Origin of the sequence: Algibacter mikhailovii, assembly GCF_014651495.1 — a bacterium.
Classification (GTDB): domain Bacteria; phylum Bacteroidota; class Bacteroidia; order Flavobacteriales; family Flavobacteriaceae; genus Algibacter_E; species Algibacter_E mikhailovii.
The window spans coordinates 461,372-519,042 of record NZ_BMWZ01000004.1 but is presented as its reverse complement, the minus strand read 5'-3'; the positions used below and the strand labels follow the sequence as shown (position 1 = coordinate 519,042).

General features: G+C 35.1%; 49 protein-coding genes (2 of these 49 running past the window's edge). 24 read left to right on the top strand and 25 right to left on the bottom strand.

Translation table 11 applies throughout. The annotated features are described in order from the left end of the window. The 5 genes from IE051_RS11010 to IE051_RS10990 all read right to left on the bottom strand — a co-directional run. Nucleotides 1–1,465, bottom strand: partial view of an arylsulfatase gene (locus tag IE051_RS11010; RefSeq protein ID WP_189360827.1) — the 5' portion only. Its footprint begins 329 nt before the window's first position; the window shows 1,465 of its 1,794 coding nt (coding positions 1–1,465); its start codon is at nt 1,463–1,465; its stop codon lies beyond the left edge, outside the window. An 18-nt stretch (nt 1,466–1,483) separates the two neighbouring features. Continuing rightward, on the bottom strand, nt 1,484–2,644 hold the full coding sequence (locus tag IE051_RS11005) for a mandelate racemase/muconate lactonizing enzyme family protein (RefSeq protein WP_189360826.1): 1,161 nt from the start codon (nt 2,642–2,644) through the stop codon (nt 1,484–1,486). Nucleotides 2,645–2,652: 8 nt separating this feature from the next. Next, nucleotides 2,653–3,945, bottom strand: a complete 1,293-nt coding sequence (locus IE051_RS11000; RefSeq protein ID WP_189360825.1) for an MFS transporter — start codon at nt 3,943–3,945, stop codon at nt 2,653–2,655. Nucleotides 3,946–4,085: 140 nt separating this feature from the next. Next, nucleotides 4,086–5,840, bottom strand: a complete 1,755-nt coding sequence (locus IE051_RS10995; protein ID WP_189360824.1) for a RagB/SusD family nutrient uptake outer membrane protein — start codon at nt 5,838–5,840, stop codon at nt 4,086–4,088. Nucleotides 5,841–5,875: 35 nt separating this feature from the next. Beyond that, nucleotides 5,876–9,082: a SusC/RagA family TonB-linked outer membrane protein gene (locus IE051_RS10990; protein WP_189360823.1), complete on the bottom strand. Its 3,207-nt coding sequence runs from the start codon at nt 9,080–9,082 to the stop codon at nt 5,876–5,878. A gap of 1,006 nt (nt 9,083–10,088) precedes the next feature. On the opposite strand from IE051_RS10990, the gene IE051_RS10985 reads away from it, so the two are divergent. After that, nucleotides 10,089–10,547: a (2Fe-2S)-binding protein gene (locus tag IE051_RS10985; protein ID WP_189360822.1), complete on the top strand. Its 459-nt coding sequence runs from the start codon at nt 10,089–10,091 to the stop codon at nt 10,545–10,547. 2 nt (nt 10,548–10,549) lie between these two features. Beyond that, a complete protein-coding gene (locus tag IE051_RS10980) occupies nt 10,550–12,736 on the top strand; it encodes a xanthine dehydrogenase family protein molybdopterin-binding subunit (RefSeq protein ID WP_189360821.1) in 2,187 nt (728 codons plus the stop codon). A gap of 332 nt (nt 12,737–13,068) precedes the next feature. Here IE051_RS10980 and IE051_RS10975 read toward each other — a convergent pair whose 3' ends face one another. From IE051_RS10975 to IE051_RS10925, 11 genes are all read right to left on the bottom strand, one after another. Next, nucleotides 13,069–13,479 (bottom strand): c-type cytochrome, encoded by a 411-nt coding sequence (locus IE051_RS10975; RefSeq protein ID WP_189360820.1) that lies wholly within the window; start codon nt 13,477–13,479, stop codon nt 13,069–13,071. A gap of 5 nt (nt 13,480–13,484) precedes the next feature. Continuing rightward, entirely contained in the window at nt 13,485–13,787 is a 303-nt protein-coding gene (locus tag IE051_RS10970) for a hypothetical protein (RefSeq protein WP_189360819.1), read from the bottom strand. Nucleotides 13,788–13,803: 16 nt separating this feature from the next. Next, entirely contained in the window at nt 13,804–15,894 is a 2,091-nt protein-coding gene (locus tag IE051_RS10965; protein ID WP_229796785.1) for a glycoside hydrolase family 127 protein, read from the bottom strand. 187 nt (nt 15,895–16,081) lie between these two features. After that, nucleotides 16,082–16,939 (bottom strand): AraC family transcriptional regulator, encoded by an 858-nt coding sequence (locus tag IE051_RS10960; protein ID WP_189360818.1) that lies wholly within the window; start codon nt 16,937–16,939, stop codon nt 16,082–16,084. A 47-nt stretch (nt 16,940–16,986) separates the two neighbouring features. Continuing rightward, nucleotides 16,987–18,624, bottom strand: a complete 1,638-nt coding sequence (locus IE051_RS10955; protein ID WP_189360817.1) for a helix-turn-helix transcriptional regulator — start codon at nt 18,622–18,624, stop codon at nt 16,987–16,989. 353 nt (nt 18,625–18,977) lie between these two features. After that, a complete protein-coding gene (locus IE051_RS10950) occupies nt 18,978–22,247 on the bottom strand; it encodes a glycoside hydrolase family 2 TIM barrel-domain containing protein (protein ID WP_189360816.1) in 3,270 nt (1,089 codons plus the stop codon). 264 nt (nt 22,248–22,511) lie between these two features. Beyond that, a complete protein-coding gene (locus tag IE051_RS10945) occupies nt 22,512–22,832 on the bottom strand; it encodes a hypothetical protein (protein ID WP_189360815.1) in 321 nt (106 codons plus the stop codon). Nucleotides 22,833–23,120: 288 nt separating this feature from the next. Continuing rightward, nucleotides 23,121–23,849, bottom strand: a complete 729-nt coding sequence (locus tag IE051_RS10940) for a head GIN domain-containing protein (protein WP_189360814.1) — start codon at nt 23,847–23,849, stop codon at nt 23,121–23,123. A 113-nt stretch (nt 23,850–23,962) separates the two neighbouring features. Continuing rightward, nucleotides 23,963–25,753 carry a PspC domain-containing protein gene (locus IE051_RS10935; protein ID WP_189360813.1) on the bottom strand — a complete coding sequence of 597 codons (1,791 nt, stop codon included), beginning with the start codon at nt 25,751–25,753 and terminating at the stop codon, nt 23,963–23,965. Further along, on the bottom strand, nt 25,750–26,091 hold the full coding sequence (locus IE051_RS10930) for a PadR family transcriptional regulator (RefSeq protein ID WP_189360812.1): 342 nt from the start codon (nt 26,089–26,091) through the stop codon (nt 25,750–25,752). The genes IE051_RS10935 and IE051_RS10930 overlap by 4 nt, the downstream gene beginning before the upstream one ends. 233 nt (nt 26,092–26,324) lie before the next feature. Further along, nucleotides 26,325–26,771: a DUF4870 domain-containing protein gene (locus IE051_RS10925; protein ID WP_189360811.1), complete on the bottom strand. Its 447-nt coding sequence runs from the start codon at nt 26,769–26,771 to the stop codon at nt 26,325–26,327. Nucleotides 26,772–26,930: 159 nt separating this feature from the next. Between IE051_RS10925 and IE051_RS10920 the strand changes: the two genes are divergently transcribed. The 7 genes from IE051_RS10920 to IE051_RS10890 all read left to right on the top strand — a co-directional run bounded on the left by IE051_RS10920 (nt 26,931) and on the right by IE051_RS10890 (nt 32,089). Next, a complete protein-coding gene (locus tag IE051_RS10920) occupies nt 26,931–27,386 on the top strand; it encodes a DUF4442 domain-containing protein (protein ID WP_189360810.1) in 456 nt (151 codons plus the stop codon). 68 nt (nt 27,387–27,454) lie between these two features. After that, nucleotides 27,455–28,255, top strand: a complete 801-nt coding sequence (locus IE051_RS10915; protein ID WP_189360809.1) for a TIGR00266 family protein — start codon at nt 27,455–27,457, stop codon at nt 28,253–28,255. A 124-nt stretch (nt 28,256–28,379) separates the two neighbouring features. Beyond that, on the top strand, nt 28,380–28,577 hold the full coding sequence (locus tag IE051_RS10910) for a hypothetical protein (protein ID WP_189360808.1): 198 nt from the start codon (nt 28,380–28,382) through the stop codon (nt 28,575–28,577). 72 nt (nt 28,578–28,649) lie between these two features. Then, the gene (locus IE051_RS10905; protein ID WP_189360807.1) at nt 28,650–29,036 is read left to right on the top strand and encodes a hypothetical protein; all 387 of its coding nucleotides are present in this window, start codon (nt 28,650–28,652) and stop codon (nt 29,034–29,036) included. A gap of 190 nt (nt 29,037–29,226) precedes the next feature. Next, the gene (locus tag IE051_RS10900) at nt 29,227–30,009 is read left to right on the top strand and encodes an MbnP family protein (protein WP_189360806.1); all 783 of its coding nucleotides are present in this window, start codon (nt 29,227–29,229) and stop codon (nt 30,007–30,009) included. Nucleotides 30,010–30,066: 57 nt separating this feature from the next. Continuing rightward, entirely contained in the window at nt 30,067–31,122 is a 1,056-nt protein-coding gene (locus IE051_RS10895; protein WP_189360805.1) for a cytochrome-c peroxidase, read from the top strand. Beyond that, nucleotides 31,109–32,089, top strand: coding sequence for a hypothetical protein (locus tag IE051_RS10890; RefSeq protein ID WP_189360804.1), 981 nt, complete (start codon nt 31,109–31,111; stop codon nt 32,087–32,089). The genes IE051_RS10895 and IE051_RS10890 overlap by 14 nt, the downstream gene beginning before the upstream one ends. 2 nt (nt 32,090–32,091) lie before the next feature. On the opposite strand, the gene IE051_RS10885 is transcribed toward IE051_RS10890, so the two are convergent. Further along, nucleotides 32,092–33,030, bottom strand: coding sequence for a hydrogen peroxide-inducible genes activator (locus IE051_RS10885; RefSeq protein ID WP_189360803.1), 939 nt, complete (start codon nt 33,028–33,030; stop codon nt 32,092–32,094). A 448-nt stretch (nt 33,031–33,478) separates the two neighbouring features. On the opposite strand from IE051_RS10885, the gene IE051_RS10880 reads away from it, so the two are divergent. After that, nucleotides 33,479–34,081, top strand: coding sequence for a trimeric intracellular cation channel family protein (locus IE051_RS10880; protein ID WP_189360802.1), 603 nt, complete (start codon nt 33,479–33,481; stop codon nt 34,079–34,081). A gap of 6 nt (nt 34,082–34,087) precedes the next feature. Here the strand turns inward: IE051_RS10880 and IE051_RS10875 are convergent, their stop codons facing one another. Then, nucleotides 34,088–34,792: a peptidylprolyl isomerase gene (locus IE051_RS10875; RefSeq protein WP_189360801.1), complete on the bottom strand. Its 705-nt coding sequence runs from the start codon at nt 34,790–34,792 to the stop codon at nt 34,088–34,090. A 2-nt stretch (nt 34,793–34,794) separates the two neighbouring features. Between IE051_RS10875 and IE051_RS10870 the strand changes: the two genes are divergently transcribed. From IE051_RS10870 to IE051_RS10840, 7 genes are all read left to right on the top strand, one after another. Then, nucleotides 34,795–35,436 carry an NUDIX hydrolase gene (locus tag IE051_RS10870; protein ID WP_189360800.1) on the top strand — a complete coding sequence of 214 codons (642 nt, stop codon included), beginning with the start codon at nt 34,795–34,797 and terminating at the stop codon, nt 35,434–35,436. Nucleotides 35,437–35,487: 51 nt separating this feature from the next. After that, entirely contained in the window at nt 35,488–36,285 is a 798-nt protein-coding gene (locus IE051_RS10865; RefSeq protein ID WP_189360799.1) for a lysophospholipid acyltransferase family protein, read from the top strand. Between the two features lie 34 nt (nt 36,286–36,319). After that, nucleotides 36,320–38,446, top strand: coding sequence for a DNA helicase RecQ (recQ, locus tag IE051_RS10860; RefSeq protein WP_189360798.1), 2,127 nt, complete (start codon nt 36,320–36,322; stop codon nt 38,444–38,446). 393 nt (nt 38,447–38,839) lie between these two features. Next, entirely contained in the window at nt 38,840–39,757 is a 918-nt protein-coding gene (locus tag IE051_RS10855; protein WP_189360797.1) for a beta-keto acid cleavage family enzyme, read from the top strand. Beyond that, nucleotides 39,723–40,358, top strand: a complete 636-nt coding sequence (locus IE051_RS10850) for a hypothetical protein (protein WP_189360796.1) — start codon at nt 39,723–39,725, stop codon at nt 40,356–40,358. Before IE051_RS10855 ends, IE051_RS10850 begins: the two co-directional genes overlap by 35 nt. A 119-nt stretch (nt 40,359–40,477) precedes the next feature. Continuing rightward, nucleotides 40,478–42,769, top strand: coding sequence for a type IA DNA topoisomerase (locus tag IE051_RS10845; RefSeq protein ID WP_189360795.1), 2,292 nt, complete (start codon nt 40,478–40,480; stop codon nt 42,767–42,769). Next, nucleotides 42,762–43,343 (top strand): pseudouridine synthase, encoded by a 582-nt coding sequence (locus tag IE051_RS10840; protein ID WP_189360794.1) that lies wholly within the window; start codon nt 42,762–42,764, stop codon nt 43,341–43,343. Before IE051_RS10845 ends, IE051_RS10840 begins: the two co-directional genes overlap by 8 nt. Here IE051_RS10840 and IE051_RS10835 read toward each other — a convergent pair. Further along, on the bottom strand, nt 43,340–43,972 hold the full coding sequence (locus tag IE051_RS10835) for a DUF8845 family protein (RefSeq protein WP_189360793.1): 633 nt from the start codon (nt 43,970–43,972) through the stop codon (nt 43,340–43,342). The genes IE051_RS10840 and IE051_RS10835 overlap by 4 nt on opposite strands. 4 nt (nt 43,973–43,976) lie before the next feature. Continuing rightward, nucleotides 43,977–44,471: an RNA polymerase sigma factor gene (locus tag IE051_RS10830; RefSeq protein WP_189360792.1), complete on the bottom strand. Its 495-nt coding sequence runs from the start codon at nt 44,469–44,471 to the stop codon at nt 43,977–43,979. Nucleotides 44,472–44,764: 293 nt separating this feature from the next. On the opposite strand from IE051_RS10830, the gene IE051_RS10825 reads away from it, so the two are divergent. The 7 genes from IE051_RS10825 (at nt 44,765) to IE051_RS10795 (ending at nt 51,446) form a co-directional block, all read left to right on the top strand. Beyond that, nucleotides 44,765–46,918, top strand: a complete 2,154-nt coding sequence (locus IE051_RS10825; protein ID WP_189360791.1) for a TonB-dependent receptor — start codon at nt 44,765–44,767, stop codon at nt 46,916–46,918. 191 nt (nt 46,919–47,109) lie between these two features. Further along, the gene (locus IE051_RS10820; RefSeq protein ID WP_189360790.1) at nt 47,110–47,838 is read left to right on the top strand and encodes an energy transducer TonB; all 729 of its coding nucleotides are present in this window, start codon (nt 47,110–47,112) and stop codon (nt 47,836–47,838) included. Nucleotides 47,839–48,030: 192 nt separating this feature from the next. Further along, nucleotides 48,031–48,654, top strand: coding sequence for a hypothetical protein (locus tag IE051_RS10815; protein WP_189360789.1), 624 nt, complete (start codon nt 48,031–48,033; stop codon nt 48,652–48,654). A gap of 23 nt (nt 48,655–48,677) precedes the next feature. Next, entirely contained in the window at nt 48,678–50,015 is a 1,338-nt protein-coding gene (locus IE051_RS10810; RefSeq protein WP_189360788.1) for a 2TM domain-containing protein, read from the top strand. Between the two features lie 12 nt (nt 50,016–50,027). Beyond that, nucleotides 50,028–50,363, top strand: a complete 336-nt coding sequence (locus IE051_RS10805; RefSeq protein ID WP_189360787.1) for a 2TM domain-containing protein — start codon at nt 50,028–50,030, stop codon at nt 50,361–50,363. Nucleotides 50,364–50,365: 2 nt separating this feature from the next. Beyond that, nucleotides 50,366–50,683: a 2TM domain-containing protein gene (locus IE051_RS10800; RefSeq protein WP_189360786.1), complete on the top strand. Its 318-nt coding sequence runs from the start codon at nt 50,366–50,368 to the stop codon at nt 50,681–50,683. 7 nt (nt 50,684–50,690) lie between these two features. Then, complete coding sequence (locus tag IE051_RS10795; RefSeq protein WP_189360785.1) at nt 50,691–51,446, top strand: LytR/AlgR family response regulator transcription factor; 756 nt, start codon at nt 50,691–50,693, stop codon at nt 51,444–51,446. 34 nt (nt 51,447–51,480) lie between these two features. On the opposite strand, the gene IE051_RS10790 is transcribed toward IE051_RS10795, so the two are convergent. The 5 genes from IE051_RS10790 to IE051_RS10770 all read right to left on the bottom strand — a co-directional run. Beyond that, a complete protein-coding gene (locus tag IE051_RS10790; RefSeq protein WP_189360784.1) occupies nt 51,481–52,641 on the bottom strand; it encodes an acyloxyacyl hydrolase in 1,161 nt (386 codons plus the stop codon). Nucleotides 52,642–52,784: 143 nt separating this feature from the next. Continuing rightward, nucleotides 52,785–53,774: a UDP-3-O-(3-hydroxymyristoyl)glucosamine N-acyltransferase gene (gene lpxD, locus IE051_RS10785; protein ID WP_189360783.1), complete on the bottom strand. Its 990-nt coding sequence runs from the start codon at nt 53,772–53,774 to the stop codon at nt 52,785–52,787. Between the two features lie 242 nt (nt 53,775–54,016). Further along, a complete protein-coding gene (locus tag IE051_RS10780; protein ID WP_262891392.1) occupies nt 54,017–56,170 on the bottom strand; it encodes an arylsulfatase in 2,154 nt (717 codons plus the stop codon). A gap of 27 nt (nt 56,171–56,197) precedes the next feature. Continuing rightward, on the bottom strand, nt 56,198–56,371 hold the full coding sequence (locus tag IE051_RS10775) for a hypothetical protein (RefSeq protein WP_189360782.1): 174 nt from the start codon (nt 56,369–56,371) through the stop codon (nt 56,198–56,200). A gap of 177 nt (nt 56,372–56,548) precedes the next feature. After that, nucleotides 56,549–57,671 carry the 3' portion of an LETM1-related biofilm-associated protein gene (locus IE051_RS10770; protein ID WP_189360781.1) on the bottom strand. 50 nt of this gene lie beyond the right edge of the window, so only the last 1,123 of its 1,173 coding nucleotides appear in the window; its start codon lies off the right edge, out of view; it ends in the stop codon at nt 56,549–56,551.

The window sequence follows — 57,671 nt, the reverse complement described above, 5'->3', positions numbered from 1 at the left end:
CAAAACGTGATAAATTCACATGAGGTTGGTTTTTAGTGCCTAAATAAATCCTTTGAACACCTTTAGCATCTCTTTCTTCGGTAACCTCATCAAACCAATTTTCATATCGGGCTAACATGGCATCTACAATCTCAGGATGTTTATTGGCTATGTTGATGCGTTCACTAGGATCATTTTCCACATCATAGAGTTCAAGGTTTTTTAAAACATTTTTAAGGACCTCATCTGTTGGTTGATGGACAATACCATGTGGGAAATTATGTGGACTTATTAATTTGTACTTTGGTGTTCTAACGGTGAAATGCATGTATTTAAATGGGGTAGGACCATAATGCATTTGTACAAAGTAATCCCGATTTTTAAGATTTTTTGGACTGTTTTTTGTCCAAAGCGGTAGAAGAGATTGGCCATCAATATGAATACCTTCTGGCGATTTTATCTGGGCCGCTTCAAGGAGTGTAGGGAACAGGTCTATGATGGCTCCCATTTCTGATGTTGGTTTTTCCTTGTTAATTGTTCCTGGCCATTGCACATAAAAGGGTACGCGAATACCTGCGTCATAAATACTGGTTTTAGTGCCTCTTAAATTTGCTACCCAACGCCCTGGATATGTGTCGTTTTTTGTTCTTCTTGTTCGGGGACCATTATCAGATAAAAAGATAACTATGGTGTTTTTTTCAATGCCAAGTCCTTTCAATTTATCAAGTACCCTACCTACATTATAATCAATATTGTCAATCATACCATAAGTCAGCGCGTTATCTTCGTGCAAGCCCATGTCGCGGTAAGGTTCTGCTCGTTTTTCAGGGACTTGAAGGGGGAAATGCGGTAAATTGGTAGCTAAGTATGTAAAGAACGGTTTGTCATCGGTACTGCTAATAAAATCTATTGCTGCCTCTGTGAAGATGTCATCGCAATAGCCTTCATATTTCTTAGAAACATTATTATGTTCTAAAATTGGATCAAAATAAGTATTTCCTGCAGGACCTGCGGCTTGACCTATACCACCGCCTTTATGAACAAGGGCTTCTTGGAAGCCTTGATCTGTTGGTCTCATAGGGGTGTTGTCACCTAAATGCCATTTTCCGAAAATCCCAGTTCTATACCCATTATCTCTTAAAACCTCTGCTAAGGTAATTTCTGAGGTATTCATAAAATGATCCACTTGTGTCACTGCGGTTACCCCAGTTCTGTAGGGGTATCTTCCAGTTAATAGTGCGGCGCGAGAGGCAGAGCAATTCGGGTAAGCAAAAAAATGTGTCATCTCAATACCTTGCTCGCCAATAGACTCCATGTGCGGGGTTTTTAAATATGGATTGTCGTGGGCACCAATATCACCATAACCTTGATCGTCGGACATCATTATAATAATATTTGGTTTAGGTTGTGCAATAGTATTTTGAAAATTCAAAAGGAAAACTACCAGAAGTAATCCATAGTTTATTTTGTTATTATTAAAAGTCATGCGTTTGTTTATTAATCATTACCAGTTTGTAAAAGAGCCATCTTTCCTTTTTAAGCGAGGTGTTTCAATAGGCGTAAAACCTTCTCTAATGGCGAGCTCTTCATTAAATTCTATTCCTAATCCAAGTGTGTCTGAAACCTTATACTTATTTCCTTCAAGTTGTGGTTGTAACGGGTAATAGTTAATATCGTCTAACCCCGGATTATCAATGGGAGTATGCAGTTCTTCCAGCCAAGTGAAGTTTGGACAGGCGGCTGCCACATGAATGGTAGCTGCTGTACAAATTGGACCTAATGGATTATGAGGTAGTAAATCTATATAATGGGCTTCAGCCATGCTTGCTACTTTCATGGATTCCGTAATACCGCCAACATTACAAACATCTATTCTAGCAAATTGCGTGATGTTTTTTTCAATATAAGGTAAGAATTGCCATTTACTTGCAAACTCTTCACCAATGGCAAAAGGAACATCAACCATTTTTCTTAATTCTTGATATACTTCAGGAGATTCATCTCTAATAGGTTCTTCAATAAAATCCAGAGTGCCTACAGGCATACGTTGTATAAAAGAAACTGTTTCTGGAACTGATAACCGATGATGATAATCTATGCCAATTGTGGGTTCAGAACCCACTTCTTTTCGCAGTGCTGTAATCCACTCGGCAATTTTAGTAATGGATTCACGAGGTTCAAAAACGGAACTGTATTTACCCTCAACATATTCGGCAGGTGCTAAGCGGAGCATACGCCAACCTGCTTTAATTAAAATTTTAGCGCGGTCTATAAGTTCTTCTTTTGAGCTAAACTTTAAGGAAGCAAAACATTCTATAAAATCACGCTGCTTACCACCTAATAGTTCATATACAGGTACCCCCAATGCCTTTCCTTTTAAATCATATAAAGCAATGTCTATGGCCGAAATGGCTGCTGTTAATACACGACCCCCCTCAAAGTATTGGCCTCTGTATAAATCTTGCCAAATGGCACCAATTTGTCTTGGGTCTTTCCCAACTAATAAAGGTCTATAATGGTCTATTGTGCCAATTACGGCAAGCTCACGACCAGTAAGGCCCGATGCTCCCCAACCGTAAACTCCGGTATTGGTTTCTATTTTGATATTTAATTGACTTCTACCAGCAATATTTACTGGAAATACTTTTACAGCTGTTATTTTCATAATTATTTTTAATCTTCTTTTAATTCAATACGTTTTACTTTTCCAACAACCAATAACAAGGATAGAAAACCTATGACAGTCAATGCACCAATAAAAAATAGGGCAAGACTAAAGTCTCCATCTTCCACTAAGACACCTATAAAGAAAGGTACAATGACAGCCGATAATCCGCCGATGAGATTAAACACACCTCCTACAAGTCCGATAATACGTTTGGGCGCTATTAAAGATACAAACACCCACATAATTGAAGCCAATCCATTACCAAAAAAGGCAATGGTTAAAAACAGAATAATAAGAAAAGTACTGTCTGTAAAGTTTGCGGCAATAATGATGGTTGACAAGGATAAGCCAATTAAAACAGGGGTTTTTCTTGCAAATTCTGGAGTTTTTCCTTTTTTGACGAAATAATCTGATGAAAAGCCCGCTAGAAGTACCCCACAAAAAGCTGCCAGAAAAGGGATGGATGCTAGAAACCCTGATTTTATAAAATCTAGTCTACGGTATTCCACCAAATAGGTAGGAAACCATGTTAAAAAAAAGATTGACATGGACCCCATACAAAATTGACCTAAATAAATGCCCCATAATTTTCTGTATTTGAAAGCTTCAAAAAAATCACTCCAATTAAATTTCTCCTTAGTTTTTTTTTGTTTTTTAGAAAAACCACCACCTGCTTTAATGAGGTTTAATTCTTCTTGACTTACAGTTTTATGTTGATCTGGGTCCCGATAAAAGGCGTACCATACAAAAGCCCAAATTATTCCAATAATTCCTGAGATGATTAAAAGGCCGCGCCAACCTACCTTGTCTTGAATTAAAGTCAATGCAGGGAATAGAAAAGCTAAACCAATAAATTGACCGGAAGTATAAATAGCAATTGCAGAGGCACGTTCTGTCTCTGGGAACCATTTGGTAACTATGGCGTTATTTGCGGGGTAGGAAGGGGCTTCAAACACCCCAATACTTGCTCTTAATCCTAGGAGTATTTTAAAAGAATTTACAAAACCTTGAAACAAGGTAGCTATGGACCATAAAAATAGCATGAAGGCGTATAGGAAACGCAGTCGTACTTTGTCAACAATAATGCCGCCGGGTATTTGTAATGCCGCATAAGCAATACCAAAAACTGAAAATATAGAGCCCATTTGTACGGTCGTTAAATCTAAAGATTCACTTATGGCAGAGGCTGCAACAGAAATATTGGTTCGGTCCAGATAATTTATTACCACAGTACCAAAAATGAGCGCCAGAATGTTGTAGCGTTTTTTAGTTGATTTTAATGTTTTAGAAAATGACATGTGTTGAAGAAGTTTGGTTATGTATCAATAGTCAATGTAAAACAGAAAGATGTTTACTGTAAAAAAAAAGCGCCGAAGATAAATCTCCGGCACTTTTCAAACTAACTACTAAATGATAAAACTATTATCCTTTATTGTGATTAATTGTATCCGAAATTTTGAGTTAAGCCTGGGCTAATTTCATTTTCATTTTCAGGTATTGGTAAGTAATACATTTTAGGAAACCATGGACGTACCACAACAGATACATTTTCGAATGGTACAGTGCCATCTATTTTTTTTGTGTATTTAAGTCCTCTAATGTCAAAACCTAGGTGGTCTTCGTTTAACCAGCGTCTTTCGTCAAAGAAGTTGTGACCTTCAAAACAAAGTTCAACTCTACGTTCTCTTTTAATACCTTCTTTTAAAGCTTCGCCGCCTGCAACAATATTTGGTTGTAAAGCTCTTCTAGAAACTTTATTTAAGAAATTCAAGGCAACGCCGTCTTGTTCAAGTTCAGCCATTGCTTCCGCATAGTTTAAATATATTTCAGCAAGACGGTATAAGATGTATGGTCTATCCGGTGATATTTCAGTAAGAACGCGTATGGACTCATCGTGAAATTTTCTAATATTATAACCTGTTTTAGAAGAATGTTGTGTGTTACCTCTTCCTTCAGGAGAATCTAAACCATGTCTAAAAGCTGGTCTATTTTCACCTGGAATGGTATCAGATAGTGCATAATCAACAGGGCGTCTTCTAAAAAGAGCGCCTTGGAAGGTGAGGTCTGCATAATATCTCATTTCTCTGTTCTCATGAGGATTGGCAGGTGTCACTCCTCCTGTAGTCGTACCATCAGCAAAGTTAAACTCTAAAGCAAAATCATGAGTTGGAGAACATAAGCCCCATCCTGTATATCCATTAGGAGATTGTGCCTGATCAGGTAATGAATTCACAGCACTAAATCCACCAGTACCAACCTCATAAATAGTAGAAGAATATGGTCTTGCGAATAAAATATTTTCATTAGGACTTAAAAATAATGATTGATATTCTGTAGCATCCGCAACTTGAATTAGGGCATCATCTCCTACAATATCAATAACTGCCTTTGCAGCATCAGCTGCGTCTTGCCATTTACTAGAAACTGGATAAGAGTATAATTCAATGTTTTCCGTTTGAGGCATTTTGCTTGGATCATGTAAGTCACTCGCCGCGTATAGCAAGGTACGTGATTTTACGGCCAAGGCTGCTAAACTTGTAGCTCTACCAAACTCTCCTGCAGGCCGCGTTTGCGGTAATATTTGTGCAGCAGCATCTAATTCACTAACAATAAAATTAACACAATCTTCATAACTATTTCTAGTAAAATCGTAATTACCATTAAGTTCATTAGGAGCTGTAAAGATAGGGACTCCGCCAAAAAACCTTAAAAGTTTACTATACAGATTAGCTCTCAAAAATCTGGCTTCGGCAATTAAAACTCGAGCTTTGTCTTCATCTTGACCTTGTGCAGGACTACCTTCTATTTTGCTTAAAAATTCATTGCATCCTTGTATATAGTAGAAGTAAGACTCCCATTTGCTTTGAAATACTAAACCAGGATTTCCTGGAGTCCAACCGGCATCTCTTAAGTTATAAACATCGTTCCTGTTTTGAAAATTAAATTTGGCTTCAAATGATGCACCTTCAAGGTTAACACGCTGTCCCCAAAACTCGTTTCTTCTTAAAGCCCAACTTTCAGTACTGTTGTATAACACCTGTACCAATGATTCAGCAGTATCGATTTGTGAATAAACTTCCTCTTCAGAAACAGCACCGTCTTGCTGTTTTGTATTTAAAATATCTTCATCGCAGCTTGCTAGAACAAAACAGGTAAGTAGCAAAGCCATAAAAGGTCTTCTTATATTTTTCATTTTTTTTCTTATTAAAATATATCTTTTCATCCTTATTAAAAATTTAGGTTTAATCCAACAGTAACACTTTTAAGGGAAGGATAAGCACTATTTCTAAAGTTGTTATATCCTGTTGCTTCTGGGTCTAATCCTAGATCATAAATATCAGAGAACATAGTAAGTAAATTAAAGCCTCTTGCAAATAACTTTAAGTCAGCAAACTTAAGAACGTCTCTAGAAATAGTATAACCGAGTTCAATTTCCTTTAATCTTACAAACGAGGCATCACGATAATAAAAATCGGCACCTTCAAAGCCACTATTTACACCTTGAGGACCAGTGTTTTGTTGACCGCTATACGTGTCTCCCTGACCAAAAGCTCTCGGGTATGAAGCATTTCTGTTATCAGGAGTCCATCGTTCATTAAAGACAAAATCAGGTTTTGTTCCAGATTGATCGAAAAACACTAAGGCAGACGCTTTTGCTTGACCTTGGAAAAGGAAGCTGAAGTTCCAGTTTTTCACATTAAGCCCTCCAAAAACACCGTATTGAATTTCAGGTATTGCGGATTCATCAATTCTAATTCTGTCATCTGCATCAATTGCTCCATCTCCATTGGTATCAACATAGTATGGCTCTCCTTCAACAGTTCCGTCTTTTTTAGCAGGAGCAGCATCTACCTGTGCTTGGTCCCTAAAAAGGCCATTGGTTGGGAAAACGATATAAGAATTAACTTGTTTACCTTTTCTTTTTCTGTAATCAGGAATGTTTTCTGATTCTCCTCCAAAATTTATTACTTCGTTTTGAGCGTTTGTAAAATTAGCACCTATGTTGTAATCAACAGATCCAATTTGATCGCGCCATGATAATTCAAACTCCCATCCATAGCTGTCAACTTCACCTAAGTTTTCATTCGGTAGGCCTGGTCGCGTAAGGCCTGTAACATCAGGAACTCCACTATTAGGTACTAAGATATCTGTTCTTTTTTGGTAGAAATAGTTGAGATCACCAGATAGTTTACTGTCAAAAAGAGTGAAGTTTAATCCTATATTCATCATATCTGCAGTTTCCCATGTTACATCTGGGTTTGGTGGAATACCTCTAGCGTAACCATCAGTTGGTGTTCCAGGTGTTCCAAATGTGTATCCATTAGGTAAGTACCAACCTTGATTTTGTGGGTTGGATGGGTAGCCAAAATCATAAGATCCTAGCCAAGAATATAAAGGAATTCGGTCATTACCCATTCTAGACCAAGATGATCTTAATTTTAAGGCATTAACCCATTCTACATTTTCCATGAAAGATTCTTTATCAATGGCCCAAGAAACCGCAACACCAGGGAATGTACCATATTGATAACCCTCCGCAAACCTATTGGAACCGTCTCGACGAATTGTTAGGTCCACAAAATATTTCTTATTGTAGTCATAGGACAAAGAACCAAAATAACTTTGGAAAGCAAAGTCAACAGCACTACCGCCATTCGTTTGACCTTCCGTTGGGCCTGCGTCAAGAACTTGTACTGTATCAAATTTAAATCCTTGTCTTCTACCAAAGAATGTGCTGTTTTTGGTAGTATTTTGTTCAACACCTGCAAAAGCACTAATATTATGATTTTCACCCAGGGTAGTCTTATAATGCAGTGTAGCATTTAATAAAGTCTGATTTGAAGTAAAATAGGTGTCAGAAAGAACACGATCTGCACTAGTTTGGAAACCTTGAGCAGGCACATATTCATCGTTAATTAATTGATAATATGTCCAAGGGGTATCCCAGTTTTTTGTTTCAGTACTATTTTTACCCACACTTGCATAACCTCTTAAACTAAGCCCTTTAATATGTCTGTTTAAATCCCAGTTAAAAGGAAACCTAGCTCTCACGTTTGTTCTATCTCTTCTAACAAACCCTGATTGTGTAGTTGACATGATATAAGGGTTTTGCCCGTTTTCACCACCAAAACCAGGTAATCCATTTGGATAAAGACCTACTTCATCAGGACGATTTGTGTAAATATGTTTGTATATAGTACCTCTATCAACCCCAGGTTCGTTTTGACGGCCAACTAATCCTGTAATATCAACACCAATTTTGAAATCTTCAAACATTCTAATATCAATGTTAGAACGCAGTTGGTATTGCTTGTAATTTAAATCACCAGAATGGTACATACCCGTTTGTGATAAGGCATCACCACTTACAAAATAGTTCACATTCTCACTACCTCCACTAATTGATAATGAATGTCTTGTTTCTGGTGCGGTACTAGAAAATGTTAAATCTGCCCATCTGGTATTTGGGTAATTTATTGGGTCACTACCGTCAGCAAATTTATTTATGTCATCCTGACTAAACGGTGGAGCTGTTCCGGCTCTTTCAGCAATCTCATTTTCATAAATAGCGTTTTGCTCTGAAGTCATTTGATTTGGAAAACGAGAAAAATCTGTTATCGAATATTGGGTTGAGAAACTAATTTTTGGTTTCCCAAGTTTACCCCTTCTTGTGGTAATTAAAATCACCCCGTTTGCCGCTCTTGTTCCATAAATAGCTGCAGCACCATCCTTTAAAACAGAAAGTGACTCAATGTCTTGAGGTGCTAATTGGTTGAATGATCCAGATGGAACTCCATCAATAAGGATAAGAGGCTGATTATTGTTTATGGTAGATACACCACGAATCAATAAAGTAATATCGGCATTATCGTTAGAACCAGGATATCCACCTCTATCTGCAACAATCAAACCTGATACTTTACCAGAAAGCGATTTAGCAACATCTTTGTTACCCGTTGTTTGAATAGCTTCTGCGCTTACTGTACTAACAGAACCAGTAACTTCACCTCGTTTTCTTGTGGTGTAACCTACTACAACCACTTCTTCTAAACCGGCGATATCAGCTTCTAGGACAACATTTAAAGTTGTATTGTTTCCAACAGTTATTTCTTGAGATTTATAACCGATATAAGAAAATACAAGAACAGAACTATTATCTGCTTCTATTGCAAAATTACCGTCAAAATCTGTTTGAGTACCAGTTGTAGTTCCTTTAATAATAATATTTACTCCTGGTAAAGGACCGTCTGCATCAGAAACAACACCAGTAATAATTTGTTGAACAGGGTTTTCTATTGCTAAACTTGTTCTTGTGTTGCTAGTTCCCGCATATACAGGAAGTGCTATTAAGTAAACCAGAAAAAGTTTAGCAACACATAGCGATTTTAAAGAAGTGAATCGCCATATTTCGTTATTTAAACATTTAATTCTCATATTTTTAATTTGTTAGAGTTAAAATCACCTAATTTTTAAGACAGGTGTGTTTTTAATTTTTAATTCATGTAAGACCATGAATTTAAGTAGTGAAGGGCTCTTTTTAATAGCTAACCCCTCATAGCTTTTCGTTTGTAAGTTTTGTGAGTTTTTTAAGTTTTGTATGTTTTTTTTAAGTCATGCAGTAAGGTTTAGTTAAGGTTAGTTTAGTTTACCAATGAATAAATAATTACGAACTGAAATCAACTCGCTTTTATGTTTTAAAAATTTGTGAACAAGATTAATCTTATATGGAAATTGCGAATACAATAAAAAAAATTAGTTCAATGCAAAGTAATGATAAGAACAGGCTGGATTATTTATGAAATTTACCTTTCAGTAACAATATTTTACCTCTTTTGATTTGTTTGCGCTGAATGTTTTTGTAATAAATTCATGTTTGTTAAAGGAGGTTTTGAGAAATAAAAATTCGCATAACACGTTGTTAAACAGGGTTTTGTGTTCTGTGTGTTTTAAATGAAGTAAAAAGCATAGGTATACCTGTTTTTTGGTTTTTTGAAACATGTTTCTTTTCGAGATGTGCTTTTTTCTGCATGGAATAGGTAAAATATTGTTACTGAAAGGTAAATTTAAAGAGTGTTGTGCAGATAGATTTTGATTGATTTGTAACATGCAACTAATGATAACTATACGATCTACTAGCCTGGACAATTTTGTACAACTTGCAAAAGGAACAATTCAAAATTCAAACCAAACCAGAATCTTATTAAATGGCGTAAATGCTTTTTAGGTAGTAACTATTCTAGACATGATATTGGCAGCGTAGAAACCAGTATATAACAATGGCTTTTACAAGAAAAGTAAAAATAGACCTTGTGGAACTAGCCGATATAGTTTTGGGAAAACTAAGGGATAAATTTTTTAGGCATAATATAGGAATTAAGCATGTCTTAATAATTCACCTAAAAACAGAAGGAGATATTGATTTTCTTAAAATGATATTACTATGATTACTTTAAAAATTAATGGAAAAGAACATGAGGTGGATGTAGATCCTACGATGCCTTTACTTTGGGTAATACGCGATATAATTGGCTATACCGGAACCAAATTTGGCTGCGGGAAAGGATTATGCGGTGCTTGTATGGTGTTGATGGATGGTAATGCAGTTAATTCTTGCCAAATGCCTGTTTCTGCTATGGAAGGAAAAGAAATAATAACGATTGAAGGAAAAACTGAAAACCTTCAGGCGCTTCAGAAATCTTGGGCAGAGTTCAATGTCCCTCAATGCGGTTTTTGTCAATCTGGACAATTGATTACAGCAACCTCTATGTTAAATAATAATCCAAATCCAAGTGAGGCGGAGATTAATGGGAATATGTCTCGCAATATTTGTAGATGTGGTACATATACTAGAATTAAAGGAGCCATTAAACATTGTGTTGAACAAAAAAATAAAAGTTAATCATGGAGCAAATTAAAAATATAAGCAGAAGAGGTTTTCTTAAAGGTATTGGGTTAGCTTCGGGAGGATTGATTTTAGCGTCTACCGTGTATTCATTTACAAGTTTTGATTCTGAGGAAGAAATTAGTTCAGAATTTAATCCTAATTTATTTGTTCAATTAAACGCTGATGGAACTCTAATATTAGTGGCATCTCGTTCTGAAATGGGACAGGGGGTTCGTACCTCTTTAACATCGGTTATAGCCGATGAAATGGAGGCTGATTGGGATAAAGTCATGGTTAAGCAGGCTACCGGAGATTCCAAATATGGAAATCAAAACACCGATGGGTCTAAAAGTGTAAGGCTCTTATTTCAAAAAATGAGGCAAATGGGGGCTACTGTAAAAACGGTCCTCATTACTGCGGCAGCTAAATCTTGGAGTGTTCCAGCAGCTGAATGTAAGGCAGAAAATCATTTTATAATTCATACAAGCGGTAAGAAGATAGGTTTTGGTGATTTAGTGGATCTTGCTAAAGATCTTGAGGTGCCTGAAAAAGTAGCGTTAAAATCACCTAAGGATTTTAAGTATATAGGAAAAACATTGCCTAGTATTGATGTAGTCAATTTATCCAATGGATCAGCAGTATTTGGCTTAGATAAGCGCATACCAGATATGAAATATGCGGCAATAAAACATTGCCCAGTTGCCCATGGAACGGTTAAGTCTTTTGATAAAGCAGCAGCTCTCAAGATACAAGGCGTAATTGAAGTTGTTGAGGTGCCTAAAATAAACAAGGCCTTTGGGCCTTTGGGAGGAATTGCGGTCATAGCAACAAATACTTGGGCGGCATTCAAGGGCAGAGATGCCTTAGCAGTGGAATGGGAAAATGGTACAAATGCTTCATATAATTCAGAAAATTATATGGAAACCATTACAGCGAACGTTCATAAGCCAGGTCATGTAGAAAAAAGTGTTGGTAGCGTTGATGATGCTTTCTCCAGTGCTAATAAGTCGATTGAAGCTACTTATCAGTTACCGCATTTAGCACATGCACCAATGGAGGTTCCTAATGCTGTAGTTTCTGTTAGTGGGGATACGTGCGAAGTTTGGGCTCCAGTACAATCGCCGCAAGCAGCTAGAAGAGAAGTTGCTAACTTTTTAAATACAGATCAATCAAATGTAACTATAAACGTAACCTTTTTAGGAGGTGGATTTGGTAGAAAAGCAAAGCCAGATTTTGTGGTTGAAGCAACAGCCATTTCAAAAGCCATTGGAGGCCCTGTTCAAGTAGTTTGGTCTCGTGAAGATGATATCCAGCATAGCTACTATCATACGGTTTCGGCTCAATATATGAAAGGTGCTTTAGACTCAAACGGAAATGTTTCTGGTTGGCTGCATCGTTTTGCTTTCCCAACTATAGGATCCACATTTAAAGCAGGAAGCAATTTGCCACAAGCATGGGAAGCGAGGAGTGCGAAAGATGTACCCTATGATATTCCTAATATGCAAATTGAAACAGGAAAAGCAGATGCGCATGTTAGAATAGGCTGGTTGCGTTCAGTGATTAATATTCCTCATGGGTTTGCCATTAACGTTTTTGCAGATGAACTTGCTCACGAAGCAGGTAAAGACCCCTTAGATTTTAGATTAGACTTAATAGGGAAAGATCGCCTTCAAGAGACCAAAGATGCGTATAAATACGACACCGCCAAATTAAAGCATGTTTTAAAAACAGCGGCGAAAAATGCGGGCTATGGTAAGCCATTACCCGAAGGTCATGAAATAGGACTTGCAGTTCATTATAGTTTTTACTCGCATATTGCTGCTGCAGTTGAGGTTTCTGTTAAAGATGGCCAATTGAAAGTGCATCGCGTTCATATGGTTGTGAATTGTGGCACTGCTATTAATAAAGATACTATTAAAGCTCAGATGGAAGGGTCAGTAATCTTTGGAATGTCTCTAGCGTTCTATGGAAAAATAACCGCTAAAGATGGGGTGATTGAGCAAAGTAATTTTCATAATTATCAAATGCTGAGAATAAAGGATGCGCCAGAGATTCATGTTGAAATTGTTGAGAGTAATGACAAGCCAACTGGGGTAGGAGAACCAGGTGTTCCTGTAATAGCGCCTGCAATAGTTAATGCAATTTTTAAGGTTACAGGTAAACGTTATAGAAGTTTACCTTTATCTGATCATGGTTTGGTTTAATAAATAAAGGCAATATGGAAAGAAGAGATGTGAGAAAAAGACATGATGATAGTATTAGTTAGTATAGTACTTTCAAGTGTATCGTGTAAAAAGAATAAGGAACCTGTATAGTAGGCTGAAGGAGTATCTGTTATCAAGACAGTTGACATTGTTAAATTAACTTGTCAATTCCCAAAAGAGATTGTCTTCCATAAAAACAGAGAATAGTGTGTTAGAATATAAAAAAATAATAGCGTAGGACTAAACATTGATTAATAGCTGAATCAATAAACGGGGTTAAAATCATTTTTTAACCCCGTTTTGTTTTGTTTAGAAACTAATTCAATTTAGTTTTATTTTCTCAAATCCGCTACGAGCTCCGGTTCTATTGGCTTGCCTTGGTTACCCCAATTGTTTCTAATATAGTTAGATACATCTGCAATTTCTTTATCAGTTAAGGAATTAAATGGAACCATAGCACCGTAGTAAGTAATACCATTTACTGTTATTTCTCCATTTAAACCCTCTAGAATTGTTGTTATGCTACGATTAATGTCTTCCATTAAATAATCAGATTTTGCTAAAGGAGAAAAAGCGCCAGTCATGCCTTTACCATCAGGCATATGACAAGCTACACAGTTTTGCATATAGATTTTTTTACCTCTCTTTATACTTTCTTCTACAATATTTTGACTCACCACATTAAAAGAAATACTAGTTAGAACTAAAAAAAAGATGGTTTTAATATGTTTCGTTTTTTGCATAATATTTATAATGAATTAAAAGAGTACCCTTTGAACTCTCCTTCAACTAGACCTGCTACTTTTAGCTTATAATTGAAATCGTAGAAAGAATTTGAATCTCCAAACAGTCTTACAAGCTTTGGAATGCCAGCGTAGGAATTTAATTTTTGCTTTTCTAACAAAAATCCATAGGTCCATATATAACCTGAATAGTCAAAGGTTTTTTGTTTTTTTTGGGGAGAAATAGTCGCATTGATACCTGCTTTTACCGGAGGGCATGCAGGGGCCGTAATAAATAGGCTAAGAGTTAATGTTATAATATATTTCATTTAATTACAAACTAGATTATTCCCAAACGATTGGCATAAACACAGTCATTTCGGCTTCTCCTCGGTTACTCCAAGCATAGTATGGTACAAATGAAGATTTTACCTTTTTCCAAGAAGGTGCCTCTAGTTTTCTGTACATCCCTTCCTCTTTTTGTGTCCGTAGCATTATATCTGAATCAATCATTGTGACTCCGCCTAGAAAGTCTGGTTTATGGTTTGGAGTTAACTTGGTACCTTGAGAAATATAAACATCTAAAATGCTTGTGTTTTCGGGTAAATCTGGCGATTCAATACAATAAACAATTGGCCCCCTTTTTACAGCTACTTGATTTCTTGTTTCTTCAATTCTTGGATCGCCTTCAACAAAGCTAATATCCATTGGGATATCCAAAGCGACAACATCACCTTTTTTCCATTGGCGCTCTACTTTTGCAAATGTTTTTGGAGTAATGCTTATACCAGCATCTTCACCATTAATTTTAATTGTAGTGCCGGCAGCCCACTCAGGTATTCTGAACCATATTTCAAAAGGAGTGGATTTACATTCCTCAATAGTAAATTCAACAGCACCATCCCAAGGGTATTGTGTTTTTTGATTTAGTTTTAATTTAGATCCATCCAATAATGTGGTTTCTAATTGGTTTCCTCCATAAAGATTTACAGCAATACCATTCGCTGATTTACTATAAGCCCACCCTGCAGATTTGGCTATAGTTCTTGCTAAGTTTGGTGGACAACAAAATACTGGGATATAAGGTACACGATGCCTTCTCTCTGTAGTGGCATGGGTGTAGTCTATGCCACCATCTAACATTCTAAGCGGGTTAGAATAGAAGTAATCTTTTCCTTCTATACTGATGCCAACTAATGCGCTATTATACATTACTAATTCCATAACATCGGCATATTTAGAGTCTCCCTTAGCAGATAGTAGGCGGTAGTTAAACATGGCGTTAGAAATGTTAGCACATGTCTCATTGTATGCTGTTTTATTTGGCATTAAATAATCATCTTGAAACGCTTCATGAACCATATCGGTTCTTCCGGCTGGACTTTGGCTGGCACCATGATGTGTTTGTCCTTGGGCTCCTGTTAAATACATTTTTCTATTAACCGCACTATCCCAAATTTTTTCAAGAGCAGTAATTAATGAATCTTCTCCAGTTTCAGCGTACAAATCTGCAGCTCCAGACCATAAATAATTAGCTAAAACCGCATGACCTTTAGCTTCAGTTTCTTTTCTAAATGGTGTACGCATTTGGTTGTGGTCACCTAAGAAGTTTGGACTAACAGTAGGATGTTGATCCATAGGAACAGACCCTCTCATGGTTACAAAGATATCTGCTAATTCTAAGTATTTTTTGTCTTTTGTAGTTCTGTATAGCTCAACTAAGCCCATAATCTGCGATGGGTTGAATCCCATACGTGCTAATTCAGGGTCTCTTGATTCAAAAACAGAATATAGATAATCAGCATTTTTTATGGCTATTTCAAGGAAGTTGGTTTTTCCGGTAACTCTGTAATGAATTGAAGCACTCGTATAAAGGTGCCCAGCATTGTAGAGTTCATGATAATGCATATTGCTCCATCTATCTATCCCCAGAAGTTGTACATGGGTGTGGAGATATCCATCATCTTCTTGAGCTTTGTCAATGACTTCTATGATTTCATCCAGGTCATCCATTAATTTTTCGTCACCATTATCGGCATACAGGTACATGGTTGACTCCATCCACTTATAAAAATCACCATCATGCCAATACTTTCCTAAAGGTCCACCTTCCATCATACCCGCGGCTTTTTTAAAGTTGTCGTATGCAAAACCAATGTCTCCCTTAAAAATGGTTCCCATATGTGGAATCATGGTTTCTTCGGCCATTTTGTGTTTGTCTGCCCAAAATCCTTCGGTCCATTTACAATCACCTATTTCAATACTTTTTAATTTCAGGTGAGGACTGTCATTATGATTCACTATTCCACCACTTCTGTCAAAGTTTGATCCTAAAAGTGCCATGTTCTTTTGAGGCAGGTCTTTTTTCTTATTACAGGATGCAATAATGGCCATTCCTGCAATGGCAATAGCAAGCCACTTTAATTTGGTTCTCATGAGATAGTTTTTAACAATACAGTTTGTTCATGCGTATAAAATAATGGGGATTTATTTTAATACATAGCTCCAAATTAAATAAAAGAAAAACAAGGGGTATTCTTCATATTTACCCGCACTCGAGCAAATATTATCTTTTGAATAATTAAATATTCAACAAAAAAGAAATGAAATTTTATGGTTATCGTTATATAGCTTCGCGGAAGCTCTTAGGCGTAGATCCCATAATCTGTTTAAACTGTTTATTAAAGTTAGTTATAGAATTAAAGCCTACGGTGTAACATACCTCTGAAACCGGTAAATTATCTTGTACTAGGATTCTTGAAGCATTTCTTATGCGTATTTCATTTAAGAATTGTGTGAATGATTTATTAGTCGTTTTCTTGAAAAAACGACAGAAAGAATTCGTTGTCATACAAGCAACGTTGGCAACATCTTCTAATCCTATATTCGAAGCATAATTATCAGAAATATATTTTAATACGGTGTCTATACGCTCAGAACTTTCTGTAGTAGACTGTCTCATGTCAGAGGAGGATAGCACGGTTTTGTTTTTAGAAAGCGACAATTTATTTAAAATACCTAGTAGTTTAATATGTTTTTCTGTAGCCGATAATTCTGGTAGCTCTATAAAATCACTATGTAGTTTTTCTGCTATATCTTTTCCAAAACTAATGCCGTATTTTGACTCATCAAGTAGCCTATTTATTTCATAAAACTCCGTTTTGTTGAATAAATCATTTCCTAAAAAGTCTTTTTTAAATTTTGTGATAATTGTTTTGACTTGTAATTTACTGTCGGATTGATAGTATGAGAGGTCATTTCTCCATAGGTGAGGTAAATAAGACCCTACTAGAACTAAATCACCGGGTGTGAACTGTGAGACACTATCTCCAACAAAACGAATACCATGACTTTGCGGTATGTAAATTAATTCAAATTCTGGATGATAATGCCATGCAATATCTAGACAAGGTACATTTCTTCGGTAGATATTTAGCTTTGTATTTGCAGTAGTTCCGGAATTTTTAAGTACAAGTTTCATAATAATAGTATTAAAATTTTAGTAGTATAGTTTTTTGTTTGAAAAATTTAAATGTCAGCTATAAACTGTTTTAAATTGGTATTTCTGGATAATTCAAGTTTTTTTCTAAGACGACTTCTTGTTGTATGTACACTTTCAACTGACATATTGAGTAGTTTTGCTATTTCCTTACTTGAAAAATTTAGCTTTACCAAAGCGCAAAGGCGTTGATCATTAACCGTTAAGTTTGGGAATTTCGTGCTTAATTTAGTATAGAATTTTTTGTTTATCGAAATAAATCGAGCCTCGAATTCAGTCCAGTTGTCATTGTTGCTATTTGAAATTGAATTAATTATTTGTTTCGCTTCTCGTCTGTCTATATCTCCCGTTCCGTCTGAAAGCTTTTTCTTTAAGGCATCAATGAATGAATCTTTTTCAATAAGTTTTATAACAGATGCCGCTAATTCTTTGTTTTTTAATTCAATAACTTCCTGGTTTTTTTGCATTTCAAAAGCTCTTTTCTTGCTTAAAATCCTTTTTTCTGCACGATGCTTAGCTCGAACAATATTTAGATACAAGAGACCAAAAATTACAATTGAAATAACTAATCCTATTAGAATTACTTTTTGCAGCAAAAGGACCTTTTCCTCTTGTTTAAACTGTATTATTTTTTGATTTTGTTCCGCCTTAGCCTGAAGTTCTTTTTCTTTTAGAAAGGCATCCTGTATTTCAAGAAGAGGTCTGTTGTTAACGCTCCTACTATCAAAGTAAATACCATCTAGTTTTTTGGCGCTTTTCATGCTGCTGTAAGCTTTTTCAAAATGACCTTGTGAAAAATAGAGCTCAGCTAATCTTTCATGAATTAAAGGGGTGAAGTCATTGTGAGCATTAAAACGATATGAGGTTTCTAATGCTTGTGCGTAAAGGCGCTCACTTTCAGAAAAGTCTTTTAAGTCTTTAGCAACATCGCCCATATACGTATATACCAAAACATTGTAACTGGGTATGAAATCTGTAAACCATGGGAGTACTTCATTAAAGGTTTCTAATGCGTTCTGGTGTTTTTCTTCATCGTTTAAAATAACAGCATGCTCAAATTTAATAAAAGCCCGATTCGAAGGTCTAACGGTAGAATCCATATACATAAAGCAACTATCCAGATAGATTTTTCCCAGCTTTAGTTCATTCAATTCTCTAAAAGAAGATGTGAATGCCAAATAATTTGAAGTTAAACTGCTCTCTTTTAGTTTGTCTTCTGCTACAAGTTGTTTTTTTTTATTTAGCGAACGATTTAGGTATTCAAGAGATTTTTCTCGTCTATTGAAATAGTTATAATGGCGGCCAATGGCTCTGTATATTTCAGATTTTTCAAAATCGAAATCACCTTCATCGGCTAAAGATAAAGCAGTCCACAAGACATCATAGGTGATTTTGTGATTTGCTTGATGACTGTAGTTTCTAGCTAACTTCATTAAAGTGTTAATAGCTCTAATAGTATCTTTGTCCTGAAGGGCGGCTTGGATTAGAATTTTCAGTTCTTCGGCAGAACTGTCGGTGTTTTGCGTTTGATCGTTTTGTAATAATTGTGCATATAAATCGTAATCCTGAGGTGGATTGTTGTCAGAAACACTAATTAATGCATGTGTGCTTACTGCAATACATAGTGTTAAGGTTAATATGGTAAATTGTTTACTAAAAAACATCATAATCACGATTACTTTAGGGGTAAAAAACCCTTGTTTTTAAAAGGTTTACTCAATATACAAGAGAAATATTGAATATTTAACCTATTTAGGTTAAAAACTAGTAATGTTTAGTTTTTATTTAGTTTTTTTAAGCTTTTAAAATGGTTTTTGAGATTATTGAGACGCTATTTTGTTTGGTATTCGTTTTTCTAAAAAAAGCATTTTATTAAAAATAGGCTAAAAAGTATATAGATTTATAACGGTTGTATTAACCGCCATTTTTTAGTTGCGTTGCATACTTGGTTGAAAAAAAAACACCTCATTAAATGTTTATTTAATGAGGTATAAAGGACTGTTTTAATAGTTCTTATGAGCTATTTTATTGGCTGGATTACGAATTCAAATTTATAGGTGCCGGACTTTAGAAGATATTTGGGTAAAGTTGGAGATAGTGTTTCACCAATTCCCATTTGCATCAAATCAATATTAAGCGTATAAAACCCTTGTTTCTTTAAATCATAAGGATGTCTTGATGCTTCAATATTTCCTGAAGAGTATGGCCAAATAGAGAATCCAAATTCAGGAGATCCATTGACCTGTATACCAGACTTTTTTGTTGACTTGAGTTTAAGCCACCTGACATCACATCGATTAGCATTCTCTTGCGGTTTGATGTAGTTATAAAAAAGGTCGTCTGTATTCATGCTGTATTCATCAATTTCAGCACCAAGTTTTCTGTCAAGATAGTTTTCCCAAGGTCCTCTTCCGTAGAAGGATGTGTTTTTTAAATCATCAGATACACCCATGGTTGCTCCAAATCTTATCAGGTATGGCAGGGATTCATCAGCGTCCAAATCCATTTTTACTAAAATCTTTCCGTCATTTAAAAAAGTATAAATAGTATTTAAGTTAACCATTTTATCTGATTTTTGACTAACTATAATTTCTATCGAATTATTGATTTTCTTAAAGGTAACTTCAGAGTTTTTAGCTAACTGATTCGGCATGTCTTTCCAAACATTACTGGATTGGGCAAACATTTTGCTGCTCGCACCTCTCACATCATTATCAATTGGAGGCCTATAAAAGTTTGGCCTCAAAGGAGAACTAATCATTTCTTTGCCATTAACGGTATAGGATATTAATTGTCCATTCAACTTGGAAACTTTTGCTGAAAAGCGTTTTCCGTTTATCAGGACCGATTCATTATCTTCATTTACAGAAATGTCATCTCTAGATGTTGAAACCATGGAGGTATGAGCCGTTCTTGGGTTTAAAAGTATTTGATCTTTTGCTATTTCATAGCCTTTATTCGTCCATAATCTATTTGTTTTTTCATGAACACTTAACCGTAGCCAATATTCCGAATTATCGTTAAAGGATACCTTTTCAAAAGGAACAGTTAGTGTTCCTGTTTTTCCTGCTGGTACTGATTGTTGACTAAGTACGCCAGATTGCAAGTCTTTCCCATTTTCAGATAGGGTCCACCGTACCTCATAATCTGCTAAATCTGTAAAGCTAAAGCGATTAATAACTCTAACTTTTCCATTTTTTACATCGGCATCCTCAAAAGCGAAAGGTTGGAAAATGTATTTACATTCCCAAGCATGTGGGTTTGGTTTTCTGTCAGGAGAAAATACACCATTAATGCAGAAGTTTTCATCATTAGGTGCATCTCCAAAATCGCCACCATACGCATAAAACGTTTCTCCCTCGTCGTTAGTTTTCTCTAATCCTTGGTCAATCATATCCCAAATAAAGCCTCCAATGATGTTGGGTTTTGTTCTAATATAATCCCAGTAATCATTTAAATTACCTATTGAATTCCCCATGGCATGTGCATACTCACACATAATTATGGGGCGATTGATGTATGGACTTGTGGCCATATGTTTAAGCTGAGGTAAGTCTGGGTACATTCGGCTAATAACATCTACATATTTTGGATCTGTTGGATTGGCATGTGAAGGTCCTCTAAATACGGCCTGTCCTTCTTTACCTTCCTTGTAGTCAGGATGTGTTGGGTCACCCTGAGCACCTTCATAATGAATAAATCTTGAAGGGTCAAAATCCTTTATCCACCCTGCCGCAGCAGCAAAAGCAGGTCCCGTACCAGCTTCATTACCCATAGACCAAGAAATGATTGATGGGTGGTTTTTGTCGCGCTCAACCATGCGAATCACACGACTAACTATCGGGGCGGTCCAATTGGGTTGTTGCGGTATAAAACTGCCTAAATGATGACATTCTATATTGGCTTCATCCATGACGTATATGCCGTACTCGTTACATAATTCATAGAAATACGGATCATTCGGGTAATGAGAGGTTCTAACTGCATTGAAATTAAATTGTTTTAATAATTCAACATCTTTTCTAAAATCTTCTCTCTTTAATGCTTTACCATGGATAGGGTGGTGGTCATGACGGTTAACCCCAATTAGTTTTACAGCTTCTCCATTAATAAGTAGTTCATGGTCTTTACTAAACTCAACCTTTCTAAACCCAATAGTATGGCTTCTGGCTTCCACAACTTCCCCGGAAGGGTTTTCTACAGTGAATACAATTCTATACAAATAAGGATCCTCAGCCGACCATTTTCTTGGATGTGAAATCATGGATTCTAGCATGGCAAACTTAGTAATATCACGTTGAGCCCATCGTTCATTGTAAACCGATTCAACAGAAACAGATAATGGTTTATCTATTACTTCCTTTTTATCAGCATCAAAAAGTTGAGCGGTTAACTTCCATCCTCCAAGATTTTCAGGACTAATACCATCAACCCAAATCTCAGGGCGTATTTCAAGTTTAGCATGCTGTAATTTTGAATCAAATTTTGTGCGCACAAAAAAGTCATTTAACGCTATTTTCGGTTGGGCCATAAGCATTACTTCTCTGTGAATTCCACTTAAACGCCACATGTCTTGAGTCTCTAAATAACTACCGTCGCTCCATCTGAATGCTTGAACGGCAATTCGGTTGGTACCTGGTTGTACATAATCAGTAATATCAAATTCAGCAGCAAGTCTACTGCCTTGGTTGTAGCCTACTTTTTTTCCATTAACCCAAACATAGAATGCCGACGAAACACCGCCAAAATGAATTATGATGGATTCATCTTTCCATTCTGTCGGTACTTCAAAATCACGGTAATAACTTCCTACAGGGTTATCTCGATAGATTTTAGGTGGGCGTGGAGGTAAGGGGCCCATATAGGTTTGTTGACTTTTTGGGATGTTAAGGATATTAGGTGTAAACGGGTAAATAATATTCGAATAAATAGGTTGTCCGAAGCCTTCTAATTCCCAGTTTGATGGCACAGGAATATCGCTCCAGTCACTTCCTGTGAAATCCTTAGACATAAAATCTGTTGGTCTATCTTCAGATTTTCCAACATATTTGAATTTCCATGTTCCATTAAGAGAGCGCATGCGTGCTTTTTCTCTATCCCCGTTCAATGCATCAGCAGCATTCTTAAAAGAATAGCTTGCGGCACGAGCATACATTTTATTATTCTCAAACATGGCTTCGTTTTCCCAATCATTTTGTTGCGCCTGTATGAGGTTAATGGCAATTAAGAAAACAAAAGAAAATGTCAATGTTTTTGTTTTCACTTTAAAAATTGGTTTAGTTGTTCTCATTAGTAATCAAATTGGATTCGTTTTAGTTTGTATCAAATATTAACAACACAACCACTCTAAAAAAAAATTTAAAGTGGTTGTAGTATTCCATTTGTTATTTAAAGTTAATCAAGCCTAACTTTTTTTAATTGCTAAAGCATTAATATAGTTGACTTCTTAAATTCGTGTATGTTCTTGAAGGTTTTTATCAAAATTCTAGAAACGCGTAAAATAACTTTAGTTCATAGGTCGAAAAGCTAAAGCATTTACTTTTCTTCTTCAAACTTATTCTTTAATTTCAAGAAATTCAACTGGAGATCCTAGGTGATTAATATACACAACTCTAACCCCTTCGGCAGGTGAAAATATATCGCCTAAAACATCTCTACCTTTAATGGCTTCTTCAATGCTATCTACAAAATAGGAGACGTGTGGCATAGTTTTTACCATTTCTGAAGCCGTGCTATGGTCGTCAAATTTTACATATTCTACTTTATATTCGTCTTTTGCGAAGTCTGTGTAATGAAAATTCCCGGGTTCGCAGTAACCATCCCAATCTTTGTCCTCTGTAGTAGGTATTCCGATATGACTAAATTTGTAATCCATAAGTCTGCTTTTTTAGTTTTTTAATTTAGTTAATGCTTTTTCACAAAATTAAGGGCTTGAGGTTGTTTTTGTATTAATTAGGTTTACCCAGTTATAACGTAATTTTACCCTCAAGGTTCAAAAAGGATGTAGTAGACTTAATTTTTATCAAATTTTTGAATTTAATTTTCTTTAAAATCAGAGATACAGTAAATCTCGTATAGACTTTTGTTCAATGTGAAAACAAAAAAAACACCCTAGCAAAAAGTGCCAAGGTGATTTATGAGGTTGTTACTTTTTAAAAAGGTTTTACTTCTGTTTTACACTACCAGATGGGTTGTTGCTTGTTTCTACTTTTTCTGGGTTGCCATAGTATTTAACATCTCCGCCACTGCTTGCCTTTGCAATAAGTTCTTTAGAGGTGTTTACCGTAATACCTGCGCCGCTTGTTGCTTTTACGTGACTTGATTCGGCCATTAAATCAGCCGCTTTAATATCGCTACCACTAGTTGCCTCGGCTATTAATTTAGAGGTTGTTCCAGATAGGTGTATATCACTGCCGCTAGTAGATTTACAATTTAAAATGGATGTATTAACACTTAGCTTCATATCGCTGCCACTTGTAGATTTTAGTTCTAAATTTTCAACTGTAATAGTATTTGTAGAATAAACATCACTACCGCTTGTTGAGATGATGCTTGATATATCTTTAAAACTCACTTTGATTTTCTTTGATGTTGCCTTGCCAATGTTTTGTTCTGTGTGAATTTTTAGTACACCATTTTCCACTTCAGTTAGAATGAGATCTTGCAGATTTTCGTCAGCTTCAACTATAATACTTTCGCTGTCACTTTGTGTTAAATAAACGTCTAATCCCTCTGTAGCTTTAATAGTTGAGAAGGAGGCATTTGAGGTTCTATCCTCAATAATTACATCCCCATTTCCTTTAACTCCGGGGTTCATATTGATATCAAAATTACAAGAAAATAAGGTGAAGCTTAAAATTGTAGCTACGATGATTTTGATTAAGGTTGTCATGATTGTTCGCTTTTTGATTGATGATTAATAATGATTAGTTGTTCAAATATCTTCTTTTTAGAAAGACACTTATAAATTTAAATTCTGAATTGTTATTTTTTAATGATGAGTTGTTAGTTTTCTGTTTTTATGTTGATGCCATTTGAATCTATGTTTACTTTTACTTCATCGGTTTCTGCTTTGATTCCGTTTTCATCTATTTTAATATGACTATCATCAGCATTAATGATTATGCCGTCGTCATTTATTTTTACACCTTCAGCATCAATATTAAGCTCGAAATCCTCTTCCGTACAATCTAAACATTCAGAATTGTTGTCAAGAATACGCATATGATGATTCACACTTTTACTTGAAATTACGTTGCCGTCATGTTTTCTGTAATTAAGAAATGATTTTGTGCTGTTGTTAAAAAGAACAACTGTGTTTTCTGGAATATACAGAATGATATCAACTTCTTGGTCACTGTATTTATTTATCGGATCCGTTGTTAAATAGGAATCGAGAAATAGGGTTTTATTTCTTAGTTCGAAGTTATAGTTAATTTGCTTCGCGCGATCAATGGCTATATCATAGCTGCTTGCGTCAGCACTTTTTTCAATAGCTATGGTTGCAATACTATCTGTTGTTGATTTTACTAAAATCTCAATATTAGATGCATAAATAGCTTTTCCGCCATTGTCGTCATGTGCTAATTTAAAGTTACTTCTGCTTCGGTTGAACCCAGTATTATAAATTTCATTATGCGTCATTTTTATATTTAAAGTGTCCATAGCACGAATAGGAATTTGTGTCTTTTCTATATGATATTCTTTAAAGGCATGTTCATTGGCCTGACGAATACCTATAACAACTAGTGCTATAATGGATAATAACCATAATCCTAATAAAGAGAACTTAGCAATACCCCCAATAGATTTTAAGTTATTAATTAGAATCTTAAGCCCTAAATAGAATAAGAAAAAGAACGGTATACCAATGGCAAAGAATGCTAACAAGGATACTAACCAAATAGGCGTGTTACCGGTATTAGCGAGATCTACTAAGTCGAGTCCAGGTATATGAATAATATCAACAACTCCCAGAGAAAATAAACCAATTATTAACGCAATTAATGTAGCTGCACCAATAAGAATAAGTATGATTCCAATGAATTTTGCAAGAATTTTAAAGAAAAACATGATGATATCACCAAGGGTATCAAAAAAAGTTCGTGATGATGATTTTATAGAATTAGCCCCTTTTTTAACATCTACCTGTTTTGCTGCGTTTGACACAGAATCTGAGACGTTTTTGGCAACACCACTTACCGTGTCAGTAACACTTTCAAAGCCGTCCTTGATTTTTTTTTCAATGTTACTTATGTTTACAGGTTCTCCTTTCATCATAAGTTTTTCGGTCGTGGTTTTTGCTTCAGGTACTAAGATCCAAAGAAGTATGTATAGTAAGATGCCTGTTCCAGCTCCAAAAATTAAAAGAATCCATGCGAGTCTTATCCAAATGGCGTCAATGCCAAAGTAATGACCTAAGCCAGAAGATACGCCACTGATATATGAGTTTTCTGTATCTCTAAATAACTTTTTTGAAGGTGCGCTTTTAGCCTTGTACGTAGGTTGCGGTTCATCTTCAAAAATCTCGTCATCAACAAGATAGTCTTCAGGTTGTCCCATGATGGATATGACCTCGTCTACTTCTTTAATTCTGATAACCTGTTTCTCATTCTGTACACGCTCACTAAAAAGTTCTGCTATTCGTGCTTCGATATCGGCTATAATTTCTGATCGACCTTGTGAGTCCGTAAATGAACGTTTTATAGCCTCCAGATAGCGCTGTAATTTTAAGTACGCATCTTCATCTATGTGAAAAAATATACCTGCTAAATTTATGTTGACTGTCTTATTCATTTTTTTGTTGTTTTTTGGCTTGTTACTATAGTTACTGCATTGTGTAATTCACTCCAAGTCGTGTCTAATTCTTTTAAAAATAGTTTTCCTGTTTCGGTTAAACCATAATATTTTCTTGGTGGTCCTGATGTAGATTCTTCCCAACGGTAATTGAGAAGTCCTGCATTCTTTAGTCGTGTAAGTAAAGGGTAAATAGTACCTTCTACTACAAGCAACTTGGCGTCTTTTAGGGTGCCAAGAATTTCTGCTACATAGGCGTCATCGTCTTTTAAGACCGATAATATGCAGAATTCTAGAACCCCTTTACGCATTTGTGCTTTTGTGTTTTCTATCTTCATAGTGTCATTCGTTTAATGTTGTGAAACTGTTCATTTTTTGATTGATTAATACTGAAATACATTCAGTGGTGATTGATGATTATATTGATGAAATTTGTTTTGTCTTACTATTACTTAAAATAGGTTAGGTTTTAGTTGCTAACCACTTGTTGATGTCTTACTGAGGGGTTTAGATTGAAATCGTTTTCCCCGTATTGTATTCTTATAAAGTCTGTGTTATGAGTCATGAGAAATTATTTTAAAAAATTAATGGTTAGTGGGTACTGATATAACTTTCCATCTCTAGCTTTTAAACTGGCCATGACAATGAAAATAAGTTCTAAAATAAATCCTATTACAGCTATGGCTCCTAATCCTCCACCAATGTATAATAGCGGAGATGGCTTGCCCATATTAATGTGAAAATCATTAAAACCATTAAAGTCTATGAAATCAATACCGTTAAATATTTTAAATATGAAAAACGGAATAGTCAGGGTTCCTAATATTATAGCATAAAGTAAAATGCTAATTTGAAAATTTATGGCTTGCTTGCCATGCTCGTCAATGAATTCAGATTTGTCTTTATTGCTAATCCATAAAATGATAGGGCCAATGAAATTTCCAAAAGGAATTATAAACCTGCTAAAAGTGGATAAGTGAATAAAAGTAGCGATGTTTTTTTGATGATTAGTTAGCATGATATTTTGATTGATGTAAAAGTATATAATAGTTTCTTATGCAAATATATGTCTAAAAAAAGGTATTATGTTACGCATAGTACTAAAAATTAACACAATATTAACATTTTTAAGTCTGTTAAGTTTTTATAACTTAGTAAAAATTAAAGTTGCATACTTATGAATCTAACGCCAAGAAAATTAAATAGTTATATTATTTTTAAATTGCCAGCTGCCTATATATGCGGGGTGCGTACCAAGTACATTGATAATCAAAAATGCATGGTAAGTGTTAAGTATAGATGGATAAATCAAAACCCGTTTAAATCTATGTTTTGGGCTGTTCAAGGTATGGCGGCAGAGTTTTCTACAGGAGCTTTAATGACATCAAAGATTCAATCTACAGGAAAACGCATATCAATGTTAGTGACTTCAAATCACGCTAGATTTACAAAAAAAGCCATTGGAAGAATTCAGTTTACCTGCAATGACGGGGACTTAATTGATGACGTGTTAACCAAAGCTATTGAAAGCGGAGAGGGGCAAACCATAGAATTAAAATCTATTGGCATTGATGAACAAGGTGATGAAGTGTCTTCTTTTGTTTTTGAGTGGAGTGTTAAATTAAAAAGTTAATTCTTGATTTTTGTAACAAAATTTAAAAGCGTTCAACATATAGTCAAAATAATATAAAACAATACGTAATGACAGCTCACGAAATTGATTATAGCATATACGGCGAAGAAATGCAGTATGTTGAAATAGAATTAGACCCAAATGAAGGAGTAGTTGCCGAAGCAGGTAGCTTTATGATGATGGATAATGGCATACAAATGGAAACCATTTTTGGAGATGGTTCGCAAAATGATTCGGGTTTCTTAGGGAAAATTTTAGGGGCAGGAAAACGAATTCTTACGGGTGAGAGTATCTTTATGACGGCCTTTTACAACAATCTTTCTGGTAAGCGCAAGGTCTCTTTTGCATCCCCTTATCCTGGAAAAATTATACCTATAGACTTAACTAGGTTTGGTGGTAAATTTATTTGTCAAAAAGATGCTTTTCTATGTGCTGCAAAGGGCGTAAGTATAGGCATTGAGTTTTCTAAGAAATTAGGCAGGGGACTTTTTGGAGGTGAAGGCTTTATAATGCAAAAACTGGAAGGCGATGGGATGGCTTTTGTGCATGCTGGAGGTACTATGGCTAAAAAGGAATTACAAGTAGGTGAAACCATGATGGTTGATACCGGCTGTATCATAGGATTTGATCAAACCGTAGATTACGATATAGAATTTATTGGAGGAATTAAAAATACCATATTTGGAGGTGAAGGCTTGTTTTTTGCTAAACTTCAAGGACCTGGAACCGTATACATTCAGTCTTTACCATTTAGTAGATTAGCTGGTCGTGTTTTGGCTTCAGCACCAAGAGGTGGTGGCAAGGATAAAGGTGAAGGCAGTATCCTAGGAGGCTTGGGCGATTTGTTGGATGGTGATAACCGATTTTAAAATGTTAATTTTGTTTTAAAACTAAAATGTTTCGCAATTTTTTAGTACATTTAAATGTTATTAAAACAAAAAAAGCCTATTAAAAAATCTACTATTTATTTAAACCTAAACCTAAAGAATAAGAATGGCGAGAGCAATGCTAGAGTACACAAAGACTGTACTCAATAAAGTCAGTTTTGACACCACATTGTTTTGCAAAGAAGTACAAAAGGCGTTGCAGCGTTTACTGCCTTATGAGATTGAAGAGCTTAAAATATTCATTCACTCTCTTGTACAGCAAAACCCAGAGTTAGATCAATGTTTAATTTATTTAAAACCATAAAAAAAAGCGACCTTTTGTTCGCTTTTTTAATGTTTATTCATAATCTGTTTTATATTTGCAAAAAAGAAAGGATTGCAAAAAAATATTGCCATAATATTATTCTTAGTTTTATCTGTAAGACCAGCATATTATTTAGGGCAAGTCGCCTATTTTCAGTTAAACATAGATTACATTATTGAGAATTATTGTATTAATACTGATAAGCCTGAACTACAATGTAATGGAAAATGTCATTTGGCAAAGCAAATGCAAATTGAAACTGACGACGATTCGCAAAAGGGACCTATAAATACAGTTGCTATTCTAGAATGTTTTTACTCCATTTTCAGCAACCCCCAAGACTATTCTTTTTTACACCCAAAATTGCTTTTACCCCAAAAAGCAAAATATATAGGCCATTACGTCAATACATATTCGTTCTTACACGATATGGCTTTGCTTAGACCTCCCATTATTTAATTTTAAAATACAACTTGATATTTACGCAAGTTTATGTGTACCATGGTCATGGAATGATTTGGTATGCCTTATCCTATTGATCAAAAACGGCTTATAATTAAAAGCTTAGCTTGTTTTGTGGGATACCCTTAAACCTATTAGGGCTATACAGTGCAGGCCTAAAAAGCTCATTTATTTTAAAATTTAACTAATGAAAATTAAAACATTAGCATGTTTAGTCATGCTGGCTATTTCAATCATATCATGCTCATCAGATGATTCTGGTGAAACTATTACTGGAACAGGAACAATATTGATAGAGTTTGACAATGCTTATCAAGATTCAGATTTGTTACTCGGTTCAAGTTCATATAATGCCTCAGGAACAGAAAAAATTAAAATATCAAAAGTAAAATATATCATAAGTAATATTAAGCTAGAGGATGAAGATGGTAATGTTTATGTAGTTCCTAAAAATGAATCATACTTCATTATAGACGAGTCTAATGAAGATTCTCAGATGATTGAATTATCTGATGTACCAGCGGCAAATTATACGAAAATCACTTATGGCTTGGGTGTAGATCAAGCTAAGTATTTAGAAGGTGCTAATGGTCAGGGTGACTTTTTAATTAAAGCGCAAGAGGCGGGCATGATGTGGTCATGGCAAGCTGGTTATAAGTTTTTTGTTTTTGAGGGCTTATATACGTCCGCTACAACAACCACTGAAACAGCATTCGCTTATCACATGGGAAGTCATGGTTCCTCATTAGATAACTACAAGGAAGTTAGCATGAGTTTCGCCAATACCGCTCGCGTAAGAACCAATATGTCGCCTATTATACATATCGTTGCAGATCTGTCTAATACGCTTATGGGAACTACAGTATTTAAGCTAGATGATGCGCCTCAGATTCATGTTGATGCTGTGAAATCACCTCAAATAGCCACAAATATTAGTGCTATGTTTACGGTACATCACATACATAATTAATAACATTATAAAATTAGCTTGATTGGGTATCTATTCAGTCAAGCTAATTTAATTATTATGAAAAAAACAATATTAATTATAGTCTTTGGGTTTGTATTGTGGTCTTGCTCTAATGATGGAAATGAAGCATATATTGCCGGTCCTTTCTTTTTAGAAGTGGATCAACCTTCTAATTTTCCTGAAATAAAGTATGATTTGAAAGCCAATACACCAACAGATGCTGGATTTGAACTTGGTAAAAAGTTGTTTTATGAGGGTAATTTATCCTCTAGTGGGATCATATCGTGTGGCTTCTGTCATGAACAGGCTTCAGCTTTTACACACCACGGACATACTATTAGTCATGGAGAAAACGGATTGGAAGGTTTTAGAAATACGCAACCCATTCAAAACTTAGCATACTTTGATGAGTTCACCTGGGATGGCGCAGCCATTCATTTAGATTTACAACCAATCATTCCTATTACAGCCGAGGTTGAAATGAATGAAACCATTCCGTCAGTTTTAGATAAGCTTGAAAGTATGCCAGAATACGCCAAACTTTTTGAAAATGCTTTTGGTACAGCAGAAATAAATTCCGAACGTATGTTGAAAGCTCTATCTCAATTTATGGTTATGATGGTGTCTTCCAATTCAAAATATGATAAGGTCATGCGGCAAGAAGATGGTGCTTCTTTTACGAGTCTGGAAGAAGAAGGGCTCATAGCTTTTACTGAAAAATGTGCCTCTTGTCATAGTACCGATTTATTTTCAGATCAAAGTTATAGAAATAATGGAATTCCATACAATCCAAAACATATTGAAGAACAAGGAAGACAACGCGTTTCTGGATATGAGGCAGATTTTTATAAGTTTAGAGTGCCTAGTTTAAGAAATATAGAAATGTCTTTTCCTTATATGCATGACGGACGCTTTGGTACTTTAGAAGCTGTACTCGATTTTTATTCAGAAGGTATGGTAGAAAATGGCGGGGAAGTAGACGAACGTTTAAAGAAGCCAGATGGTTCATTAGGGATTGATTTACAGAATAAAGAAAAGGAAGCTATCATTGTTTTTTTAAGAACATTAACAGATTACGAATTTTTAAATGATAAGAGGTTTGCAGAGTTTTAGAGGAATTTGTTTTAGTTTGGTGTTTGCACTTTTACCTCTTATAATGGAGGCTAAAACATGTTGCAATGAAAGTCACACACATAGTTTGTTTGAACCTACATGTGATCTTTGTGGCTGTTCAACAAGCGCTGGGAGTTTTGGATTTGGATCACTCAAGAATTCAAATTTTGTGGGTTTAAGGTATATTTATCAGAATTACGAGTCAAAAGACGGGATTTTTGAAAATTCACCAATAAGTAAAGAGCAGTTCAATACCTATCAAATTTGGGGACGGGTGCCTATTACAGAAGAGATTTATGTAAGTAGCATTATGCCGTATCAAGATTTATATCGCACCTTTGAAGACCGGGTTGAACATATTAATGGCATTGGGGATATGAATGTTATTGGGTGGTATCAGTTTACATTCTATAAGAAACAAGAAGCAGGTGAAATTAATTTTAGCATGGATAAAGTACCTTCAGGCCACAGGATCCAAATTGGAATTGGTGCAAAACTGCCCACTGGTGAGTTTGAGGAAGCACTTACAGACCGCGTTAATCCAGGATTTCAGTTAGGAACAGGAAGTTTAGATGGTATTTTTTCTTTAAATCATGGTTATAGTGGCAGTAAAATTGGAGTGAATACCACCACTACATACTATCTTAAAACGGCTAATAAAAATGACTATCGTTTTGGTAATCAGTTTAGTTTTGCTTCAAATGTTTATTATTCCTTCCCTAAAACTACGCACATAATTATGCCTTTTTTAGGTGTCTCAGGAGATTTCTACAATGCTATTGAACAGTTTGGAGAAACACTACCTGATACAAGTGGAGAAAGTTATAGTGGAGCCATTGGTTCAGAAGTTGTGTTTAATAGATTTACGGTAGGCGCGAACTATACCTTTCCATTAAAACAAAGTTTATTTGGTGATAATGTGAAAGCTAAGAATAAAGTCTCAATTTATTTGAATTTAACCTTGTAAGACTATTTTGGGAGTGGACTAATGATTTTTACATTTTGAAAAGCAATAGCGCCGCGAATAATTCCAGCTATTACATCTTGAAGTGCTTCAATAATTTGCATTTTTAATTCGCTTTTATGGTATATAATACTGACTTCCCTTGCTGGCGAAGGCTCATTGAAATAATGTAAATTTTTCTTCTCTTTTTCATGTATTTCTAAAGTATGCAGGTAAGGAAGTAAAGTCATACCTAAGCCTTCGTTAGATAATCTTATGAGCGTTTCAATACTACCGCTTTCTAATTGAAACTGATCATCAGAATGGTTTTTAAACGCTTTACATAAATTGATTACACCATCTCTAAAGCAATGACCATCTTCAAGAAGTAACATGTCGTTTATATCTAATTCAGAAACATCAATTTTTTTATTACTATGTAAACGATGGCCTTCTGGCGTATAACTCACAAAAGGTTCAAAATAAAGCACACGCTCTTTAATATTCTCATCTTCTAAAGGTGTGGCAGCTATAGCTGCATCTAAATGACCATCCTTTAGTCTGGCTATAATTTCTTCGGTGGTTAATTCTTCAATTTTTAGCTTAACTTTTGGATGCTTTTTTATGAATGTTTTTAGAAACATAGGTAATAATGTGGGCATTATGGTTGGAATAATGCCTAACTTAAACTCCCCACCAATAAAACCTTTTTGTTGATCTACAATATCTTGAATTCTGTAAGATTCATTTACAATATTTCTAGCTTGGTTAACAATTTTTTTCCCTACTTCAGTAAGTTCAATGGGCTTTTTACTTCTATCAAAAATTTGAACATCCAACTGGTCTTCTAGTTTCTGAATTTGCATACTTAGCGTAGGTTGAGTAACAAAGCATTTTTCAGCAGCCTTAGTAAAGTTTTGGTTTTCGGCTACTGCCAGAACATAATATAGTTGCGTAATCGTCATGTTATAAGTTTAGGCTATAAAAATATAAAAACTATCAATTAAACTTATTAAAAAACATAATTATTATAAGTTAATTTTGTGGTGAAAGCAAGAGTAGTTACTTGTTTTTATATTTAGTTTAGTTAGTTTGGTTAGTACAAAAAAAGTCGTTCAATGTTTATTGAAGGACTTTTTTTTTGAGCTAAATTAGTTTTGTTTAGCAATTTATAATGAGACCTTGTTTTTAGTTTATAAGTGATTGTTTACTAAATTGCCATTGGTTTTAAATATAGATGCAATAGAAAGACGAAGGACCAAGGCTTGAAATAGAGTGCGAAGCGGGAATATTAATATTAAAACCCTGAATAAAATTACCTTTTTAAATGTTCATATTTAAAGTGTGTAATTTCATGAAGTTAAATGAAAGATTGCAGTAAATAGAATCCATCAAATCATTAAAATCTATAACATGTTTTACAGTCTAGATATTTTGGGAACCATTGCTTTTGCAATATCCGGTGTTTTAGTGGCCTTTAACAAGAGGATGGACTTATTTGGGGTGCTTATTATTGCTTTTGTGACAGCTGTTGGAGGGGGAACTTTGCGCGATTTGCTTATTGGAGAAACACCTGTAAGTTGGATGAAAGACATGACCTATACTTATGTTGTTTTAGGGGCAGCTTTTTTTGCAATTGTTTTTAGGAGAAAAATAAACTATTTACGAACCTCATTATTTCTTTTTGATACTATTGGTATAGGCTTATATACTGTAGTAGGTATTGAAAAAGGAATTATTGCAGGTCTGCATCCTGTAATTTGCATTGCATTAGGTACTATAACAGCTACGTTTGGTGGGGTTATTCGTGATATTTTATGTAATGAAATTCCAGTTATCTTTAGGAAAGAGATTTACGCCACGGCATGCATACTTGGGGGTATTACGTATTTCTTATTAAGTAATTTTCCAATTCAAAATGATATCGTGTTTATTATTGCCGGTATTGTGGTAATTGTGGTTAGATTATTAGCGGTAAAATTTAAAATAGCTTTACCCAATATTTATTCAAGATAGAAGTGCCTATTTTAGGATGACAGCTTTTCTAATAAAAACATTTTTCATGGGCCAATCACCGTCATCGGTATCCACAGCGGCTATTTTATCAACAACATCCATGCCTTTTATAACCCTGCCAAAAATGGTGTAGTCACCATCTAAAAAGTGTGCGCCACCCTTTTGCTGGACTATAAAAAATTCATAGGGAGAGGCTAATTTATGCGGGTTGTCAATTTCACTACTAGGCATAGATACTACACCGCGGTCATGTTTAAAACCTCTTTTAGTATCAGCAGGAAGCAAGTATTTACCAATATGTGCACGTTTTCTAGCGGTTATTCTATCATCACTATTTCCTGCCTGGACCATGAAGTTATCAATTACGCGATAAAATTGAGTGCCATCAAAATATTTTTGTTTTGTTAGCCATATAAAATTAGAACGGTGGAATCTTGTTTCATTAAAAAGAAAAATATCAATGTCTCCAAAATCTGTGGTTAAGCGCACCGTATTTTCTTTATGATGTTTATCATATTCCAAGAAAAAATCCATAGCGCTTTTGGAATTTAGTTTTGGGAATTCACGTTCAGGGCTACCATTTTTATCTTCTTTTACTAATTTTTTCACAGGTTTGGCAGCTTCGGTTATATTTGAAGTTTTCTTTTTGGTTTGTTTATCTTCACAGCTTAGAACAAGAATAAGTAAGCAAAAACTAATTATAATTTTCATAAATGAATTTTGATAATTTTTTACAATCGCTATCAAAAATAAAAAATATAGAGCTACCAGCAGTGGCATCACACTTTAAAATGGTGCCCCCTCCTAGAAGAGCAGCCTTAATGCAGCAAAATGAGGCCATTAAAAATGCTAAACAAGCCGGAGTTTTAGCCCTCTTTTATCCCGACAATAGCAATGAAACAAAATTCGTTTTAATATTAAGAAAAACCTATAAAGGTGTGCATTCTGCTCAAGTTGCCTTCCCCGGAGGTAAATTAGAAGCTGGGGATGCTTCATTGAAAGCGGCCGCACTAAGAGAGACTTTTGAAGAAGTGGGTGTTAAAGTAGAGGATATTGAGGTAATTAAGAGGTTATCGCAAGTATTTATTCCTCCAAGTAACTTTAATGTGCAGCCCTATTTAGGAATTACAAAGATAAAACCAGAGTTTGTGAAGCAGGAAAATGAAGTTGAGGACCTTATTGAGGTTAATATTGATGATTTTTTGAATGATGCCGTTTTAATATCAAAAAAAGTAAATACCTCTTATGGTGTTGAAATTGAGGTGCCTGCATTTGCATTAAACGGTCATGTGGTCTGGGGAGCAACAGCGATGATGCTTAGTGAGATTAAAGACCTGCTAAAACAATTTGTGTAGTTGACAGATTTATTACCTTTGTGGCTAACTAACCAATTTGATGCGTGATTTATGGGATTGTTTAAAAAAAATCCATTCGGACATATACTTTTTTTAAAAAAGTGGCTCATTAGAGTGTTTGGTCTATTAACCCATAGACGGTTTAGAGGGTTTAATGAACTTCAAATTGAGGGTTCTGAAATTCTTAAGGGTTTACCAGATACCAATGTGTTGTTTATTTCCAATCATCAAACCTATTTTGCTGATGTGGTTTCAATGTTCCATGTCTTTAATGCTAGTTTAAGTGGACGTGTAGACTCGATTAAAAATATTGGATATATATGGAATCCAAAGTTGAATATATATTATGTTGCGGCAAAAGAAACCATGAAAGCTGGCCTATTGCCAAAGATATTAGCTTATATGGGGTCTATTAGTATTGAAAGAACATGGCGATCAGAAGGACAGGATGTGAACCGACAAGTGAAAATGAGTGATATATCTAATATAGGAAGAGCACTTGATGATGGTTGGGTGATCACTTTCCCTCAAGGGACTACTACGCCGTTTAAGCCTATTAGAAAAGGAACAGCACATATTATAAAACGCTATAAACCTATTGTAGTACCTATTGTTATTGATGGGTTTCGTCGTTCTTTTGATAAAAAAGGCTTACGTATTAAGAAGAAGAATATACTACAGACTTTTGAAATAAAAGAACCTTTACAAATTGATTATGATAATGAAACCACAGATGATATTGTTAAAAGGATAGAGTATGCCATTGAACAACATCCGTCATTTCTAAAGGTCATATCGCGGAAGGATCTGGAAGCGCTTGAAGAGTTGAATAAAAAACGTGAGTGGTAATTAGTTGTTACCAAGTTTTTTTATTTCTAGCTAAATGCAAGCCACAAATACTCAAGATGCTTTATATTCTAATCTAAAAAGGTATTTCGGTTATGATAGTTTTCGGGAAAATCAGCAAGACATTGTTGAAACCGTTCTAAGAAAAAAAGACTGTTTGGTCATCATGCCAACAGGTGGTGGGAAATCCATATGTTTTCAATTACCAGCCTTAATGTTTCAAGGTGTTACCTTGGTTCTTTCCCCATTAATAGCACTGATGAAGGACCAAGTGGACGGACTCAATGCCAATGGCATATCGGCCTCTTATTTTAATAGCAGTCAAAGTCAGGACGAACAGTCTCGTATTGAAGCACGGGTTATTGCCTCTGAAATAAAATTGCTTTATGTGGCTCCAGAAAGTTTGCCGGCATTGCAAAATATTTTAAATGAAAAGTACATCAGTTGCATTGCCATTGACGAAGCACATTGTATATCTTCATGGGGACATGACTTTAGACCCTCTTACCAACAACTAGGTTTTTTAAAAAGAGTATTACCCAATACACCTTTTATTGCATTAACAGCTACCGCCGATAGGGCAACTCGAGGCGATATTGCACAGCAATTGCGTATTAGGCACGCCAAACAATTTATGTCTTCATTTGATAGAAGTAACATTGAATTGGAAGTCCGCCCTGCAGAAGATAGAGTGTCACAAATAACAAAATTTATAAAACAAAATCCTGAAAAATCAGGTATTGTTTATTGTTTAAGCCGAAAAACAACAGAGCAATTATCAAAAAAATTAATAGCTAAAGGTATTTCTGCTAAGGCTTATCATGCTGGTTTGAGTTTTGAAAACCGAACAAAAGTACAGGAAGCGTTTGTTAATGATCGTACTAAAATTGTATGCGCAACAATCGCCTTTGGGATGGGTATAGATAAGTCTAATGTACGTTGGGTGATTCATTATAATATGCCTAAAAATATTGAAGGTTATTATCAAGAAATTGGCCGGGCAGGGCGTGATGGACTAAAGGCAAAGGCGCTATTATTTCATAGTTATGCTGATGTAATTCAGCTGCGAAATTTTGCAAATGGCGCTTCTAATGAAGCTATTCAAATAGCGAAATTGGATCGCATGAAACAATTTACCGAAGCCACAACATGCCGGCGAAAAATTTTACTTAGTTATTTTGGGGAGTTGCTTGCCGAGAATTGCGGGAATTGTGATGTTTGCAAAAATCCACCAGAAATTTTTGACGGAACTATTCTAGCTCAAAAAATATTATCAGCCATTTATAGACTTAAGGAATCAGAAGCTATTGGGATGATTATTGATGTGCTTCGAGGATCCCAAAATGCTGTTGTTTTAGAAAAAGGATATAATACTTTAAAAACTTTTGGTATTGGAAAAGATATCTCATATCGAGATTGGCAACATTTAACCATTCAGCTTATAAATCAAGGGTTTTGTGAAATAGCGTTTCATAAGCATAATGCGTTACGATTGACTGAATTTTCAAAAACAGTATTGTTTCAAGGAGCTAAAGTGTTTTTAGCCAAACCTGTCCATATAATTCAGCCTACTATAAAAGAACGTACTAAACGCAAAACCAAATCAAAATCAGCAAAAAAAACAGCTAAAGGTTTGTTTGAACGGCTTCGTCAATTGCGATATGAATTGGCTTTAGAGGAAGACATCCCCGCTTATTTGGTGTTTAGTGATGCCACTTTAAAAGAGATTGAGCGCGAACGACCCATGAGTGCCGCTGATTTATTAACTATTAGTGGGGTTGGCCAGCGGAAATTAGAGGTATATGGTGAGGCTTTTATTGCTGAGGTTATGGATTTTATGGGGTCTAAAGTAAATAAGTATAAAAAGACAGCAACCCATTTACAGACGTATGAGTTATATAAATCCGGATTGTCCATTGAAGATATTTCTGTGGAACGCAAATTGTCAATAACAACCATTTACTCACATATGGCTAAATTATATAGCTCAGGAAAAGCTATAGATATTTATGATTTTGTTTCAAAAGGAGAGGTGGATGCTGTAAAAAAGGCCAAGGCGAAATTAAAAGCACCAAAAGCCTTACGACCCTATTTTGATTATTTTAATGAGGAATTAGATTATTTTAAAATCCGATTGGCTCTGAGTGTTCTAGATAAGGAATAAGGAAATACGAGGTTGTAATAACCTGCAAGGTTTTCATTATTCCAGTTAACCTGGGGTGAACTTTGACGCGGTTCCTAGGCAAGCATTACGTTGTATTATTTATTCACTCTAGTTTTAATAGGGCTATCTAGAATATCATATTGAGGTTTCTGTTTTTGAGTCGTATGTCTCTAAAAGTGAGTGTTTTAGTTGATGAAATATATCTAATTATTTTTTTGATAACAAAAGGGGGCAATTAAACGGAGAAATCTGCGTGCTGTCATAAAACCGTATTTATTTTAACCTATTATCAATATTATATTTGATTTAATCGAAATTTTCGATTTTATGAGAAGGGTGTAATTATCTTTAAAAAAATATACATCGGGTATATAGTAACTTAACCTAAATCATATGAAAAATAATTTAATTGTAAATTTTACCCCAACAGGTATGATTCCAACCAAGGGCATGACTTCTCACGTTCCTGTAAGTGTTGCTGAAATAGTAGAAGATGTTAGACAAGCTGTAGAGATTGGCATTACCATGGTGCACCTACATGCCAGAGACGAAATCACCGGTGTTCCTACTTATAAAAAGGAAATATATGGAGAAATGATAGCGGGCATTAGGAAATTTGCTCCAGAGCTTGTTATCTGCGTTTCATTGAGTGGAAGAGATTTTAGTGAGATAGAAAAACGAAGTGACCCGTTATTATTAGAAGGTGAATTAAAGCCTGATATGGGTAGTTTGACTTTAAGTTCCTTAAATTTTAATAAAACAGCCAGTGTTAATTCACCTGAAACGGTAGCCAATCTTGCCAGAATAATGAAAGAAAAAGGTATTGTTCCTGAGTTAGAGGCCTTTGATGTTGGTATGATTAATTATGCTAAATATTTAGAACGAAAAGAATTGATTAAGGCACCGCATTATTTTAATCTGCTGTTTGGTAATATAGCTTGTTCTCAGGCAAATTTATTACACTCAGGAGTAATGATTAATGATCTTCCAGAAAAATCTTTATGGAGCTTAGCTGGGATAGGAACCGATCAATTAAAAATGAATTCTCTTGCAATCGCTATAGATGGCGGTGTACGTGTAGGCCTTGAAGATAATATCTGGTATGATACGGAGAGAACGCGGTTAGCGACTAATTCAGATTTGTTAAAACGGGTTCATTTAATTGCTAAGGCCAATGAACGTGGTGTAATGTCTCCAAGAGAGTTTAGAGCAAAAATGAACTTACAACCAGGTCATGGATTGTACGGTAGAGCATTAAATTTTAAAAACAATGAAAATGGAACACAAGAAACACTACTCAGTGTGGGATAAGATTTCACATGCCATTAAAAATGACTTGTTTTTATTCGCATCAAGAAATTTTTTAGCACGATTAGGCTTAGATATAATGTTGTATTATTGGGTTCAAGAAGAACATGAGCCTTGCAATCAACCAAAGATAAAAGGCGATGCTTCAAAATATACAGTTCGCGAATTGTCCATTGATGAAGTAATAGCTATTAATCAGGGAAATACATCAGTCTCTTTGGAGGATGTTACCAAAAGCATGAAACAAGGGCAAATATGTCTTGGTTTAGAAACTGAAGGCGAAATAGCGGCATATAATTTAATTGGGCTAGAAGGTTTTAACTTTAAGGGTAGAGAATTTAAATTAAAGCCAAATGAGTTTTATCTCTCATATATGTGGACTTTTCATGAATATAGAGGCAGGAATTTGGCCCCATACTTAAGGTATGAATCTTACAGGTATTTAGAAAAAAAAGGCAGGGATAGGAAATATAGTATAACTGATCGATTTAATAAATCATCCATAAGGTTTAAAAAGAAATTAAACTCAAAACATCTTAATTCTTATTTAAGTATCGGAATTTTTAACCTATTTACTTGGAATTACACGCTTAGACAATCTTAGTTTTAAGCGTGTTAAGAACGACATGGTTCGATTCAAAACTCGTTAATAACTCTTAATAAATCTCTTGTTTTAAACTCGCTAAAATGTCTATTTTGCATGTCTTACTTTAAGTTGTGTAAATGAAGGTTTGTATTGCAGAAAAGCCAAGTGTTGCCCGAGAGATAGCTGCCGTTTTAGGAGCTAATTCAAAGCATGATGGCTATTACGAAGGAAATGGTTACGCGGTTACCTATACTTTTGGTCATTTGTGCACCTTAAAAGAGCCTAATGATTATAAGTCGTATTGGAAAAGTTGGGATTTGAATAATCTGCCCATGCTTCCGGAGAAATTTGAGACTAAGGTATCTTCAAATGCCGGAATTCAAAAGCAATTCAAAATTGTTAAAGGGTTATTTGATAAGGCTGAGTTGGTCATAAATTGTGGGGATGCAGGTCAAGAAGGAGAGCTTATTCAGCGTTGGGTAATGAATGAAGCTCAATACAAAGGAGAAGTAAAGCGCTTATGGATTTCTTCGTTAACAACAGAAGCTATTAAAGAAGGTTTTGAGCATCTCAAGCCCGGTTCAGATTATGACAATTTGTATTATGCAGGATTTTCTAGGGCCATAGGAGATTGGCTTTTAGGAATGAATGCTACACGGTTATATACCGTTAAGCATGGTGGGTACAAGCAAGTGTTGTCTGTGGGGAGAGTACAAACCCCAACATTAGCCATGGTGGTTAATCGATTTAAGGAGATTGAAAACTTTAAACCGCAACCGTATTGGGAACTCCAAACACTTTATAGAGATACCTTGTTCAGTTATGAAGAGGGCCGATTTCTTAAAAAAGAAGAAGGAGAAGCTTTAGCAAATAAAGTACAAGAAAGTGATTTTGAAATTGAATCTATTACAAAGAAGAAAGGTAAAGAATATGCGCCTAAGTTATTTGATTTAACTGGACTTCAAGTGTATTGTAATACCAAATTCGGATTTTCGGCTGATGAAACTTTAAAGATTGTTCAAGCCTTATATGAGCGAAAGGTAGTAACATACCCCAGAGTAGATACCACGTTTTTACCTACAGATATTTATCCTAAGGTGCCCGGTATTCTTAAAAAATTGACAAATTATTCACGTTTAACAGAACCGCTTTTAACTAAAAAAATAAAGAAATCAGCTAAAGTTTTTAATGATAAAAAAGTAACCGATCATCACGCTATTATTCCTACGGGAATGCAAACAAACTTGCAATACAATCAACAACAAGTCTATGATATTATTGTTAAACGGTTTATTGCTGTGTTTTATGATGATTGTATTGTTGCAAATACGGCGGTGATTGGTAAAGCAGCAAAAGTGCCATTTAAAACTACGGGTAAAGAAATTTTAGAAAAAGGTTGGCGTATCGTTTTTGAGGATGCTAATGCTAAACAAAAGGAAACAGGACTTTTACCCACTTTTGAAAAAGGGGAGAGCGGCCCACATCAACCGTCTTTTTTAGAGAAAGAAACTAAACCACCAAATCAATTTACAGAGGCCTCTTTATTAAGAGCTATGGAGACTGCAGGGAAGCAAGTTGATGATGATGAGTTACGTGATTTAATGAAGGAAAATGGTATTGGTAGACCATCTACACGGGCCAATATTATTGAAACCCTTTTCAAACGAAAATATATAAAACGAAATAAAAAACAGGTTTTACCTACGGTAACTGGTATACAGCTAATTGAAACAATTCAAAATGAATTGCTAAAATCAGCCGAGTTAACGGGGTCATGGGAAAAGCAGTTAAAAGATATAGAAAAAGGAGATTTTAGCGCAGGGGCTTTCATAAAAAATATGAAGCGTATGGTAGACGCCTTAGTTTATGAAGTGCGCAGTGAAACTCAGCGTGCTAACATTTCACAAGCAAATGTCATTCAACAGCGTTCTCAAGACGCAAAGGTTAAAAAGACATCAGGTTTAATGACAGAGGTTTGTCCGAAGTGTAAAAAAGGCAGGGTTATAAAAGGGAAATCAGCTTATGGATGTTCGGCCTATAAATCAGGCTGTAATTTCGTGTTACCATTTAAGTTTGGCGAAAAGAAAATATCAGAAAAGCAATATATCAGATTACTTCAAAAAGGGTCAACAGTTAATCTAAAAGGATTCAAGACGGATTCTGGAACAGTTGAAGGTTTGTTGCGATTTGATGAAGATTTCAAATTAAAATTAGAAGCTAAGCCATCTAGTTTGAAGCAAACTCCGAATGAATTGGTTTGTCCTAAATGCCAAAAAGGCACCGTTATAAAAGGGAAAACGGCTTATGGCTGCTCAGCCTATAAAAGTGGCTGCGATTTTAAAATGAGTTTTGAAACCGTCCGCATTAAATTAAATGGAAAACAACCTACCAAAACTTTGGTGCATAGTATTTTAAATGGAAATGCTTAATAATCAGCACAGGCATTATGTGATTTACAAACCTTACGGGTTTTTAAGTCAATTTAAAAGTCAGGACTCAAAGCAGCAATCTAAGAAGTTTTTGGGTGAATTATTTAATTTTCCCATGGGTATAATGGCTATTGGTCGTTTAGATGAAAAGTCTGAAGGACTATTGTTGCTTACTACAGATGGCAAAATGAGTGCCCTAGTTAATAGTCAAAAAATAGAGAAAGAGTATTACGCACAAATTGATGGCGATATTTCTGAAGAAGCCATAGAAGCATTACAATTGGGTGTTGAAATTGGTTTTGAAGGTAGAAAGTATCAAACGAAACCTTGTAAAGTCTTTAAGCTTGAGCAGGTCCCAGATCTTCCAGTGCGTTCAAAAAAAATACGTGATGATAGGCACGGCCCCACATCATGGGTGTCAATTACGTTGAATGAAGGCAAGTTTAGACAAGTTAGAAAAATGACATCGGCAGTTGGTTTTCCAACCCTACGGCTTGTTAGAGTGCGAATAGGTTCAATTCATTTTAACACCATGTTACCTGGTGATGTTATAGAAATTAATCCCTTATTTTAAAATTCTAGCTTCTTAAGTTCTTTATAGTTCCGGTTTAGACGTTTTAATAATAGCCCGTATATCAGTCTGTAAAACAGCCATAGTAATACTATAAAAATAGCGGTAAAAGAAACAATTGAAGCATAAATTATAAAGGTTTCTGTGCTACCTGCTTGAGCCAATTTATTTGAGATATCTGGGTTCTGTTGAATACCAAAATATAAACCTACCACCATAGCTAAAAAGGCAACAACAAGATTGTACAAGACATAGTACTTTGTTATTTTTCTTGTTTTGATAATGCTCTCCATGAGCTTCTTGGCATTATCTGTAACTGAAATTGATTTATAGGATTTGTAAAGCAAATAAATAAACAATAATATGACTGCGTAGCTAAAGAAATTCAATAACGCTAATATTGTCTTATTTGTGTAAACATGATCTAATTGAGTTCTATATGTTTCCGATAAGAAAAAGGGAAGCACATTAACCAAGGTCCAAAATATAAGTTCTGCAATACTAATATAGAACAGCGTCTTAACAATAGAGGAAGACTTTTTCAACAACATGGGATAGATGTCTTTAGCAGATAATTTGCTTTCTTCCTTTTCTTTATTCCAGTCTTTCTTTAATAAATCTAATTCATCCATAGTGTTACGGATTTAATATGGTTTTTAGTTTCTTTTTAATCCTATTCATCTTCACACGTGCATTTACTTCACTAATCCCCAATGTTTCACTAATCTCTCTGTAATCTTTGTCTTCTAAATATAAAAACACCAGAGCCTTTTCTATATCATTCAATTGGTGTACAGCCTTATATAATACTTTTAATTGTTGTTCTTCGGTATCGTCATAATCTTCAGATTTTATTTTAAAGGCTACGCCCTCATAATCTTGCGTTTTAATTGTACGTTTCGACTTTCTATATAGCGTAATTGCTGTATTCAAACCAACACGATACATCCATGTGCTAAATTTTGAGTCTCCCCTAAACTTCGGATAAGCTTTCCAAAGTTGTATAGTTATTTCTTGAAATAAGTCGTTATGCGCATCATAATTATTGGTGTATAAACGACATACTTTGTGCACAATATTTTGGTGCTTTTCAAGTAATTCAACAAAACTATGTTCTAGTTCTTTATTCAATGTGATGGTTTAGTTATTCTGTAAGTAGGTAAATCGTCATAATTGTTACAGGAATTAAATGAAATAAAAATATAAAAATATTGCATACACTTTAGGTTTTTTCAAATGATCTGATAATCAGTGTTTTTGTGTTTGTGATCTTTTGATTGTTTAGATATAGAAAGTTTCAATTCATCATTCTTTTTTTACAGTTCGGTACATAAGAGTTTTATAAGGTAAACCTGTGAGACATATTTGTACTCAAATTATTGAATAAAGCAATGTCATCATCAAAAAAAATCAAACTGTATATTATGAAAAAGCTAGCCATATTATTAATTCTCATATTTGTAAGCCATGTACAAGGGCAAACGGTTATTAATGGCGTTGTCTTAAATGAAAAAAAGGAACCCATAGTTGGGGCAAATATTTATTTAGAAGGCACCTATGATGGAGGCTCTACAGGCGCGAATGGTGTGTTTTCTTTTACCACCACGGAAGCAGGAACTCAGACCCTCCTTGTTTCATTCTTGTCTTATGAAAGCTTTACCATGGTTGGCGATGTATCTTATATGAAGGATATTGAGGTGAAATTAAAGCCTGATGTAAATACCCTGGATGCTGTGGTGCTTTCGGCAGGTACGTTTTCGGCGGGAGACAATAGTAAAGTGAATGTTTTAAACCCTTTAGATGTGGTAACCACCGCAAGTGCATTGGGTGATTTTGTTGGAGCTTTGCAGACCTTACCAGGAACAACAACGGTTGCTGAAGATGGTAGGTTGTTTGTTAGAGGTGGTGATGCTGATGAAACACAAATATTTATTGATGGTATACGCGTATTTTCACCATATACGCCAACAACAAATAATATTCCTTCACGAGGGCGATATTCACCATTCTTATTTGATGGAATTACCTTTTCAACCGGAGGATATTCAGCAGAATATGGGCAAGCCTTATCCAGTGTGTTATTGCTGAATACTATAGATGAACCCGATCAAGAAAAAACAGATATTGGTATTATGAGTGTTGGAGGTGCGTTGGGTAACACGCAGAAATGGGAAAAAAGCTCAATAAGCGTTAATGCATCATACATTAATTTAGCACCATATATCGCCTTGTTCCCAGATAGAAACGATTGGATAAAACCCTATGAGATGGCTTCTGGCGAAACGGTTTTTAGAAAGAAAACCAATGCAGGTCTTATTAAATTATATGCGGCTTTTGATGCTACAAATTTTGAGCTAATTCAGGAAGACATCAATTTTGAAGAGGGGTTAAGGTATAAGTTGAACAATAATAATTTATATGTTAACGGTTCTTATCAAGGCGTATTAAATAGTCAATGGAGTATTTTTGGTGGTGGAAGTTACACGCGTGCTAATAATAAACAAGGAGTTATGGATCAAAAGATTTATAGTATTGATAATGCGTTTCATGCCAAATTGAAATTGAAAAACAGAGTTAGTAATCGCTTTAAGTTATACATGGGTGTTGAATTCTTCTCTACTGATTTTGAAGAAACTTATGGGAATGATTTAATTGAAGACTTGGACTATGGATACCAAGATAATATGGTAGCGGCTTTTACCGAAGCGGATATCTTTATTTCAAAAAACCTTGCTTTTAAGGCTGGTATTAGGGGAGAGTACAGTTCAGTTTTTAAAGATTTTACATTGGCACCTAGATTGTCATTAGCTTCAAAAATATCATCTAAAAGTCAACTGTCTTTAGCTTACGGGAATTTCTATCAAAACCCGTCAAGTAATATTTTAAAGTTTACGCAAGATGTGAAATCACAAAATACGACGCACTATATTTTAAATTATCAGTATAATGCGGAGCGTAGAATATTTAGAGCCGAAGCTTATTATAAAGACTATAATGATTTAATTAAATATGATGAAGAATTTCCAAGTTTTTCAAGTGATTTTAGCAATGCTGGTTACGGTTATGCAAAGGGTGTTGATTTATTTTGGAGAGATAGCTACAGTATTAAAAACTTTGATTATTGGCTAAGCTATTCTTTTCTTGATACAGAACGCGATTACAAGAACTATCCGGCACAAGGGCAACCAAATTTTGCAAATAAACATAACTTGTCTGTCGTTGGGAAATATTGGATTGATAAGTGGCGCAGTCAAGTTGGTTTTGCCTATAGTTTTGCATCTGGTAGAACCTATACCAATCCAAATGAGTCTGGCTTCCTGAATGAAAAAACAAAACCCTATAACAGCTTAAGTCTAAACTGGGCCTATTTAATTAGTCCTCAAAAAATACTATATGCTTCCGTTAATAATGCTTTAGGGTTTAAAAATATTAATGGCTATCAATACGCTAATACCCCTGATATGAATGGTGATTTCGCAAGACGTGCTTTACAACCTGCCGCCGATCAGTTTTTCTTTGTGGGATTCTTTTGGACTATTAGCGATGATAAAAAGAGTAATCAATTAGATAATTTGTAGAGCTAGTTTATGGGGAATTCAAATGGTGTATAATTATGCTGTAAAGCTACTATATAATAAGTTTTATTGATAAATTCTTAGTAATAGTTTGTTAATTTGCGATATGATAAATATCATAGTTATTTTAGTGATAATATGATAATTTTAGTTTGCCAGGTTATTGGTGATTATAAACTAATAAAAACATTATCATGGAAGCTAAAAAAAACCCGCAATTAGAGATAGGAAGAAATAGCGGTATCTATTTTGCTATCGGGTTAAACTTAATGTTACTCTTATCATGGAGCGTATTAGAATATAAAACCTATGAATACAATGAAGTTGATATAGGCATTGTGGATATGCAAAGTGAATTTGAGGAAGAAATACCAATTATTAACACAGAACTCCTGCCACCACCGCCACCCCCAGCAGCTGTGGTTAGTGAGTCGGTACAGGTGGTTGAAGATACAGAAGAGGTTGAAGAAACTATTATTGAAAGTACTGAAATTACTCAGGAAACTGCTATCGCAGAACCTGTTGAGGTTAGTGAGATTGTTGTTGAAGAAGTTGAAGAAGACGTCCAGGTAGCTTTTGCAATTATCGAGGATGTACCTGTATTTCCGGGGTGTGAAGATTTGTCAAAAGCTCAAACAAAACAGTGTTTTCAACAAAAAATGCAGGAACATGTCAATGCGCATTTTAATTATCCACAGATGGCCTTAGATTTAGGCATGCAAGGTCGGGTTTCCGTCATGTTTATTATAGATTCAAAGGGCTATATTACCGGTGTTAGATCAAGAGGTCCAGATAAAATATTAGAGAAAGAAGCTGAGCGCATTATAAAAAAGTTACCTCAGATGAAACCAGGAAAACAACGGGGTAAACCCGTAAAAGTAGCGTATGCTATTCCTATCTTTTTCAAATTTCAGGAAGGTTAGTATTTAATTGAAAAAGGTTTATAGCAAGTGGAGGAGAAAGGTAGTTTAGCAATTTTAAACTACCTTTTTCTATGAGCTATGTTTTTGATTTACAATTCGTCTTTAAAATTTGACAATTCAGAAGCTCTCTTTTTTTGAAGGTTGGTATAATAGAGATATTTGTGTCATCAAAATAACATAAACATATTAATCATGAAACATTTAATTATTTTAAGTACACTTTTATTTTCAGTTTATCTGAATGCACAAACAAATTATGAAAAAGGGATGCAAAAGGCATTTGGACTTTGGCAAACTAACGAAACGGTAGAGGCTTCAAATCTTTTTGAACGCATTGCTGGAGCTGAATCAGATAATTGGCTTCCACCATATTACGCAGCACAAATAAACATTACATCAAGTTTTGGTGAAAGGGATAAAGAGAAACTTACTCAAAAATTAAATAAAGCCCAAGATTTAATTAATGATGCTACGGCAATTTCTAAAGACAATCCTGAAATCATGGTGCTTCAAGCCTTATTGCACACCGCATGGGTGGCATTTGATGGAGCTACCTATGGGATGACCTTGTCTCCTAAGGTTGTAGAACTCTATACGAAAGCGGCTCAAATTGATCCAAACAATCCCCGAGTGGCATATTGTAAAGCAGAGTGGGATATGGGAAGTGCTAAATATTTTGGGCAAGATACTGCACCATTTTGTAAAGATATGGAGCGTTCGATAGAACTTTTTGCTAACTTTAAACCAGAAACACCATTTCACCCTAATTGGGGAAAAGAAAGAGCGGAACAAGTTTTAGAAAGCTGCACTAAATAATTTAGGAGATTAACAATTATATCATGTCGAAACAATTGAAAAATATTATTCTTACCATAGTAATAGGTTGCGTGGTCTTTATCATAGGCAACATTATGGAAGATGGATTTAAGTTTGAAGATTCCAAAGAGTTTTTTGAAAGTTTTGCGTTTTATCAATTGTATTCCTTTGTACTAGGATATTCTAACATGGCCTTTTTTGGCTATATGGCCAATAGAGGATGGAGAAAGAATGATACGGTTAAGCGTGTCCTAATTGGTTTTTTTGGAGCTGTAATAATTACCTTAATTGGATTGTTTGCCTTAAGAGTTGCAACAACAGTTTTCTATTTTGGGGTTCCTTTTAAAGATTTCATTGAGAGAGAGCGATTTAGTTATTATCAGTTTGGATTATGGATAACCATTATTATTCTCAGCGTTTTTCATGCCATCTATTTTTATAATCGTTATCAGCAGAATAGAATTAAAGAACAAAAGGTTATTGCCGGTACGGCTAGTGCTAAATTTGATGCCTTAAAAAATCAGTTAGACCCGCATTTCTTATTCAATAGTCTTAATGTATTAACAAGCTTAATTGAAGAAAATCCGGATAGTGCACAAAAATTTACTACTTCACTTTCTAAAGTTTATCGGTATGTGTTGGAACAAAAAAATAAAGAATTGGTTACCGTAGATGAAGAGTTGAAGTTTGCAAAAACTTACATGTCTTTATTGAAAATGCGATTTGAAGATAGCATCATATTTAGTTCACCAGAACATTCAATAAATCCAGAAAGTAAAGTAGTGCCTTTATCTTTGCAATTATTGCTAGAAAATGCGGTGAAGCACAACATGGTCACCGTATCTAAACCATTACACATTAAGATTTATGAGGATGGCTATAATCTTGTTGTAGAGAATAACCTTCAACCAAAACAAATAGTTAAAAAGAGTAGTGGGGTTGGCTTAAGTAATATTCAACAACGTTATAATTTATTAACAGACAAAAAAGTAAATATCATAAAAGAAGCTAAGCGCTTTGCGGTAGCAGTGCCTATGCTTACAAAACAAGTATCAATCATGAAACCACAATCAAAACCAGAAATAGACGATAATTATATACGGGCACGTAAGCACGTTGAAGAACTTAAAGGCTTTTATTATAGCCTCGGTTCATATTTTTTAGTAATCCCATTTTTAATATTTGTTAACTTGAAAACAGTGCCACAATTTCATTGGTTTTGGTTTCCTATTTTTGGATGGGGACTGGGATTAACCATTCAGGCTTTTAGAGTTTTTGTAGATGATGGCGGTTTTGGAAGAAGTTGGGAAAAAAGGAAAATTGAGAAGTATATGGAGGAGGAAAAAAAGAATTGGGATTAAAAAAAGAATATTATGAAAAATCAAGGTATAGAACAGTATAAGAAATCGTATCAACAGGAAGAAGCCTATTTAAGGGCAGAACAACGTGTAAAGGAGTTAAAAGGTTTTTATTGGCATGCATTCTGGTATGCCGTAGTAAATATTTTTATAGTAGGTATGGTAGTGTTTAATGGCGGATCATTTTGGAGTTTCGGCACCTTTGCCACACCAATATTTTGGGGGATCGGTTTAGGTATTCATGCACTATGCATATTTGGGAAGAACTTAGTTTTTGGTAAATCTTGGGAGGAGCGAAAAATAAAAGAATACATGGAGAAAGATAATAGAGGGGGCAGTAAATATCTTTAGATATGGAAGAGAATAAAAATAAAGAGCAAAGCTATATTCAAGCTAAGAACAAAGTTAAAAAGCTTAAAATGTTTTATTTTCATTTAATTGGATATGTCATAATGGTTGTGCTACTTTGCTATAATTTGGTTATCGTGGAAGATGAGTATAGGGACTTTTTCACGTGGTTCAACATTACTATTATGATTGCTTGGGGAGGATTTATAATACTTCATGCATTAAGCGTATTCAAGAATAAAACGTTTTTTAGTAAAAAGTGGGAGAATAAAAAAGTACAAGATTTTATAAATAAGGAGACTAAATCCACAAAGTGGGAATAAAAAAAGGATGAAAGTATTAATAATTGAAGATGAAAAACCGTCGGCAAGACGTTTACAGCGAATGCTTGAGAATCTAGGATTGTCAATAGAAGTTATGCTGCATTCTGTAGAAGAATCTATAGATTGGTTTCAAAATAATGAGCACCCGGATTTAATATTTCTGGATATCCAATTAAGTGACGGATTATCTTTTGAGATATTTGAAACCATTGATATTAAGTCTGCTATTATATTCACAACGGCATATGATGAGTATGCTCTTCAGGCTTTTAAATTAAATAGTATTGATTATTTACTTAAGCCTATTGATGATGAAGATTTAGAAGTAGCTGTAAAAAAATACCAAGAACGTGCGCCACAAAAACAAGCTGTTACATTAGATTTTAATGACATTAAAAAGCTGCTTGTAAATCCTATTGATAGAGCCTATAAGAAACGGTTTTCGGTAAAGGTGGGGCAGCATTTAAAACTCATAAATGTAGACGAGATCGAATGTTTTTATAGTGAGAATAAAGGCACTTATTTATATACCTCCACGGGTAGAAATTATCTTTTAGATTCTACTCTAGATCAGTTGGAAGACGAATTGGAGCCGCAAACCTTCTTTCGAATAAGTAGAAAATTCTTGGTTAATATTAATGGAATAAAAGATATGGTTAGTTATACCAACTCGCGGTTACAAATAAAACTTAACGCTTTTAATGAGCAAGATGTTATTGTTGCTCGCGAACGGGTTAAAAGTTTTAAAGCCTGGTTAGAATAGTTTTAAATTTAACAACGTATTAAACGGTATCAAATCACCATTTAAAAGGCTTCCATCCAATGCCAAACTCTATCCAGTCAGCTGCAGCACCATTGGTTGTTTTTAAGCCCATTTGAGCAAAAATGTTTTTGGAAATTTCATACTGAATGGCTGGTCGTAGAAAGAAATTTCCTTTTCCTCTATCATCATTCAAGTAGGTTCCTAACTGGACACGAATTCCAAATCTCCAAAACATAAAATCATAACCTCCATGAACACCTAATAAAAAATGATCAGCCGGATCCGGGTATTGCTCCGCCAAAGAGCCGTCAATCATAAAATCAATACCGGCGCTTACACCATGCATTTTATTGAAGTAGTGCCTATAATCTATAATACCAGAAAAGTTACCGTAACGATGGCTTGTGCCTGCATTAGAGTCGTTTTGACTGGTTCCTATACTGGCATATAAGTCTAAAGAATTGTTATACTCGTTTTTAGGTGATTTTGGACGAGCAAGTCTTTGAAATCGAGCTGGTAATACATTTGCAGTATATGGGTTGTTGTCATATTTTCTTTGTTGCGCATTTAGATTATAACGCATACCTACATTTAATCCAAACATATTGAGTCCGTAATTGGGTGTAAAACTTCTTCCGTTACTAAAATGTGTAAAATCAATACCGTATAGTAGGTCGATCTCCCTGTTTACTTTATAAGCACCTCCAAAATTAACACTAAAATAGACAGCCATTTTAGCGCCAATAGCATCATTAAGTGGATTTGTTTCAGGGTCAAACGGATTAAGGTTATAGGTGAGACCTAATGCAGGGCTTATTTCTAAAGTGTTTCTTCTATATGGGTTACTTAAAAAGAAATTGACAAATCCGTAAAGTGCATTGGGGTTACCAAATATTTGAGGGTCACCTAATGTAGCACTGTAAAACCCAATACCATATGCCGCATAGCCAGTGTCTCTAGACCACTCCGTATCTGTACTAGGTTGCCAAGAATATCTCAAATCTAATGCACCATAACCATATTGAATTTCATCACTTAAGGTTTTTCCTGAATAGATATGTGCTCCGGACTTACCATTTATAGAGAAGGTTCTGTATTTGCCGTTCTCAACAGTATCCTGAGAAAAAGAATTGCTAATGCTAAAAATCGAGCTTATTAAAAAAATGAGGGTTTTAAAATTACTTGTCTTATTCATAGTTAGAAGAAGTAAAGGCGTATCGTGATAACTTTTATTTTTGAAATTATTAACTTAAAATAGTGTCTATAAACCAATATTCTAAGTTTTTATTGAAATACAGGTGTGATTTATATGGAAAAACAAGAATCATTCAGGATTCATTATTTCGTTAATCGTCGCATGGCTACCCATTGTTTTAGCATTTTCTTGGCGTCTTGGGCTGGGTAACCTAAAACCGTCTGTCCAGCAGCCACATCGTTCATAACCCCAGAACCAGCACCTACAGTGGCACCAGAATGTATGGTAGTGTGATCTTTAATAGAAGCACTGCCACCAATAATAACACCATCGCCCAAGGTTACTGATCCAGCAAGCCCACTATGACCGGCCATAATACAAGAGCGTCCCATAACACTATTATGTGCTACTTGAACTAAATTGTCAATCTTACAGCCATCTCCTACTATTGTTGAACTAAATTTAGCCCTATCAACACATGAGTTGGCACCAATTTCAACAAAGTGACCAATAATAACATTGCCTATTTGAGGGATTTTAACTAAACCACGGCCATCATCACTAGGTCTATAGCCAAATCCATCAGCTCCAATACTTACATTAGTATGAAAAATACAATGACTGCCAATAATACAACGTTCTCTAATTACTGTGCCTGACCAAGCAATAGTCTGGTCGCCTATAATAGTTTCATCAAAAACACAAACATTAGGGTATAAAGTAACCCCTTTGCCAAGAACCACATTTTTTCCAACGTAACAATTAGCACCTATTTTACTTCCCTCACCAATTGTTGCTGTTTCATGGACTACAGCTGTTGGGTGGATATCTAATTCAAATTCTGGTGCCGGCGGATTAAAAAGTTCTAATATCTTAGCCATTGCTAAATCTGCATTAGGGACTATAATTAAGGCACGCTTATCATCAGGTTCTATTTTTATATTAGCATTTACAATAGCGGCACAAGCTTTAGAGTCTGCCCAATATTTTACATATTTAGTGCTGCCAATAAAAGTGATATGATTGGTTTTTGCCTTCTGTAATTCCTCAGGCCCGTCAATGTGTTGATCCGTACTTCCTATTAATTCGCCGTTTAAAAAATCGTTGATTTCTTGAATTGTATATGATTTCATGTGTAAAGTGCTTTATTGGTTGTAAATCTAATGGAAATATTATCAATAAATTAAATTTTAAACATCAATTCTTAAGCTGTTCGAGATTAAGACGGTGTAAATGCAAATTTAGTATTGTCACAAGACTCCTTCAAAATTATTGATTTTAAGAACTTAAACAGAAAACCACAAAAAATATAAATACTTTTTGTGGTTTATTTTAATACCCGTCTTAAGTTTTAGTTATCACTATTAAAATGCACTTAAGGAATGCTAATGGTTACATTATCAATATATCCTGTGAATTCCGAATCATCAATATCTTTAAAAATTTTATCTACAACTTGGGTAGCATCATCTTTACCAACATCAGCCGTTTCATCAGCAGAGAAAACTGCTGGTTGTGTTTTTTCAATACGTCCTTCAGCGACCAAATCACCATCTACATATAGTTTTGCTACACCGCCTTTACCCGTGCCATTGCCGTCATAATCAAATTGTAGTTTTATGTTGGCCTTGTCGCTTTTAATATCTTTTGTAGATTCTATTGTGTAACTTTCTAAACCAAAGTAGTTGTAGGTGTATGCGGGCTTCCCATTATTCATATAAAGTGCCCATCCTCCAAATTTACCACCTTGACATAAGATAATACCCTTGTCTTGACCTTTTAAAGATACATTAGCATCAATAGTTTTTGAGCTGTTCTTAACATTTAAGAAGGTGTTTTCAAGCATGCCTTCCATGCCTTGTGCAAGGGTTAAGGATTTTCTATCACCCATTAAATCTGGTCGTCCTGCTATTTTTGCATTAAAGCGTTCATAAAGTCTGTCATCTAAAGGGTAGACATTATTGGCTATGGCTTCTTTTTCAAAAAGTTGTATTAATTCTTCTAATTTTTCAGGTTGCTTTGCAGCAATATTATTAACTAAACTAAAGTCTTCTTCAATATTGTAGAGTTCCCATTTTTCTTCTGAAAACTTCCCTCTTGGTTTGCCTACCCAAGGAACCATATGTACCACACGTGCCAAATAACCATTACTATATATGGCTCTATTTCCAAACATTTCAAAATACTGCACTGTATGTCTTTCTGCAGCATCCTTGTCAGCAGCTGCATATAACATGCTTACGCCATCCATTGGTATTTGTTTAACCCCATTTATAGACTTTGGCTCAGGCAGGGTAGTAGCCTCTAGTACTGTAGAAGCAACATCATTTACGTGGTGCCACTGAGAGCGAATTTCGCCTTTCGCTTTAATGCCTTTTGGCCAATGCATTACCATGCCATTTCTAGTTCCTCCAAAATCGGCTGCCATTTGTTTGGTCCATTTAAAAGGGGCATCTGTAGCAACTGCCCAAGCTGCAGAAAAATGAGGAAAAGAGTTTGGTCCACCCCAATCGTCAGCATGTTCCAGCATAGAGTCAACAGTCTCTTCATCAAAAATTCCATTTAAGTGAACAAGCTCGTTGTAGGTCCCCTCAAGACCACCTTCTGCACTAGAACCATTATCACCCATAATATAAATAAATAGCGTATTTTCAAGTTCGCCAACGTCATCTATGGCCTTTACAAGCCTCCCAACTTCGTGATCAGTGTGTTCTGCAAATCCTGCAAAAGTCTCCATTTGTAATGCAAAAAGCTCTTTTTCTTTTTTACTTAATGATTCCCAGTCTTTAATATCGCTTGGCATTGGAGCCAACTGTGCGTTCTCAGGAATAACGCCCATGGCCTTTTGACGGACAAAGGTTTCTTCTCGTAATTTTAACCAGCCTTGGTCAAATTTACCATTATACTTTTCAATCCATTCTTTAGGAGCATGGTGAGGTGCATGTGTGGCTCCTGTTGCATAATACACCATAAAAGGTTTGTTGGGTGTCATGGCTTGTTGGAATTTCACCCATTCAATGGCTTCGTTAGTCATGTCTGTAGTGAAATGGTAATCGGGGTCGTCCTTTTTACTCACTTTGGTAACACCATCGAAAATTACAGGATCCCATTGGTTGGTTTCACCCCCAATAAATCCATAAAACTTGTCAAATCCTGAGTTAGTAGGCCACCTTGTAAAAGGGCCTGAGACTGAAACTTCCCAAGTAGCTGTTTCGTGCCATTTTCCAAAAGCGGCAGTGCTGTATCCGTTTAGTTTGAGTGTTTCAGCAAAGTATTTTGCGTTATCTGGTCTAATGCCTTGATTTCCATAAAACCCTGTAGCTACTTCCATAACCGATCCGACATTCACGTTATGATGGTTTCTTCCGGATAACAAAGATGCTCTTGTAGGAGAACATAGCGCCGTAGTATGAAAGCGGTTAAACTTTAATCCGTTTTCTGCTAACATGTCAAATGTTGGCGTTTCTATTGAACCTCCGAATGTACTGGTGGCTCCAAAGCCAATGTCGTCTATTAAAACAACGACGATATTTGGTGCGCCTTCTGGGGCTGAAATTTAAAAAGTTTCTGGCTTTTCAACATCTCGGGCATCCATTATTGTTACTGGTTCACGCGGTGGCGGTTGAATTGGTAATGTGCTGCGGTCAATGTTGGCTTTACTTGTCGAAGCCATATTGTCGGACTGCTTATTTTGTGCATTGCAGGTAATAATAGCCCCAATCAGGGCCATAAATAGTATTTTTGTTTTCATGAAAAAGAAGAATTTAGTTTGAAATGTTGGTGATAAATAATACTTAAAAGTATAGAAAATTTACGGCAACTTCAATAAAATATTAGTAAAAGTATAGTATACCACGTAGATTGATAACTTATGGGTTCATCCTCAGTATTTCTGAGTTAAGATGCCTCAGTCTTTAATTCGATTCTCGTCAAACGCAGAAGGCAGTAGTTTAGGAATAAACTTTACAACTAGAGGTAGTAATAAGGCGCCACCGGGTAATAAGAAAATAGCCAAACTGGGGATGGATTTAAAAATATCTAATAATTGCTCTTGAACCTTTTTTTGCTCCTCTTTGGTTAAGTCCCTTACTGTTGATTGGGAAATAAGTATCATGAGTTCTTTACTATCTTTTATTTCTTGATATAAGCGTTTACTATTTCTACTGATTAGCTTATATACCATTTTGCTTGAATTGTTATAGAAACTTTGAACAATGTTCTTTGAGCTCAATAGCACAATATTATCCTTATTGGTACTGTAGAATTGATTTACAACTTTAATAGATTGCTCAATTCTGTAAGGGCTTAATTGTAAATCGTTGCCCAGTTTTTCTAAAAATTTTTGCTCATTAAGATCTATCATTTGATCACTCCATGTTGCCATACATGCTAGATCTAAGATGTAATACTTCTCTTTTTTAGAATTTATGTTTTGAACCGCTTTATCATAATCAATATCATTGTTATTATGGTACCTTAAGGAGGACTCAAATAGTTTGATTAAACTATCATCATATTCGTTTTTAGTAGCCTTAGAATTTAAAACATCAAGCGTTATTGCAACTATTGTAGATTCAAGCTTTTTGATGTAATTAATTGATATGCTTCCTTGTTTTAGGTACTCAGTATAGCCTAAAACATCAACATATAATAGTGCGTTAATGACGAAGTAATTAAAGTTTTTAGTGAGAACATTGGCATCTATTTGAACCCGTTTATGAATTATTTTTTCCAGTTGTTCACTGGATCTCTTTTCCCCTAATAACTCCCGAAAAATGGATGTTTTAACTTCATTTATTGCGGTGTAAAAATCAATAAGACTATCAACAAAACCTGTATTGATCTTAGCATGAGCATGTGTGTAAAATAAGCATAAAATGAGATTGGTTTTACTTAATTCTTCTTCGGTTAAATCGCGTTTAGAAAAAATATCAAAAACAATATTAAAATTACTGCCATAAATAAAACCACTGTCCCGTAAACCGTCATAAAAATGCTCTTCACTATACTTTAAGAAAAGCTTGTTTTTT

Excerpts from the sequence above, each read along its gene's own strand:
- IE051_RS11005 (WP_189360826.1), bottom strand. The coding sequence starts at position 2,644 with ATGAAAATAACAGCTGTAAAAGTATTTCCAGTAAATATTGCTGGTAGA.
- IE051_RS11000 (WP_189360825.1), bottom strand. The coding sequence starts at position 3,945 with ATGTCATTTTCTAAAACATTAAAATCAACTAAAAAACGCTACAACATT.
- IE051_RS10995 (WP_189360824.1), bottom strand. The coding sequence starts at position 5,840 with ATGAAAAATATAAGAAGACCTTTTATGGCTTTGCTACTTACCTGTTTT.
- IE051_RS10990 (WP_189360823.1), bottom strand. The coding sequence starts at position 9,082 with ATGAGAATTAAATGTTTAAATAACGAAATATGGCGATTCACTTCTTTA.
- IE051_RS10985 (WP_189360822.1), top strand. The coding sequence starts at position 10,089 with ATGATTACTTTAAAAATTAATGGAAAAGAACATGAGGTGGATGTAGAT.
- IE051_RS10980 (WP_189360821.1), top strand. The coding sequence starts at position 10,550 with ATGGAGCAAATTAAAAATATAAGCAGAAGAGGTTTTCTTAAAGGTATT.
- IE051_RS10975 (WP_189360820.1), bottom strand. The coding sequence starts at position 13,479 with ATGCAAAAAACGAAACATATTAAAACCATCTTTTTTTTAGTTCTAACT.
- IE051_RS10970 (WP_189360819.1), bottom strand. The coding sequence starts at position 13,787 with ATGAAATATATTATAACATTAACTCTTAGCCTATTTATTACGGCCCCT.
- IE051_RS10965 (WP_229796785.1), bottom strand. The coding sequence starts at position 15,894 with ATGAGAACCAAATTAAAGTGGCTTGCTATTGCCATTGCAGGAATGGCC.
- IE051_RS10960 (WP_189360818.1), bottom strand. The coding sequence starts at position 16,939 with ATGAAACTTGTACTTAAAAATTCCGGAACTACTGCAAATACAAAGCTA.
- IE051_RS10955 (WP_189360817.1), bottom strand. The coding sequence starts at position 18,624 with ATGATGTTTTTTAGTAAACAATTTACCATATTAACCTTAACACTATGT.
- IE051_RS10950 (WP_189360816.1), bottom strand. The coding sequence starts at position 22,247 with ATGAGAACAACTAAACCAATTTTTAAAGTGAAAACAAAAACATTGACA.
- IE051_RS10945 (WP_189360815.1), bottom strand. The coding sequence starts at position 22,832 with ATGGATTACAAATTTAGTCATATCGGAATACCTACTACAGAGGACAAA.
- IE051_RS10940 (WP_189360814.1), bottom strand. The coding sequence starts at position 23,849 with ATGACAACCTTAATCAAAATCATCGTAGCTACAATTTTAAGCTTCACC.
- IE051_RS10935 (WP_189360813.1), bottom strand. The coding sequence starts at position 25,753 with ATGAATAAGACAGTCAACATAAATTTAGCAGGTATATTTTTTCACATA.
- IE051_RS10930 (WP_189360812.1), bottom strand. The coding sequence starts at position 26,091 with ATGAAGATAGAAAACACAAAAGCACAAATGCGTAAAGGGGTTCTAGAA.
- IE051_RS10925 (WP_189360811.1), bottom strand. The coding sequence starts at position 26,771 with ATGCTAACTAATCATCAAAAAAACATCGCTACTTTTATTCACTTATCC.
- IE051_RS10920 (WP_189360810.1), top strand. The coding sequence starts at position 26,931 with ATGAATCTAACGCCAAGAAAATTAAATAGTTATATTATTTTTAAATTG.
- IE051_RS10915 (WP_189360809.1), top strand. The coding sequence starts at position 27,455 with ATGACAGCTCACGAAATTGATTATAGCATATACGGCGAAGAAATGCAG.
- IE051_RS10910 (WP_189360808.1), top strand. The coding sequence starts at position 28,380 with ATGGCGAGAGCAATGCTAGAGTACACAAAGACTGTACTCAATAAAGTC.
- IE051_RS10900 (WP_189360806.1), top strand. The coding sequence starts at position 29,227 with ATGAAAATTAAAACATTAGCATGTTTAGTCATGCTGGCTATTTCAATC.
- IE051_RS10895 (WP_189360805.1), top strand. The coding sequence starts at position 30,067 with ATGAAAAAAACAATATTAATTATAGTCTTTGGGTTTGTATTGTGGTCT.
- IE051_RS10885 (WP_189360803.1), bottom strand. The coding sequence starts at position 33,030 with ATGACGATTACGCAACTATATTATGTTCTGGCAGTAGCCGAAAACCAA.
- IE051_RS10880 (WP_189360802.1), top strand. The coding sequence starts at position 33,479 with ATGTTTTACAGTCTAGATATTTTGGGAACCATTGCTTTTGCAATATCC.
- IE051_RS10875 (WP_189360801.1), bottom strand. The coding sequence starts at position 34,792 with ATGAAAATTATAATTAGTTTTTGCTTACTTATTCTTGTTCTAAGCTGT.
- IE051_RS10870 (WP_189360800.1), top strand. The coding sequence starts at position 34,795 with ATGAATTTTGATAATTTTTTACAATCGCTATCAAAAATAAAAAATATA.
- IE051_RS10865 (WP_189360799.1), top strand. The coding sequence starts at position 35,488 with ATGGGATTGTTTAAAAAAAATCCATTCGGACATATACTTTTTTTAAAA.
- recQ (WP_189360798.1), top strand. The coding sequence starts at position 36,320 with ATGCAAGCCACAAATACTCAAGATGCTTTATATTCTAATCTAAAAAGG.
- IE051_RS10855 (WP_189360797.1), top strand. The coding sequence starts at position 38,840 with ATGAAAAATAATTTAATTGTAAATTTTACCCCAACAGGTATGATTCCA.
- IE051_RS10850 (WP_189360796.1), top strand. The coding sequence starts at position 39,723 with ATGGAACACAAGAAACACTACTCAGTGTGGGATAAGATTTCACATGCC.
- IE051_RS10845 (WP_189360795.1), top strand. The coding sequence starts at position 40,478 with ATGAAGGTTTGTATTGCAGAAAAGCCAAGTGTTGCCCGAGAGATAGCT.
- IE051_RS10840 (WP_189360794.1), top strand. The coding sequence starts at position 42,762 with ATGCTTAATAATCAGCACAGGCATTATGTGATTTACAAACCTTACGGG.
- IE051_RS10835 (WP_189360793.1), bottom strand. The coding sequence starts at position 43,972 with ATGGATGAATTAGATTTATTAAAGAAAGACTGGAATAAAGAAAAGGAA.
- IE051_RS10825 (WP_189360791.1), top strand. The coding sequence starts at position 44,765 with ATGAAAAAGCTAGCCATATTATTAATTCTCATATTTGTAAGCCATGTA.
- IE051_RS10820 (WP_189360790.1), top strand. The coding sequence starts at position 47,110 with ATGGAAGCTAAAAAAAACCCGCAATTAGAGATAGGAAGAAATAGCGGT.
- IE051_RS10815 (WP_189360789.1), top strand. The coding sequence starts at position 48,031 with ATGAAACATTTAATTATTTTAAGTACACTTTTATTTTCAGTTTATCTG.
- IE051_RS10810 (WP_189360788.1), top strand. The coding sequence starts at position 48,678 with ATGTCGAAACAATTGAAAAATATTATTCTTACCATAGTAATAGGTTGC.
- IE051_RS10805 (WP_189360787.1), top strand. The coding sequence starts at position 50,028 with ATGAAAAATCAAGGTATAGAACAGTATAAGAAATCGTATCAACAGGAA.
- IE051_RS10800 (WP_189360786.1), top strand. The coding sequence starts at position 50,366 with ATGGAAGAGAATAAAAATAAAGAGCAAAGCTATATTCAAGCTAAGAAC.
- IE051_RS10795 (WP_189360785.1), top strand. The coding sequence starts at position 50,691 with ATGAAAGTATTAATAATTGAAGATGAAAAACCGTCGGCAAGACGTTTA.
- IE051_RS10790 (WP_189360784.1), bottom strand. The coding sequence starts at position 52,641 with ATGAATAAGACAAGTAATTTTAAAACCCTCATTTTTTTAATAAGCTCG.
- lpxD (WP_189360783.1), bottom strand. The coding sequence starts at position 53,774 with ATGAAATCATATACAATTCAAGAAATCAACGATTTTTTAAACGGCGAA.
- IE051_RS10775 (WP_189360782.1), bottom strand. The coding sequence starts at position 56,371 with ATGGCCCTGATTGGGGCTATTATTACCTGCAATGCACAAAATAAGCAG.